The sequence below is a fragment of the Acidovorax sp. 99 genome, assembly GCF_003096455.1.
Taxonomy (GTDB): Bacteria; Pseudomonadota; Gammaproteobacteria; order Burkholderiales; family Burkholderiaceae_C; genus Acidovorax; species Acidovorax delafieldii.
In genome coordinates this window covers 2,513,172-2,568,575 of the sequence record NZ_QEKU01000001.1, presented here as the reverse complement: position 1 = coordinate 2,568,575, position 55,404 = coordinate 2,513,172, and the positions used below count along the sequence as shown (strand labels likewise).

At 67.0% G+C, this 55,404-nt stretch carries 53 protein-coding genes (2 of these 53 running past the window's edge); 24 read left to right on the top strand and 29 right to left on the bottom strand.

Features of this window, described 5'->3' with window-relative positions; genetic code table 11:
* Together phnH and phnG are read right to left on the bottom strand one after the other, a co-directional pair.
* A protein-coding gene (phnH, locus tag C8C95_RS12090) for a phosphonate C-P lyase system protein PhnH (protein WP_116748738.1) crosses the window boundary here: on the bottom strand, positions 1-400 show its 5' portion. The gene continues 242 nt to the left of window position 1, outside the view; the window shows 400 of its 642 coding nt (coding positions 1-400); the start codon lies at positions 398-400; its stop codon lies off the left edge, out of view.
* Positions 397-909 carry a phosphonate C-P lyase system protein PhnG gene (gene phnG, locus C8C95_RS12085; RefSeq protein ID WP_116748737.1) on the bottom strand — a complete coding sequence of 171 codons (513 nt, stop codon included), beginning with the start codon at positions 907-909 and terminating at the stop codon, positions 397-399. Before phnG ends, phnH begins: the two co-directional genes overlap by 4 nt.
* A gap of 75 nt (positions 910-984) precedes the next feature.
* Here phnG and phnF point away from each other — a divergent pair, with 75 nt between their 5' ends.
* The 5 genes from phnF to C8C95_RS12060 are packed head-to-tail and all read left to right on the top strand — an operon-like array spanning position 985 to position 4,751.
* On the top strand, positions 985-1,767 hold the full coding sequence (gene phnF, locus C8C95_RS12080; RefSeq protein ID WP_116748736.1) for a phosphonate metabolism transcriptional regulator PhnF: 783 nt from the start codon (positions 985-987) through the stop codon (positions 1,765-1,767).
* 1 nt (position 1,768) lies between these two features.
* Entirely contained in the window at positions 1,769-2,482 is a 714-nt protein-coding gene (locus tag C8C95_RS12075) for a DUF1045 domain-containing protein (protein ID WP_243415686.1), read from the top strand.
* The gene (phnN, locus tag C8C95_RS12070; protein ID WP_116748734.1) at positions 2,479-3,093 is read left to right on the top strand and encodes a phosphonate metabolism protein/1,5-bisphosphokinase (PRPP-forming) PhnN; all 615 of its coding nucleotides are present in this window, start codon (positions 2,479-2,481) and stop codon (positions 3,091-3,093) included. Before C8C95_RS12075 ends, phnN begins: the two co-directional genes overlap by 4 nt.
* Positions 3,090-3,512, top strand: coding sequence for an arsenate reductase (glutaredoxin) (gene arsC, locus C8C95_RS12065; protein ID WP_116748733.1), 423 nt, complete (start codon positions 3,090-3,092; stop codon positions 3,510-3,512). Before phnN ends, arsC begins: the two co-directional genes overlap by 4 nt.
* 39 nt (positions 3,513-3,551) lie before the next feature.
* Positions 3,552-4,751 (top strand): MFS transporter, encoded by a 1,200-nt coding sequence (locus C8C95_RS12060; protein WP_116748732.1) that lies wholly within the window; start codon positions 3,552-3,554, stop codon positions 4,749-4,751.
* Positions 4,752-4,779: 28 nt separating this feature from the next.
* Here C8C95_RS12060 and C8C95_RS12055 read toward each other — a convergent pair whose 3' ends face one another.
* Entirely contained in the window at positions 4,780-5,454 is a 675-nt protein-coding gene (locus tag C8C95_RS12055; RefSeq protein ID WP_116750260.1) for a DNA-3-methyladenine glycosylase I, read from the bottom strand.
* 82 nt (positions 5,455-5,536) lie between these two features.
* On the opposite strand from C8C95_RS12055, the gene C8C95_RS12050 reads away from it, so the two are divergent.
* From C8C95_RS12050 to C8C95_RS12040, 3 genes are read left to right on the top strand one after another with little or no spacing between them, the layout of a single operon-like run.
* On the top strand, positions 5,537-6,709 hold the full coding sequence (locus C8C95_RS12050) for an aminopeptidase (protein WP_116748731.1): 1,173 nt from the start codon (positions 5,537-5,539) through the stop codon (positions 6,707-6,709).
* A complete protein-coding gene (locus tag C8C95_RS12045) occupies positions 6,702-7,085 on the top strand; it encodes a polyhydroxyalkanoic acid system family protein (protein WP_116748730.1) in 384 nt (127 codons plus the stop codon). Before C8C95_RS12050 ends, C8C95_RS12045 begins: the two co-directional genes overlap by 8 nt.
* A gap of 16 nt (positions 7,086-7,101) precedes the next feature.
* Positions 7,102-7,806: a nitroreductase gene (locus tag C8C95_RS12040; RefSeq protein WP_116748729.1), complete on the top strand. Its 705-nt coding sequence runs from the start codon at positions 7,102-7,104 to the stop codon at positions 7,804-7,806.
* 29 nt (positions 7,807-7,835) lie between these two features.
* On the opposite strand, the gene C8C95_RS12035 is transcribed toward C8C95_RS12040, so the two are convergent.
* Positions 7,836-8,900, bottom strand: coding sequence for an ornithine cyclodeaminase (locus C8C95_RS12035; protein ID WP_116748728.1), 1,065 nt, complete (start codon positions 8,898-8,900; stop codon positions 7,836-7,838).
* Positions 8,901-9,101: 201 nt separating this feature from the next.
* On the opposite strand from C8C95_RS12035, the gene C8C95_RS12030 reads away from it, so the two are divergent.
* Positions 9,102-10,022, top strand: coding sequence for a hydroxymethylglutaryl-CoA lyase (locus tag C8C95_RS12030; protein ID WP_116748727.1), 921 nt, complete (start codon positions 9,102-9,104; stop codon positions 10,020-10,022).
* 63 nt (positions 10,023-10,085) lie between these two features.
* Here C8C95_RS12030 and C8C95_RS12025 read toward each other — a convergent pair whose 3' ends face one another.
* Positions 10,086-10,340 carry an acyl-CoA-binding protein gene (locus C8C95_RS12025; protein ID WP_060985084.1) on the bottom strand — a complete coding sequence of 85 codons (255 nt, stop codon included), beginning with the start codon at positions 10,338-10,340 and terminating at the stop codon, positions 10,086-10,088.
* Between the two features lie 147 nt (positions 10,341-10,487).
* Between C8C95_RS12025 and C8C95_RS12020 the strand changes: the two genes are divergently transcribed.
* Both C8C95_RS12020 and C8C95_RS12015 read left to right on the top strand, forming a co-directional pair.
* Positions 10,488-12,122, top strand: coding sequence for a wax ester/triacylglycerol synthase family O-acyltransferase (locus C8C95_RS12020; protein WP_116748726.1), 1,635 nt, complete (start codon positions 10,488-10,490; stop codon positions 12,120-12,122).
* Positions 12,123-12,154: 32 nt separating this feature from the next.
* Entirely contained in the window at positions 12,155-12,712 is a 558-nt protein-coding gene (locus C8C95_RS12015; protein WP_116748725.1) for a DUF922 domain-containing protein, read from the top strand.
* 52 nt (positions 12,713-12,764) lie between these two features.
* Here the strand turns inward: C8C95_RS12015 and C8C95_RS12010 are convergent, their stop codons facing one another.
* Positions 12,765-13,373 carry a TetR/AcrR family transcriptional regulator gene (locus C8C95_RS12010; protein WP_116748724.1) on the bottom strand — a complete coding sequence of 203 codons (609 nt, stop codon included), beginning with the start codon at positions 13,371-13,373 and terminating at the stop codon, positions 12,765-12,767.
* 89 nt (positions 13,374-13,462) lie between these two features.
* Between C8C95_RS12010 and C8C95_RS12005 the strand changes: the two genes are divergently transcribed.
* Complete coding sequence (locus C8C95_RS12005; protein ID WP_116748723.1) at positions 13,463-13,930, top strand: nuclear transport factor 2 family protein; 468 nt, start codon at positions 13,463-13,465, stop codon at positions 13,928-13,930.
* Positions 13,931-13,963: 33 nt separating this feature from the next.
* Here the strand turns inward: C8C95_RS12005 and C8C95_RS12000 are convergent, their stop codons facing one another.
* Complete coding sequence (locus C8C95_RS12000; RefSeq protein ID WP_116748722.1) at positions 13,964-14,911, bottom strand: LysR family transcriptional regulator; 948 nt, start codon at positions 14,909-14,911, stop codon at positions 13,964-13,966.
* A gap of 118 nt (positions 14,912-15,029) precedes the next feature.
* Between C8C95_RS12000 and C8C95_RS11995 the strand changes: the two genes are divergently transcribed.
* From C8C95_RS11995 to C8C95_RS11980, 4 genes are all read left to right on the top strand, one after another.
* Positions 15,030-15,968 carry a dihydrodipicolinate synthase family protein gene (locus C8C95_RS11995; protein WP_056745719.1) on the top strand — a complete coding sequence of 313 codons (939 nt, stop codon included), beginning with the start codon at positions 15,030-15,032 and terminating at the stop codon, positions 15,966-15,968.
* 81 nt (positions 15,969-16,049) lie between these two features.
* Positions 16,050-17,012 (top strand): tripartite tricarboxylate transporter substrate binding protein, encoded by a 963-nt coding sequence (locus C8C95_RS11990; protein ID WP_099731431.1) that lies wholly within the window; start codon positions 16,050-16,052, stop codon positions 17,010-17,012.
* Positions 17,002-17,706: an SDR family oxidoreductase gene (locus tag C8C95_RS11985; protein ID WP_116748721.1), complete on the top strand. Its 705-nt coding sequence runs from the start codon at positions 17,002-17,004 to the stop codon at positions 17,704-17,706. Before C8C95_RS11990 ends, C8C95_RS11985 begins: the two co-directional genes overlap by 11 nt.
* A gap of 52 nt (positions 17,707-17,758) precedes the next feature.
* Positions 17,759-18,925 (top strand): mandelate racemase/muconate lactonizing enzyme family protein, encoded by a 1,167-nt coding sequence (locus C8C95_RS11980; protein ID WP_116748720.1) that lies wholly within the window; start codon positions 17,759-17,761, stop codon positions 18,923-18,925.
* Positions 18,926-18,985: 60 nt separating this feature from the next.
* Here the strand turns inward: C8C95_RS11980 and C8C95_RS11975 are convergent, their stop codons facing one another.
* The 4 genes from C8C95_RS11975 to C8C95_RS11960 form a co-directional block, all read right to left on the bottom strand.
* Positions 18,986-20,626, bottom strand: coding sequence for a tannase/feruloyl esterase family alpha/beta hydrolase (locus C8C95_RS11975; RefSeq protein ID WP_243415685.1), 1,641 nt, complete (start codon positions 20,624-20,626; stop codon positions 18,986-18,988).
* A 185-nt stretch (positions 20,627-20,811) separates the two neighbouring features.
* Complete coding sequence (locus C8C95_RS11970) at positions 20,812-21,786, bottom strand: LuxR C-terminal-related transcriptional regulator (protein WP_116748719.1); 975 nt, start codon at positions 21,784-21,786, stop codon at positions 20,812-20,814.
* Positions 21,787-21,942: 156 nt separating this feature from the next.
* Positions 21,943-23,040 (bottom strand): M14 family metallopeptidase, encoded by a 1,098-nt coding sequence (locus C8C95_RS11965; RefSeq protein WP_116748718.1) that lies wholly within the window; start codon positions 23,038-23,040, stop codon positions 21,943-21,945.
* A 111-nt stretch (positions 23,041-23,151) separates the two neighbouring features.
* Positions 23,152-24,363 (bottom strand): M20 aminoacylase family protein, encoded by a 1,212-nt coding sequence (locus tag C8C95_RS11960; protein WP_108626405.1) that lies wholly within the window; start codon positions 24,361-24,363, stop codon positions 23,152-23,154.
* A gap of 76 nt (positions 24,364-24,439) precedes the next feature.
* Between C8C95_RS11960 and argE the strand changes: the two genes are divergently transcribed.
* Positions 24,440-25,597 (top strand): acetylornithine deacetylase, encoded by a 1,158-nt coding sequence (argE, locus tag C8C95_RS11955; protein WP_116748717.1) that lies wholly within the window; start codon positions 24,440-24,442, stop codon positions 25,595-25,597.
* A gap of 143 nt (positions 25,598-25,740) precedes the next feature.
* Here the strand turns inward: argE and C8C95_RS11950 are convergent, their stop codons facing one another.
* Positions 25,741-26,889, bottom strand: coding sequence for an ABC transporter substrate-binding protein (locus tag C8C95_RS11950; protein WP_116748716.1), 1,149 nt, complete (start codon positions 26,887-26,889; stop codon positions 25,741-25,743).
* A gap of 136 nt (positions 26,890-27,025) precedes the next feature.
* Here C8C95_RS11950 and C8C95_RS11945 point away from each other — a divergent pair, with 136 nt between their 5' ends.
* Positions 27,026-29,146, top strand: coding sequence for a molybdopterin oxidoreductase family protein (locus tag C8C95_RS11945; RefSeq protein ID WP_116748715.1), 2,121 nt, complete (start codon positions 27,026-27,028; stop codon positions 29,144-29,146).
* Positions 29,147-29,292: 146 nt separating this feature from the next.
* Here the strand turns inward: C8C95_RS11945 and C8C95_RS11940 are convergent, their stop codons facing one another.
* The 4 genes from C8C95_RS11940 to C8C95_RS11925 all read right to left on the bottom strand — a co-directional run bounded on the left by C8C95_RS11940 (position 29,293) and on the right by C8C95_RS11925 (position 33,718).
* Complete coding sequence (locus C8C95_RS11940) at positions 29,293-29,973, bottom strand: type 1 glutamine amidotransferase domain-containing protein (RefSeq protein ID WP_116748714.1); 681 nt, start codon at positions 29,971-29,973, stop codon at positions 29,293-29,295.
* 145 nt (positions 29,974-30,118) lie between these two features.
* Positions 30,119-31,210, bottom strand: coding sequence for an alpha/beta fold hydrolase (locus C8C95_RS11935; RefSeq protein WP_243415684.1), 1,092 nt, complete (start codon positions 31,208-31,210; stop codon positions 30,119-30,121).
* 173 nt (positions 31,211-31,383) lie between these two features.
* Positions 31,384-32,547, bottom strand: coding sequence for an iron-containing alcohol dehydrogenase (locus C8C95_RS11930; RefSeq protein ID WP_116748713.1), 1,164 nt, complete (start codon positions 32,545-32,547; stop codon positions 31,384-31,386).
* 253 nt (positions 32,548-32,800) lie between these two features.
* Positions 32,801-33,718, bottom strand: coding sequence for a LysR family transcriptional regulator (locus C8C95_RS11925; protein ID WP_099731443.1), 918 nt, complete (start codon positions 33,716-33,718; stop codon positions 32,801-32,803).
* Between the two features lie 178 nt (positions 33,719-33,896).
* Here C8C95_RS11925 and C8C95_RS11920 point away from each other — a divergent pair, with 178 nt between their 5' ends.
* The 3 genes from C8C95_RS11920 (at position 33,897) to C8C95_RS11910 (ending at position 36,694) form a co-directional block, all read left to right on the top strand.
* Positions 33,897-35,054 carry an alkene reductase gene (locus tag C8C95_RS11920; RefSeq protein WP_116750258.1) on the top strand — a complete coding sequence of 386 codons (1,158 nt, stop codon included), beginning with the start codon at positions 33,897-33,899 and terminating at the stop codon, positions 35,052-35,054.
* A gap of 74 nt (positions 35,055-35,128) precedes the next feature.
* A complete protein-coding gene (locus tag C8C95_RS11915; protein WP_116750257.1) occupies positions 35,129-36,151 on the top strand; it encodes a zinc-binding alcohol dehydrogenase family protein in 1,023 nt (340 codons plus the stop codon).
* 129 nt (positions 36,152-36,280) lie between these two features.
* Positions 36,281-36,694: a VOC family protein gene (locus tag C8C95_RS11910; protein ID WP_108499872.1), complete on the top strand. Its 414-nt coding sequence runs from the start codon at positions 36,281-36,283 to the stop codon at positions 36,692-36,694.
* A 120-nt stretch (positions 36,695-36,814) separates the two neighbouring features.
* Here the strand turns inward: C8C95_RS11910 and C8C95_RS11905 are convergent, their stop codons facing one another.
* Positions 36,815-37,792, bottom strand: coding sequence for a tripartite tricarboxylate transporter substrate binding protein (locus C8C95_RS11905; protein WP_056745756.1), 978 nt, complete (start codon positions 37,790-37,792; stop codon positions 36,815-36,817).
* A 96-nt stretch (positions 37,793-37,888) separates the two neighbouring features.
* The gene (locus C8C95_RS11900) at positions 37,889-38,899 is read right to left on the bottom strand and encodes a fumarylacetoacetate hydrolase family protein (RefSeq protein WP_116748712.1); all 1,011 of its coding nucleotides are present in this window, start codon (positions 38,897-38,899) and stop codon (positions 37,889-37,891) included.
* Positions 38,900-39,002: 103 nt separating this feature from the next.
* Here C8C95_RS11900 and C8C95_RS11895 point away from each other — a divergent pair, with 103 nt between their 5' ends.
* The 3 genes from C8C95_RS11895 to C8C95_RS11885 all read left to right on the top strand — a co-directional run bounded on the left by C8C95_RS11895 (position 39,003) and on the right by C8C95_RS11885 (position 41,495).
* Positions 39,003-39,785 carry an IclR family transcriptional regulator gene (locus C8C95_RS11895; protein ID WP_056059824.1) on the top strand — a complete coding sequence of 261 codons (783 nt, stop codon included), beginning with the start codon at positions 39,003-39,005 and terminating at the stop codon, positions 39,783-39,785.
* Positions 39,786-39,818: 33 nt separating this feature from the next.
* On the top strand, positions 39,819-40,970 hold the full coding sequence (locus C8C95_RS11890; RefSeq protein WP_116748711.1) for a DUF3108 domain-containing protein: 1,152 nt from the start codon (positions 39,819-39,821) through the stop codon (positions 40,968-40,970).
* Positions 40,971-41,195: 225 nt separating this feature from the next.
* Positions 41,196-41,495 (top strand): DUF3567 domain-containing protein, encoded by a 300-nt coding sequence (locus tag C8C95_RS11885; protein WP_055392879.1) that lies wholly within the window; start codon positions 41,196-41,198, stop codon positions 41,493-41,495.
* Between the two features lie 27 nt (positions 41,496-41,522).
* On the opposite strand, the gene C8C95_RS11880 is transcribed toward C8C95_RS11885, so the two are convergent.
* The 11 genes from C8C95_RS11880 to C8C95_RS11830 form a co-directional block, all read right to left on the bottom strand.
* Positions 41,523-42,605: an AbrB family transcriptional regulator gene (locus C8C95_RS11880; RefSeq protein WP_116748710.1), complete on the bottom strand. Its 1,083-nt coding sequence runs from the start codon at positions 42,603-42,605 to the stop codon at positions 41,523-41,525.
* 250 nt (positions 42,606-42,855) lie between these two features.
* Positions 42,856-43,335, bottom strand: coding sequence for a hemerythrin domain-containing protein (locus C8C95_RS11875; protein WP_243415774.1), 480 nt, complete (start codon positions 43,333-43,335; stop codon positions 42,856-42,858).
* Between the two features lie 125 nt (positions 43,336-43,460).
* A complete protein-coding gene (locus C8C95_RS11870) occupies positions 43,461-43,874 on the bottom strand; it encodes a ribonucleotide reductase subunit alpha (protein WP_116748709.1) in 414 nt (137 codons plus the stop codon).
* A gap of 45 nt (positions 43,875-43,919) precedes the next feature.
* A complete protein-coding gene (locus C8C95_RS11865) occupies positions 43,920-44,597 on the bottom strand; it encodes a nitroreductase (RefSeq protein ID WP_207780599.1) in 678 nt (225 codons plus the stop codon).
* A 59-nt stretch (positions 44,598-44,656) separates the two neighbouring features.
* The gene (locus C8C95_RS11860; RefSeq protein WP_116748708.1) at positions 44,657-47,101 is read right to left on the bottom strand and encodes an adenosylcobalamin-dependent ribonucleoside-diphosphate reductase; all 2,445 of its coding nucleotides are present in this window, start codon (positions 47,099-47,101) and stop codon (positions 44,657-44,659) included.
* 100 nt (positions 47,102-47,201) lie between these two features.
* A complete protein-coding gene (locus C8C95_RS11855; protein ID WP_015012284.1) occupies positions 47,202-47,879 on the bottom strand; it encodes a carbonic anhydrase in 678 nt (225 codons plus the stop codon).
* 36 nt (positions 47,880-47,915) lie between these two features.
* The gene (locus C8C95_RS11850) at positions 47,916-48,701 is read right to left on the bottom strand and encodes a peptidylprolyl isomerase (protein WP_116750254.1); all 786 of its coding nucleotides are present in this window, start codon (positions 48,699-48,701) and stop codon (positions 47,916-47,918) included.
* 195 nt (positions 48,702-48,896) lie between these two features.
* On the bottom strand, positions 48,897-49,628 hold the full coding sequence (gene narI, locus C8C95_RS11845) for a respiratory nitrate reductase subunit gamma (protein ID WP_116748707.1): 732 nt from the start codon (positions 49,626-49,628) through the stop codon (positions 48,897-48,899).
* Complete coding sequence (gene narJ, locus C8C95_RS11840) at positions 49,625-50,326, bottom strand: nitrate reductase molybdenum cofactor assembly chaperone (RefSeq protein ID WP_116750253.1); 702 nt, start codon at positions 50,324-50,326, stop codon at positions 49,625-49,627. The genes narI and narJ overlap by 4 nt, the downstream gene beginning before the upstream one ends.
* Before the next feature lie 20 nt (positions 50,327-50,346).
* Entirely contained in the window at positions 50,347-51,870 is a 1,524-nt protein-coding gene (narH, locus tag C8C95_RS11835) for a nitrate reductase subunit beta (protein WP_056745774.1), read from the bottom strand.
* Positions 51,871-51,887: 17 nt separating this feature from the next.
* On the bottom strand, positions 51,888-55,404 hold the 3' portion of the coding sequence (locus C8C95_RS11830; protein ID WP_116748706.1) for a nitrate reductase subunit alpha. 287 nt of this gene lie beyond the right edge of the window; the window shows 3,517 of its 3,804 coding nt (coding positions 288-3,804); its start codon lies beyond the right edge, outside the window — the gene reads right to left on this strand; it ends in the stop codon at positions 51,888-51,890.

The following is a 55,404-nucleotide window of genomic DNA, read 5'->3' as shown; positions in this document are numbered from 1 at the left end:
ATACATCGACCACGCAAGTCGCTGATTGGTCGGGGTAGATGTCGGTGCCCAGGGCCAGACGGTTCAGGGCAGGCAGCGCATCACCCTGCGCCACCCACACAAAACGGGCTTGCGCGGCGTCGGCCACCACAGTGCAGCCTGTGTGAAAGCGCAGCCAGGCACCGGCATCACTGGCTGCCAGCTTGGGCGAGAGCCACAACGTGCAGTCGCTGTCGAGCAGCGCCAGCAGCACGGCAGCCGATGCGGCATGCCCCACGGCGGGAGCCTGTGCGTCGTGCTCTACCGCCACCGTAAGGCCGGGGTGCGACAGCGCCTGCAGCACGGCGCGGAAAACCGCCTGGCTGCCAAAGGCTTCATTCGAAAATCCGGCACCCAGCGATGCCAAGGGGGTCGTGCTCATTCGGTGTCCTCGTCGTTGTCGGCACCGCTCTCGCGCGCCACGGTGAAGAAGTCCACCTTGGTGCTGGCGGCACGGGCCTGGCGCTCGGCCTGGGTGGTGCGCAGGTGGGCGCGGATGGGTTCGAGCAGTTGTGCGTCCAGCACCGGTTGCCGAACAGGGTCCTGCAGCAGCGCATCGGCCAAGGCCGCCAGCTGCACCTGGCGGTGTGAGCGGCCCAGCACGTAGGCCACGCCCACAGTGGCCTCGGCGGCGTCCGATGCGTCGGCCACGCGCAGCGCGCAGCGGGTGACGGTGACCTCGCCCAGGTTGAAGCGCTCGCCCGTTCCGCCAGCGCGGCCCTGCACCATCATCAGGCCGGTCTCGGGCGCACGCAGCCAGCGCGCGGGGCGCGTGGCATGCTCGTGCAAGGCAGATTCGAGCAGCCCCAGCGGCGCCCGGGCCAGCAGCGCCATCCACTGCGCGCGGCCCAGTGGGCGGCCCGGCCCCGGGTTGTCAAAGGCTTGAAACATGGAAGTGGTACCCTGAAAGTTGTATAGACAAATTGAACAACTGGCGCCAGCTTAAAGAGCGCGCATGTAGGTTTCATGACAGCCAGCACCACCTCTCTCACGACCCCGTTGCAGGTCCCGCAAGCACCACCACTGCGCCCTGCGCGCGACAGCTTCTGGACGCGCATAGCCGCCGAGCTGGCCGAGGCCATCGGCAGCGGCGTTTATCCGCCGGGCCAGCGACTGCCCTCGGAGCACGCGCTGGCCGAGCAGTTCGGCGTGAACCGCCACACCATCCGCCGTTCGCTCGCCAGCCTGTGCAGCCAGGGGCTGGTGCGCATCACGCAGGGCAGCGGCACCTATGTGGAAGACTTTGCGGTGGACCTGGTGCTGGGCAAGCGCACGCGCCACCAGCAGGGCCTGGCACAGGCCGGTCTGCGCGGCAGCCTGGTGGTGCTGCAGGCCCAGACCACGCGCGCCACGGCGGCGCTGGCCAAGGCGCTGCAGGTGCCTGCACGCAGCCCGCTGCTGGCGCTGCGCGTGCGGGGCGACGCCGAGGGCCAGCCCCTGCACATCAGCGAGCGCTACTTTCCCCTGCCCCGCTTCGAAAACCTGGCGGCCGTGGTGCGCGAAACGGGCTCCATCACCGCAGGCTTCACCGCCCACGGCGTGGCCGACTACACGCGCCGCGAAAGCCGCATCACCGCCGAGCTGCCGAGCGCCGAAGTGGCCGCCCAGTTGCGCCAGCCCACCTCACGCCCCGTGCTGCAGGTAGAGAGCCTGAACGTGGACCTGGCAGGCACGCCCATCGAATGGGCCCGCGCCTGGTTTGCGGGCGACCGCGTGAAACTGACGATTGACCACAATGAACACGCCTGACATGCCACCTACCCACCACCGCTATGCCGTGTACTTCGCCCCCAACCCGGGCAGCCTGGGCTGGCTGGCCGGCAGCCACTGGCTGGGGCGCTGCGCTGCGTTGCTGCAGCCGCTGCAGCAGCTCGCCATTGACGGTGTGGCACCAGACGCACTGCACCGCCTGACCGCAGCGCCTCGCCGCTACGGCTGGCACGCCACGCTCAAGGCGCCGTTTGCGCTGGCGCCCGGCACCGACTGGATCACGCTGCACCAGGCCGTGCAGGAGGTGGCGCGCGGGCTGCAACCCTTTGTGCTGCCGCCGCTGCAGGTGCAACGCATCGACGACTTTCTGGCGCTGGTGCCCCCGGCGCTGCACCCCGCCAATGCGCAGATTCAGGAGACCGCCGCCACCTGCGTGACGGCGCTGCAGCCCCTGGCCGCCCCCCTGTCCGAAGCCGCCCTGGCACGCCGCCGCGCAGCCGGTCTCACCGCCCGGCAAGACGCGCTGCTGCAGCAATGGGGCTACCCGTTTGTGCTGGACGAGTTCCGATTCCACATGTCGCTCACCGGTAGCCTGGCGGAGGTAGACGCACCCACGCAGTCGCTGGTGTTCGAGGCCGCGCAGGAATTTTTCTCGGACCTGCCCATCCTGAAGTTCAACAGCCTCGCCTTGTTCGCAGAGCCCACGCCCGGCGCAGACTTTGTGCTGCTGGACCACCTGGAGATGGGCGCATGACCACCGGTCGGCTGGTCTACTGCATGGGCCCCTCGGGAGCGGGCAAGGACAGCCTGCTGGACTGGCTGCGCACGCACCTGCCCCAGCCTTGCCCCGTGCACTGGGCGCAGCGCACCATCAGCCGTGCCGCCACGTCCGGTGGCGAAGCCCATGACAGCGTTTCGCCCCAAGCGTTTGTTGCGCTGTGCAGCGAGCACGCCTTTGCCCTGCACTGGCAGGCCAATGGCCTGGGTTACGGCGTGCGGCATGCGCAACTGGCGCCGCTGACGCAGGGCCACTGGGTGCTGCTCAATGGCTCGCGCGCCTACCTGCCCGAGGCCCTGGCGCGCTTCCCGGACCTGGTGGCTGTGCACATCACTGCCAGCCCGCAGGTGCTGCGCGAACGTCTGCAGGCGCGGGGCCGCGAGACGCGCGAAGAGGTGGAGGCCCGCGTGCAGCGCGCGCTGGCCTACAGCCCGCCGCCGGGCGCGGCCAGCCTGGAGGTGCACAACGACGGAGCGCTGGGCGATGCGGGCCTGCGGCTGCTGAATGCTTTGGAAAATTTGCCGGGTTGGCCCCAGCGCAGTGGCAAACTTTCGCCCATTGTTTCCGTACTTTCCAGCACGCCATGACCGCCATCACGATTTATCACAACCCCAAGTGCGGCACGTCCCGCAACACCCTCGCCATGATCCGCAACAGCGGCGTGGAGCCCGAGGTCATCGAATACCTCAAGACCCCGTCCGACCGTGCCACGCTGGTAGCGCTGATTGCAGCGACCGGCGAGCCGGTGATCAACGCCGTGCGCACCAAGGAAGAGATCTTCACCGAGCTGCAACTGGACGCACCGGGCGTCACCGACGCGCAGCTCATCGACGCGATGCTGCAGCACCCCATCCTCATCAACCGCCCCATAGTGATCACGCCCCTGGGCACGCGGCTGTGCCGCCCGTCTGAGAAGGTGCTGGACATCCTGCCCGCACCGCAGCAAGGTGCCTTCACCAAGGAGGATGGCGAAGTCGTCATCAACGCGCAGGGCCAGCGTGTCTGATGCAACCGCACACACCCAGGCCGTAGCGCACCGCGCGGCATGAGCGCCGCCTCGCAACGCTGGACTGTGGCGCGCCTGGGCACGGCCCAGACCCTGGCCTGGGCCTCGTCCTACTACCTGCCCGCCATGCTGGCCGCGCCCATGGCGCACGACCTGGGCGTGGCTACATCCACCGTGTTCGCGGCGTTTTCGGTGGCGCTTATCGTGTCGGCGCTGCTCGGGCCTTTCGCGGGCCGGGCCATTGACCGCCACGGCGGCCGCCCGGTGCTGGTGGGCACCAACCTGTTGTTTGCAGCTGCTTTGACGGGCATGGCCTTGGCGCAAGGCCCTGTGGGCCTATTTGCCGCGTGGGTGTTGATGGGCATCGCCATGGGCTCGGGCCTGTACGAGGCCGCATTTGCCACGCTGGTACGTCTGTACGGCCAGGGCGCTCGCGGCGCCATCACCGGCATCACGCTGATTGCGGGGTTTGCCAGCACGGTGGGCTGGCCGCTGTCGGCCTGGATGGAGACGCAGTGGGGCTGGCGTGGCGCGTGTGCGGGCTGGGCGGCGCTGCACCTGCTGGTGGGCGTGCCGCTCAATGGCTGGCTGCCCCGTGCCGACACCACAAAGAAGCCGCCTCCACCTTCAACGGATGAGCCTGTGGCGGCCACCTCGGCACCGGCGGCGCCCGCCCAGTCCGCTGCCGCTCACCCCCTGCTCACCACCGTGCTGCTGTCGTTTGTGTTTGCCGTCACCTGGTTCACCAGCACCGCCATGGCGGCCCACCTGCCGCGCCTGCTGCAGGCCAGCGGTACATCGCTGCAGGCGGCAGTGGCCCTGGCCGCGCTGGTGGGCCCGGCCCAGGTGGCGGCGCGCCTGCTGGAATTTGGCTTGCTGCGCCGCCTGCACCCGCTGCTATCGGCCCAGCTGGCTGCCGCTGCACACCCTGTGGGCGCGGGCCTGCTGATGGTGCTGGGCGGGCCTGCGGCGGCGGTGTTCACCCTGCTGCATGGCGCGGGCAACGGCATCCTGACCATTGCCAAGGGCACGCTGCCGCTGGTGCTGTTTGGCCCTGCGGGCTACGGCGCGCGCCAGGGCCTGATGATGGTGCCCGCCCGTGTGGCGCAGGCGTTTGCACCGGTGCTGTTTGGCATGGCGTTAGACCACGCTGGCGCCGCCGCCCTGTGGCTCACCACACTGCTGGGCCTGGCCGCACTGGCAGCGCTGTGGCTGCTTCGGCCTGTGGCGCGGGCCTGAACGAGCTATCGCTCCGTCGATCCATCAGTCAGCCGCGCGGCACCACAAAAGCCTTGCGCGCCGCCAGCGCTGCCGGGCGCGAATGGCAGCCCTCCAGGTGGTCATTGACCAGCCCCATGGCCTGCATGAAGGCGTACACCGTGGTCGGCCCCACAAAACTCCAGCCTCGCTTTTTCAGGTCCTTGGACATGGCGATGGATGCGGCCGAAGTGGACAGGGTGCGCGCCACTTCGCGCGTGATGCGCTCTGGCCGGTCGGTGGCGGCGGACTCGTAGCGCCAAGCGTAGTGCGCGAGCGAGCCGAACTCGCGCCGCAGCTCCAGCACGCGGCGCGCGTTGTTGATGGTGGACTCGATCTTGCCCCGGTGGCGCACGATGGCCGTGTCCTGCACCAGGCGCTCGACCTCGGCCGGGCCGAAGGCCGCGACCTGCTCGGCGTCGAAGTTCACGAACGCTGCGCGAAAGCCCTCGCGCTTGTTCAGGATGGTGAGCCAGCTCAGGCCCGACTGAAAACCCTCCAGGCAGATCTTCTCGAACAGCCGGCGGTCGTCCGCCACCGGGAAGCCCCACTCGGTGTCGTGGTAGTGGCGGTACAGCGGCGTGGCCTGGCACCAGGAGCAACGCGGGCAACCGGCCTCGTCAGCGAACAGGCCGTCGGCCAGTGCGGGTGGGCGAACAGGGTCTTGAGCAGTCGGAGGGATCATGCGCGGCATTCTAGAAACCACCACAGCCAGGCTGCTGACAGGGCGGAGACAAAGGGCCCGATCTGCCCATAAACTGCACTGCATGCGTGAGCCACTTTCCCGCCTGCGGGCCACTTTCAGCCTGATGTTTTGCCTGGTGCTGGGCGGCTGCGCCAGCACCACCGGCCCCTCCAACGCTTGGGGCTACTACTGGCAATCGCTGCGCGGGCACATGCAGATCATGCATGCCGCAGAACCCATTGACGACTGGGTGGCGCGCAAAGACATCTCGCCCGCCCTGCGCGAGCGGCTGCAGCTCGCACAACGTGCGCGGGCCTTTGCGGTCACCGAACTCGGCCTGCCCGACAACGCCAGCTACCGCCGCTATGCCGACCTGAAGCGCTCCGCCGCCGTGTGGAATGTGGTGGCTGCACCGCCCTATTCGCTGACGCTGCACACCTGGTGCTTCCCGGTCACAGGCTGCATCGGCTACCGGGGTTACTTCACCGAGGCCGCAGCTCAGGCCGAAGCCGCTGAGCTGGCCGCGCAGGGCCTGGAGGTGGAGGTGTACGGCGTCCCCGCGTACTCCACGCTGGGCTACATGAACTGGGCGGGCGGCGACCCGCTGCTGTCCACCTTCATCGCCTGGCCCGAGGGCGACTTTGTGCGCCTGCTGTTCCACGAGCTGGCGCACCAGGTGGTCTACGCCCAAAACGACACCTTGTTCAACGAGTCCTTTGCCACGGCGGTGGAGCGCCTCGGCGTGGCGCAGTGGCTGGCCACGCAATCCACCCCCGCCGCGCGCGAAGCCTATGCCACCAGCGAGGCGCGGCGCAGCGCCTTCCGCGCGCTCACCCGGGCCACACGCACCCGCCTGGCGGCCATTTATGAGCAAAAAGAGCTTCAAGCGCCAGAGGATCATGCGCTGAATGCTATGAAAACAGAAGCAATGAAGGCTTTCCGAGACGACTATGCCGCGCTGCGCGCACGCTGGCTGGACGCGCCGGGCGGCACGCCGCCCCGGGCCACAACCGCCCAGGTGGCCGGCTACGACCGCTGGGTGGCCCAGGCCAACAACGCCAGCTTTGCGGCCCAGGCCGCCTACGACGAACTGGTGCCTGCATTCGAGGCCTTGTTTGAACGCGAGGGCCGCAACTGGCCCCGGTTTTATGATGCCGTACGACAACTGACGCAGCAGCCCCAGCCCGAGCGGCACGAGGCCCTGCGCGCCCTTTTACCTGACCCGCAACACCTCAAGGAGACAGCCGGTGCCTGACATTCATATCCACCGCGAACACCATCTGGGTTTCAAGGAAGCCCGCAAGGTCGCCTTCTCCTGGGCCGAGAAGGCCGAAGAAAAATTCGACATGGAATGCACCTACGAAGAGGGCGAGAAGGAAGACCTGCTCACGTTCACCCGCACCGGCGTCAAAGGTACGCTGCTGGTGGATGCCCACCAGTTCGAGATGAAGGCCCAGCTGGGCTTCTTGCTGGGCGCCTTCAAGGACCGCATCGAGGCCGAGATTGGCGAACAGCTGGATGCGCTGCTCAATGCACCGCACCCCAGTGCCAAGAAGCCAGCGGCCGACAAGAAGAAAGCGGCGACAGACACGGATGCCGGCAAGCCAGCCCCCAAGGCCAAGAAGGCCTAGCCGCAAGGGCCCCGCCATGACATCCACCGCGAACGAGGCCAGCGCCCACAGCCCGGCGTTTGACACCCTCTCCACGCTGCTGCACACCCGCTACAGCTGCCGCGCCTTTCTGCCCGAGCCGCTCCCGCGCAGCACCATCGAAGCCATCCTGGCCGCCGCGCAGCGCACGGCCTCGTGGTGCAACGCGCAGCCCTGGCAACTCACCATTGCCAGCGGCGCTGCGCTGGCGCGTCTGCGCAGCGCCCTGCAATCCCACATGCTCGCCGCGGCACCCCAGCCCGACCTGCCCTGGCCCCGCGAATACCGGGGCGTGTACCAGGAGCGGCGGCGCGAATGTGGCTGGGGCCTGTACGAAGCCCTGGGCATTGCCAAGGGCGACCGCGAAGCTTCGGCGCGCCAGGCGGCGCAGAACTTCACCATGTTTGGTGCGCCGCATGTGGCCATCGTCACCAGCGACGAGGCCCTGGGCGTGTACGGCGCGGTGGACTGCGGTGCGTATGTGAGCAACTTCATGCTGGCCGCGCACAGCCTGGGCGTGGGCTCCATCGCGCAGGCCGCGCTGGCCTCCTACCCCGGCGTGCTGCGTGACGTGCTGGGCATTGGCGAGGACCGCAGCATTGTCTGCGGCATTTCGTTCGGCATGGCAGACCCAGCCCACCCGGCCAACCATTTCCGCACCACCCGCGCCGACGCGGCCAGCAGTGTGGTGTGGAGGGACTGAGACGCTGAGAAGCGGGGGCCTGGCTAGCGTCATGCCACAGCGCGCAGCAGTGGATTGTGCGTGCGCAGCAGCCCAAACAGGTTCTTCGGGTCGGGCAGCTGGGGGATGAGTTCGATGGGCTGGCCCATGCCCAGCTCGGCCGCCGCGTCGCGCAAGAAGCGCAGCGCAGAAAAGTCCTCCAGCGCAAAGCCTACGGAGTCAAACACCGTTATTGCGGCATCGCTGGCCCGGCCGGTGTGTTGGCCTGCCAGCACTTCCCACAGCTCGGTCACCCCAAAGTCGGCAGGCAGCTGCTGGATGTCGCCTTCGATGCGCGTCTGCGGCGCGTATTCCACAAACACCTGGGCCTGGCGCAGCACGTCGGCGTGCAGCTCGGTCTTGCCGGGGCAGTCGCCGCCCACCGCGTTGATGTGCATGCCGGGCGCCAGCAGGTCGGGCGTGAGGATGGTGGCGTTGGTCTTGTCGGCCGTCACCGTGGTCACGATGTCTGCACCGCGCGCCGCCTCGGCCGTGCTGGTGCAGGCCACGGTGCGCAGGCCCGCCGTGCCTTGCAGGTTGGCTTGCAGCTTGGCCGTTGGAGCCGGATCGGTGTCGAACAGGCGCAGGGTGTCGATGCCCAGCAGATGGTGAAACGCCAGCGCCTGGAACTCGCTCTGTGCACCGTTGCCAATCAGCGCCATGGTGCTGCTGCCAGGCCGCGCCAGGGCGCGGGCGGCCACGGCCGACATGGCGGCGGTGCGCAGCGCGGTGGTGAGGGTGAGCTCGCTCAGCAGCAGCGGCGCGCCCGTGGCCACATCGGCCAGCACGCCAAACGCCATCACCGTGGACAGGCCCCAGCGCGTGTTCTTGGGGTGGCCGTTGACGTACTTGAACGCATAGGTCTGGTCATCGGCAATGGGCATGAGTTCAATCACGCCGTCGCGCGAGTGGCTGGCCACACGTGCGGATTTGTCGAACGCGCCCCAGCGCAGAAAGTCGGCCAGGATGTAGTCGGCAATGCCGCGCAGGCAGGCCTCGACGCCTTTGCACTGCACCATGTCGATGACATCGGTGGCACTGAGGTAGCGGGTGGAAAAAGGATGGTGTGAGGGCATGGCGCTTGTCTCCGAATGGGAATGGATACGGCTCCAAGCAGTGTCCCGAAGCGCCAAAACAATGGGAATCGCCCAATCTGCTGCATATTGCTGGGCTGTTTGCCGGTATGGCATCACAAATTGCCACTTTGTTCAAAACCCCCAGAGCACCTTCTGGCAGCGCCAGCGCGCTATGCTCGGCGGCATCCTCCGTCCAGCACCATGACACAACCCCAAGTCCTCATCAGCGAAGTCGGCCCGCGCGATGGCCTGCAGTCCGTCAAAGCCACCATGCCCACGGCCGACAAGCTGCGCTGGATCGACGCCCTGGTGGCGGCCGGCCTGCGCGAGATCGAAGTCGGCTCCTTCGTGCCCGCCCGCCTGCTGCCCCAGATGGCCGATGTGGCCGAAGTGGTGCAGCACGCGCTCACCCACCCCGGCATCACCGTGATGGCCCTGGCGCCCAACCTGCGCGGCGCCGAGGCGGCGCTGGCAGCAGGGGTGCACAAGGTCACCCTGCCGGTGTCGGCCAGTGCTGCCCATTCGCTGGCCAATGTGCGCAAGACGCGCGAGGCCATGGTCGAGGAGGTGCGCGCCGTGGCACAGCTGCGTGATGAGTTAGCGCCCGGCATGCTGGTGGAGGTGGGGTTGTCCACCGCCTTTGGCTGCACGCTGCAGGGCGTGGTGCCCGAGGACGATGTGATCTGGCTCGCAAGCTTGTGCGCCGAGGCCGGTGCCGACGAGGTGGGCTTGTCGGACACCACCGGCATGGCCAACCCGGCCCAGGTGCGCCGCCTGTTCACGCGTTTGCGCGCCGAGCTGGGTGCAAAGGCCGGGGCGGCCCACATGCACAACACCCGAGGCCTGGGCCTGGCCAACTGCCTGGCGGCCTACGACGTGGGGGTGCGCACCTTTGATGCGTCGCTGGGCGGGCTGGGCGGTTGCCCCTATGCGCCGGGCGCGTCGGGCAATGTGGTGACCGAAGACCTGGTGTTCATGTTTGAGGCCATGGGCATCACCACGGGGGTGGACCTGGAGCGCCTGATGGCCGCGCGCGCGCCGCTGCAGGCGGGGCTGCCGGGCGAGCCGGTCTATGGGATGACGCCGGAGGCGGGATTGCCCAAGGGGTGGGTTCAGCGTTAGACCGCCGTTGCACCCAAAGAAAAAGGCGACCTTGGTCGCCTTTTTCTTTGGGAGTACGCCGTATCAGCTCAGCGAGGTGATCAGGTCCACATACTGCTGTTTGGCCTCGTCGGCGCTGGTGCCCTTGAGCTTTTCCCAGGCGTCCCACTTGGCACGGCCCACCATGTCGGAGAAGCTGGGCTTCTTCTCGGTGTTGTCGCCAGCGGTGGCCTGCTTGTACAGCGCGTAAATCTTGAGCAGCGTGGCGTTGTCGGGGCGCTCGCTCAGGTTCTTGGAATTGGCCACAGCGGCTTCGAAGGTGGCGTTCAGGTCGGCCATGTCGGTGCTCCTTGGGTTTGTATAGGGGAGGGAAAGAACGGTGTCGGCAAGGGTTTGCTGCGTTGTATCTTACGGGCTGAGCATGGCCTGGGGCCGCTCAATCCATAGAGGCAAGCCCCCAAAAATCAAACAATAGGTGTACATCTGATGGTGACCCGCATTCCTGCCCCCCGCAAAGCCACACCCGGCCACAGCACGAGCCCCCTGCGCACCCTGCGCGACCAAGGGCCTGAGGTGGCGCGCAAGGCGGCCCAGGCCCTGCCCCCCGCCGCCCGCAAAGCCGCCACCGTGGTGCAGAAGAACATGCGCCGCGCGGCCACCGGCATGCTGGGCCTGTCGGGCGAGCGCATGAGCAAGGTCGATACCGCCTGGCTGCGCATGGATTCGCACAGCAACCTGATGATGATCAACGGCGTGTGGACCCTGTCGCCCGGCATCACCTGGGAGGCGCTGTGCGAACGCGTGCAGCAGCGCCTGCTGCAGTACCCGCGCTTTCGCCAGCGGGTGGTGGAAGACGCGGCGGGCGCCACCTGGGTGGAGGACCGCAACTTCGACATCGCCGCCCACGTACTGCGCGAGAAGCTGCCCCACCGCAAAGGCCACAGCATGCAGCGTGCGCTGCAAGACCGCGTGGGTGAACTCGCCATGCAGCCGCTCGATACCCGCCGCCCGCTGTGGCAGATGCACCTGATCGAAGACTTTGTGGGCGACGACGGCACCCAAGGCAGCGCGCTCATCGTGCGCATCCACCACTGCATCGCCGACGGCATTGCCCTGATCTCGGTGACCATGTCGCTGGTGGATGGCGGCTCGGAGCCCCCCAAGGGCAAGGCGCGAACGGGCAAGGAAGCCGCCACGGCCGAGGACTGGATTGCGGATGCCCTGATCAAGCCCTTCACCGGCCTCACCGTGAAGGCGCTGGACCTGGCAGGCGACAGCGCGGCCAAGTCGTTGCAAATGCTGGGTGACCCGGAAAAGGCCATGCAGCATGGGCTCTCGGGCACGGCCGACATGGCCCGCGTGGCCTACCAGCTCGTCAGCGATGCGGCCGCGCTGGCGTTGATGCCCGACGACTCGCCCACCCGCCTCAAGGGCCAGCCCGGTAGCGCCAAACGCGTGGCCTGGTGCCCGCCGATCCCGCTCGAAGAGGTCAAGGCCATCGGCAAGGCGCTCAACTGCTCCATCAACGATGTGCTGTTGTCGTGCGTGGCGGGCGCCATCGGCGGCTACCTGCGCAGCCAGGGTGACGACCCCACGGGCCAGGAGATCCGCGCCATGATCCCCGTGAACCTGCGCCCCATGGAAGAGGCCTGGAAGCTGGGCAACCGCTTTGGCCTGGTACCGTTGGTGCTGCCGATTGGCGTGGCCAACCCCATCGAGCGCGTGTACGAAGTGCGCAAGCGCATGAATGCGCTCAAGGGCAGCACCCAGCCCATCCTGGCGTTCGCCATGCTGGCGGTGGCGGGGCTGATGATCAAGCCCGCACAGGACGCTCTGCTCAACCTGTTCGGCCGCAAGACCACGGCGGTGATGACCAACGTGCCCGGCCCCAAGGAACAGCTCACGCTGTGCGGATCGCGCGTCACGCAGTGCATGTTCTGGGTGCCGCAGTCGGGCGACATTGGCCTCGGGGTCTCCATCCTCAGCTACGGCGGTGGCGTGCAGTTTGGCGTGATCACCGACACCACCCTGTGCCCCGAGCCGCAGCAGATCATTGATGCCTTTGCGCCCGAGTTCGACCAGCTGTCGCTGCTCACGCTGATGCTGCCGTGGGGCGACTGAACGCATCTGCGTTGCCAGAGCCACCACCCTGCGTGCGTCTCGGGTGGGTGGTGGCCTTGCTGCTGTCTGCGGGTGGGGCACACGCGGCCGTGGAGGAAGAAAGCACCCAGCGGCCCTACGTGGTGCGCGCCCAGCCCGGAGAGACACTGCGCGATGCCCTGCATGCTGCAACCCCCATTTCGGTGGGTGGACAGCGCTTTCATGGCTACACCCGCTGGAACGTGCGCTGGACCTTCCGCTGGTGGCGCGAAGCCTCGGGCCGCTGTGCGATCACCGAAGTCAACACCCGGCTGCGCACCGAAGTGCAGCTGCCCGACCTGCAGGCCGCCAGCCCGTCGCAGCAGGCGGTTTTTGACCGCTATTTGCAGGCGCTGTCCCACCACGAGCAAGGCCATGTGCAGATCGGGCGCGACGCAGCGCAGGCCATTGACCAGGCCATCCGCCAGATGCCCGCAGCGTCCGACTGCGCCACGCTGGAGCGCGAAGCCAACGCCTTGGGCCACCGGCTGCTGCAGGACCACGTGGCACGCGAGAAGCAGTACGACCAGCGCACCCGCCACGGTGCCACACAAGGCGCACGGCTGGACTGACCATGCGGGCGGCCGCCAGAAACGTTCCCATCTTTCCTATCGACCGACAGGCTCACCCCTTGCGCTGAGGAGGCGCCGCCACCAGCGCATCCGTCAGGAGGGACACTGCGGCCACCACCGCGGCGACAGGTTCGCCCATCTGCGCACGCACGATGGCGCCCTCCACCACCAGGGTGAGCGCCTGCGCGTCCTGCGCACGGTGGGAAGGCGCTGACAACAAGGCCGCCAGCAACGCCGTCATGTCGCGCTTGTGGCGCTGCGCAATCTCCAGCACCTCCGGCACGGTGTCTCCCAGCTCGCTCACGCTGTTGATGAAGGCACAGCCCCGAAAGTGCTTGCTGCCCAACCATTCCGCCAGGGCAGGCGCCAATGCCCGCGTGCGATCCGCCCCTGAGGGCAGCGCGTGCGCATGGCGCTGCAGCGCGTCGGCGAACCAGCCCATCCAGCCCGCGTGCCGGTACTCCAGATACGCACAGATGAGCGCATTCTTGCTCGGGAAATGCCGGTAGAAGGTCACCTTGGTCACGCCAGACTCCGCAATCACCCGGTCGATGCCCGTGGCGCGGATGCCATCCCGGTAGAACAGCGCGTGCGCCGTGTGCAGCAGGCGGTCTCGGGCGGGCAGGCCTTGCCAGCCGACAGGGAGAGGATCAAAGGTCATTCGCTCATTGTAGACAAGTCTGTCTACGTGGCTTTATGATGGCACGTAGACAGACTTGTCTACATTAACCCTTCACCGTCGAGGTTCCCATGGAAACACGCCCGCTTTTGCCCCCCTTTACCCAACACACCGCCGTCCAGAAAGTGCGCCTGGCCGAAGACGGCTGGAACTCGCGCGACCCTGCCCGCGTGGCCCTGGCCTACACCGAGGACACGCGCTGGCGCAACCGCGCCGAGTTCCCCGTGGGCCGCGAGGCCGCCCGGCAGCTGCTGGAGCGCAAGTGGGCACGCGAACTGGACTACCGCCTCATCAAGGAGCTGTGGGCGTTCAGCGGCCACCGCATCGCCGTGCGGTTTGCCTACGAATGGCATGACGACGCAGGCCAGTGGTACCGCAGCTACGGCAACGAGAACTGGGAGTTCAACGACGCAGGCCTGATGGCCGTGCGCCACGCCAGCATCAACGACCGCCCCATCCAGGCCGCAGACCGGCTGTTCTTCTGGCCGCTGGGGCGTCGGCCGGACGACCATCCGGGGCTGAGCGACCTGGGGCTTTAAGAATCGGCTGCCAGCCAGGGGAACGGCAAGCGCTCAGGCCTGCGGTGCCACCTGCGCCACCGCCAGTTCCCACAAGGACTCGGCCACTGGCGACATCTCGGCGCGCTGGCGGTACAGGCGGATCTGCACCGGCACGTTCCAGTCGGTGCCCCCGGCGGCCACCAGCGTGCCGGCGCGCAACTCGTCGGCAATCAGGCTTTCGGGCAGCCAGGCCACGCCCCGCCCTTCCTGGGCAAGAGTCTTGAGCAACACCGCGTGGTGCGCGGTGAACACCACCGCCACCGGGCCGTCAGCACCGTCAGCGAACACCCCGCGCATGCGGGCCCGCATGATGCGGCCCAGGCCCGACGCCTCGCTGTAGGCCAGCACGGGCACCGGGGTCTGCTGGCCCAGCGCATGCATCGGCTGGCCTGCTGCGCCGCCGGGCTGTGGCGCACTGACTGGCAGCAGCCGGTCGTCCGCCAGGCGGCACATGGGGTACTGCGCCTCGTCCAGGCGCCCCGGCACCTCGGCGTGGCCATGGCACAGCACAAACTGCACACGCCGCTGGAGCATCAGGTCTTCGCAGGCCTGCGAGCTGTCGGACATGGTCTGGATGGGCCCCGCCCGCAGGCGCGCCTCCATGCCCACCAGCCAGCGCGGAAAAAACGTGAGCGAGAGCACGTGCGTGGCCGCAAAGCGCAGGCTGGCAGCCGCCAGGTCGTGTGCAGCGCGGGCCTTGATGCGCGCGGCCTCCAGATTGGCCAGGATGGTTTCGAGCAGCGGCAGAAAGCGCTGGCCTGCCGCCGTGAGCGCCGCAGGATGGGCACTGCGGTCGAACAGCTCCACGCCCACCCAGTCCTCCAGGGCGCGGATATGGCGGCTGAAGGCGGGCTGGGCAATGGCGCGGGCCTCCGCCGCACGCGAGAAATTGCCCGTCTCGGCCAGGGCGAGGAAATCCTCCAGCCATTCCAGGTCCAGGGGTCGGTTGCCGGGTCCCATGTGTCTCCGCGATGGATCGGTAGATAGTTGTATGCGATTCGAGTATTGGACCGCTGCAGCATGGCGCGGAATGATCCACCCCGTTGTTCACCAGCTTTTCCAACGGAGACAAGAAAGCATGCCTGCCATCTCGAATTATCGCGGGATCATCCCCGCCATCTCGTGCCCCTTCACCCCCGACCACCGCATCGACGAGCCCGCGCTGCGCAAGCTCGCCGCCTGGCTGGCGGGCCACGAGGGCGTGGTGGCCGTCATGACCAACGGCCACACCGGCGAGGTGTTCTCCCTCACACCGGCTGAACGCGCCGAGGTCACCCGCATCGTGGCCGACGAACTCAAGGGGCGCATGCCTGTCATTTCGTCCATCGTCTGCGAAGGCCTGGCCGACGCGGCCGACCATGCCCGTGCTGCCGTCGAGGCGGGTGCCGTAGCGCTGGACGTGATGCCCCCGCACCACTGGCTGCGCTTTGGCTTCACGCCCGGCCATGCACTGCAGTACTTCGAGGCCATCCACAAGGCGGCGCCCAACGCCGATCTGGTTTGCCACGTCTACCCGGCCTGGACGCGTGCCTCGTACTCGTCGCAGCTGCTGGCCGACCTGGCCCGGTTGCCCTACCTGCAGGCCTTCAAGGTGGGCCAGCGCGACATGAACAAGTACGCCCGCGACATCCAGGCGATCCGCGAGGCCGACGCGTCCAAGGCCATCCTGACCTGCCACGACGAGTACCTGCTGGCCTCGATGGTGCAGGGCGTGGACGGCGCGCTGGTGGGTTTTGCGACCTTCATCCCCCAGCTCATCATCGATCTGTGGAATGCGGTGAAGGCCGGCGACTTGAAGAAAGCCATGGCGGTGCAGGCTGTCATCACGCCCCTGAAAGACGCGGTGTATGGCGGCGGCGAGCCCACTGGCGAGGCCCACGCCCGCATGAAGGGTGGCATGTACCTGGCAGGCGTGATCGACGACGCCACCGTGCGCCCACCGACCGAGGCGCCCAACGCCAAGGAAGTCGAAGCGCTGCGCGCTGCAGTGAAGCAGGCCGGCCTGCTCAAGCGCTGAGCGGTCCCTGCGAGGCGCGGGGGATTTTGAGTCCCCCGCGCCTGATTGCACACAAGAAAACCGACAAGGAGACAAGACACCATGCAACGCCACCTTTTCCTCCGCGCCGCCCTGGGTGTAGCCACACTCGCGATGGCGGCCAGCAGCTTTGCGCAGGCTTACCCCACCAAGCCCATCCGGATGGTCATCCCCTTTCCGCCAGGCGGCACGCTCGACACCGTGGGCCGCATGCTCGCGCAAAAGCTGGGCGACCAGATGGGCCAGAACTTCATCGTCGAGAACAAGGCGGGCGGCAATGGCGTGATTGGCGGCGACGTGGTGGCCAAGGCCCCGGCCGACGGCTACACGCTGCTGTTCAACGCATCCACCTTCACCACGGCGCCCATGACCATGAAGTCCGTGCCCTACGGCGTGGTCAAGGACTTCACACCCGTAGCGCTGGTGGCCAAGGCCCCGTTGTCGGTGGCCATCAACAAGAACCTGCCGGTCACCGACATCAAGTCGCTGATGGCCTACGCCAAAGCCAACCCCGGCAAGATGACCTTCGCCGTGGGCTCCATCGGGTCGGCCGGGCACCTCTCGACCGAACTGCTCAAGCGCGCAGGCAACCTCGACTACCTGATCGTGCCCTACAAGGGCACGGCGCCTGCGTTCCAGGACCTGATCGGCGGGCAGATCGACGGGTTCATCGACCCCATCTTGGGGTCTCTGCAGTACCACAAGAGCGGCATGCTGCGCGTGGTGGCCGTCACCTCCGCCCAGCGCGCAGCGAGCTTGCCCGACGTGCCCACGGTGGGCGAGACGATTCCGGGCTACGAGTTCTACAGCTGGTATGGCCTGTGGGGCCCGGCCAAGCTGCCGGCCGACATCACCCAGCGGCTGAACACCGAGGTGAACAAGGCCCTGGCCGAGATGACGCCCAAGCTCAAGGAGCAAGGGCTGCTGACCACACCGGGCAGCGTGGAGGATTTTGCGAAGTTCCAGCGCAGCGACATGGAGCGCTCGCAGAAGATCGTCACCGAAGGGAATATCCGTGTCGAGTAATGCCCGCCACGCCATCGTCACCGGCAGCAGCAGCGGCATAGGCCGCAGCATCGCCGAGTCGCTGCTGGCCGGCGGCTGGCGCGTGACGGGCCTGGATGTGGCCCAGGCGACGGTCGTTCACCCCTCGTTCACCCATACACCGGTCAACCTGGCCGATGGTGCCGATATCGCCCGCGTGGCCGCTGCACTGCCCGGCGTGGACGCGCTGGTCCATGCGGCCGGCGTGCTGCGCGTGGGGCCGCTGGGCCAGCTCGACCATGCGGGCGGCGAGCTGATGTGGCGCCTGCATGTGGATGCCGCCACCCGGCTGGCCGATGCCATCGTGCCCGGCATGGCCCAGCGCGGTCAGGGGCGCGTGGTGTTCATTGGCAGCCGCGTGGCGCAGGGCATGGCCGGGCGCGGTCAGTACGCCGCGACCAAGGCCGCGCTGATTGCACTGGCGCGCAGCTGGGCCGCCGAGGTGGCCGCGCAGGGCGTGACGGTGAATGTCGTCTCGCCCGCAGCCACCGCCACCGCCACCGGCATGCTGAACGACCCCGCCCGCCAGGGCAGTGCACCGCGCCTGCCGCCCATCGGCCGCCTGATCGAGCCTGCCGAGATTGCCGCACTGGTGGGCTTTCTTCTGTCTGAATCTGCCGCCGCCATCACGGGGCAGGACATCGCGATCTGCGGGGGCTCTTCGCTCGCCCGCTGATCTTTCCTTTTGATCCCGCACCCTTCCCTCTTTGCCAACCAACGCGACCACCATGAAGATCGTCAACATCCTCGAATCGACCCGTCCCATCAAGTCGGACATCCGCAACGCCTACATCGACTTCTCGAAGATGACGCTGAGCCTTGTGGCCGTGGTCACCGACGTGATCCGCGATGGCAAGCCGGTGATCGGCTACGGCTTCAACTCCAACGGCCGTTACGGCCAGGGCGCGCTGATGCGCGACCGATTCATCCCCCGCGTGCTGGAGGCTGAGCCGGCCAGCCTGCTGGACGAGACGGGCGAGAACCTGGACCCGCACAAGGTCTGGGCCCGCATGATGATCAACGAAAAACCCGGCGGCCACGGCGAGCGCTCGGTGGCCGTGGGCACCATCGACATGGCCGTGTGGGACGCCACGGCCAAGATTGCCGGCAAGCCGCTGTTCCAGCTGCTGGCCGAGCGCTATGGCAACGGCACACCCAACCCGCGCGTGTTCGTCTACGCCGCTGGCGGCTACTACTACCCCGGCAAGGGGCTCGATGGCCTCAAGAAGGAAATGGAAAGCTACCTGGCGCGCGGCTACTCGGTGGTCAAGATGAAGATCGGCGGCGCCACGCTGGCCGAAGACTGCGAGCGCATCGAGTCGGTGCTCAAGATCCTGGGCCCGGGCCAGCAGCTGGCGGTGGACGCCAACGGCCGCTTCGACCTGAAGACCGCCATCGACTACGGCAAGGCCCTGTCGCAGTACCCGCTGTTCTGGTACGAGGAAGCGGGCGACCCGCTGGACTACCAGCTGCAGGCGAAGCTGGGCGAGGTCTACAAGGGCCCCATGGCCACGGGCGAGAACCTGTTCTCGATGCAGGACGCGCGCAACCTGATCCGCCACGGCGGCATGCACAAAGACCGCGACTGGCTGCAGTTTGACTGCGCGCTGAGCTACGGCCTGGTGGAGTACCTGCGCACGCTCGACATGCTCAAGGAATACGGCTGGTCCCCCAGCCGCTGCATTCCACACGGGGGCCACCAGATGTCGCTGGCAATCGCGGCAGGCCTGGGCCTGGGCGGCAACGAGAGCTACCCCGACCTGTTCCAGCCCTACGGTGGCTTCCCCGATGGCGTGAAGGTCGAGAACGGCTACGTGACGCTGCCGCCGCTGCCGGGCATCGGCTTCGAAGGCAAGTCGGACCTGATCGCAGAGATGCGCGCGCTGGCATCCTGACGACTGGACACACAAAAAAGGCACGCCCAGGGGCGTGCCTTTTTGCATCCAGCACCGCGTTCAGGTCGCAGAGCAGGTAAAGCTCTCGGCCTTGGCCGGATCGCCCGTGCCGTTGTAGCGCGGGAACTTGGGGTACTCGCACACCGGGCGCTGCGCCACGGGGGTGCTGGTGCCGGGGGCGAACTTCGTGGCGACCAGCTTGTCAGGCGCCGCGCCCTTTTCCACCCAGGCGTCCATGGCGGCGAGCAGGTCGATGGAGCGCGGCTCGGTGCCTGCGCCGTCCAGGTCATGCCCGTTGGAGGGCGAGGTGACCATGCGCGCAAAGCCCTGCACCTTGCTGGCGCCCAGGCGCTGCTTGACCGTGTCGAAGTAGTCTGCCGTGCGGTACAGCGACACGCAGGTGTCGCCCAGGCCGTACCAGATCAGCAGCTTGCCGCCGTTGTCGGCAAAGGCGGAGATGTCGGGGTCCGTGCCATCGATCATCTCGGCCAGCCGCGCGTACTGCGCCTGGTACTGCGTGGGGTCGTGGCTCAGGATGTTGGCGTTGGGGTTGCCCTCCACCAGGCGCGCGGCTTCCGTTACGGCCATGTGGTTGAACGAATCGGGCGTGTCAAAGCTGGTGCCGAACATGTACGACTGCCAGTCCGACGTGGACGCCCCGCCCCGGCCATAGCGCGGGTAGCCCACGGCGCCGCGCGACAGGGTCACGGGCGTCTTGTGGTCGCTGTAGATGAGGCGGATGGACTCGATCTGGCCAGCCGTGAGGCAGCTGTCGTTGTCCGCGCCCTGGCACAGCAGGTCGGTGGGCACATAGTTGCACGCCTCGATGTTGCCGATGATGCCGTCCTTCAGGCCATCGAGGCCGTCGCACGCCGCCACCTCGGCCTTGGCATACAGCGCGATCTTGGCGGGGCTCATCCAGTTGTCGCGGCTCTTGAAGATGTGGCGCAGCACCGTGGGGCCCAGGTTGACCTGGTGCGCCTGCTGGGCGATGGCGGGCTCCATGGCGACCACGCCGTCGTAGTCCTTGGGGTACTTCTGCGTGGAGATGAGCCCCGAGCGCCCACCGTTGGAATGGCCCATGTGGTAGCGCCGCACGGGGCGCTTGCCATAGAACTCGGTGGCGATCGTGGTACCCACCTCCAGCACGAAATGGTTGGCGTCGAACGCGTGGTTGCGCAGCGCCACGTCGCTCTTGCCCCAGGCAAAGCCGCGGATCTGGTGGCCGGAGTCGGAGCTGATCTTCACGTACGGGTTGGCCGACGGGCCCACCAGCTGCTGGTACCACGGGTCGTCGGTGGGGATGAAGCCGTCAAAGCCGCCACCGCCAATGGTCAGCGTCTTGCCGTTCCACTGGGTCAGTGTGGGCAGCTCCACCGCCCAGTGGATGGTGGACTCGGGCGACGAGACGATCTGCCCGCGCACGATGCACACGTCGGGCAACGTGCCCTCGGCCTTGCGCAGCTCGGTACGGGTGACCTTGGCGCCATGGGGCAAGGCGGTGGATGCGTAGGCGGCACAGGCCTCAGCCAGGGGCTTGCTGGCCAGCGGGGGATTGGCGTCGCTGCCGCCGCCGCAGGCGGTCAGGGCCAGGGCTGCCACAGCACCCAGGGTGCAGACAGCGGTCCATCGCCCTGCGCGTGCCAGGGGGTGAGGGTGGCGTCGGGACGCCACGGCGAAGGGGTGGGGGTTCGGGAACATGCAAGGGTCTCCTGTTATGACGGTTCTTCAGGAGCCCAGCGGGGCGGCGGCATGACCGGCACCAGCGACTGGACTCCGGTGCGGACGATAGGAAAAGGCGGCGTGGTTGCAGCCTCTGCAAATGCAGAGGGAGCGGGAAACTACCGAGCCCTGCAAACTCGCGCGTAGCGCCCCGCCGCCGATCGCTACTGGTGGCGCAGCGCGGCCACCAGCTCCAGCTTGTTGCTCACGCCCAGCGCGGCATAGGCCGTGCGCAGGTAGGTGCGCACCGTGGCGGGCGTGAGGCCCAGCGTGGCCGCAATGTCCTTGTGCGAGCGGCCCTGGGCGTACAGCATGGCGGCACTCAACTCGCGCGGTGCCAGGGCTTGCTTGTGCTGGCGCGACGCCAGGCTCACGGCCACCAGTGGCCCGCAGGGCTCCAAGCGCAGGCGGCAGGCCTTGCCCACCGACAGGGTGCAGGGCGCGCCCCCCAGCGCCTGCGCCACCACCGGCGGCAGGTGGGTGCCGTGCCAGCCGGGGCTGGCTTCGCCCAACGCCCGGCTGATGCGCAGCCCGGCAAACAGCAGTTCGCCCGACGGCCGGGCCAGGGCAAAGCTGTCCCAGGGGCGGCCGGGCGTGTCGCTTTGCAGGCGCTGCAGACGGTGGTGCCATTGCTGCAGCAGGTGCAGGACGAATTCGCCGAACAGCACGGTCTCTCCGTCCGAGAATTCCGGCCGCGTTGGCGGGCGGTAGATGGAGACAAAAAACATGAGCCCGCTGTGGGGCAGCTCGGCCGTGAGGGCCATGCAGTGGTACAGGCCGTGGCGCTGGCTGAAGGCGGCCACCTCCGGGTGCTCGGGTAACGGGCCCACCACGTCACGCTCACGGATCACCACCCCCAGCTGCTGCATGGATTGCAGCCCAAACAGGTCCACCGCCGCCAGCGCATTCCACTCCTCGGCAAAGCTGCGGCTCAGGCCAATGCTGCCGTGCAGCCAGTTGCGGGGTGCCACCTGCACATCGCCCGCCGAGACCTCGCCCCACCAGGCGGAATCAAAAGGCACCAGACCCTGCAAGGTCTGCATGGCCTGGTGCAGCAAGTCCTGCGGTGCCACCTGCTGGGCTTGCTCCGACAGCCGGAGCAGGCTGCGGCTCAGCGCGCGCAGAGGGTCAGAGGCCATGGTGTCTCCTGGTTTTTGGGGCGATGGTAGCCGCCCCACGGTGGCAACCCCAACGCTCCTGAACCGTACTACCCGCCAAACCCCTGCGCACCCACTACCATATTGATAGCATCTCAGGCATATAGCACTATCGCCTGAGGCCTCTGGAACACAAAATCAGGCCGTCAACCCGTCCACCGCCTGGAACATCGACTGCCGTGCCTGGCTGATGATCTGGCCCTTCCACACGTCGGTGTCGGTGTAGAAGGCCGCCAGCATTTGCGCCTTGATCTGGGCCGCCTTGTCAGCCGGAGTTTCGGGGTGCAGATTGAGCCATTGCTCGGCACGGATGGCGTTCATCACGTCGAGCACGGGCACCGTGCCGTACTCCATGGCAATGCCGGTGTACTCGGCATGGGGGCACTCGTCGTAGATCGAGGTCCACATCAGGCCGGTGAGGAAGGCCGAGGTGGACGAGCCGTCGTAGATCGACGTGACCGGCGTGGCGCCGCCGCCGTCCCACCAGGCGCGCGCGCGGGCCACGGCCACGGCGTCGTCATTGCCGGCATAAATGCGCTCGCCATGGCCGCTGGGGCCCAGGCCGGTGTGCAGGTCAATCCAGGCAATCTTGGAAGCTGCGGCACCGTGCTGGCGCAGCACCTGGCGCAGCGTGCGGTTGCTCCAGGTGGGCTCGGTGCCACCAAAGAACACACCCTGCGGAAACTCGTGCTGGCCCTGCGAGATGGCGGCCTGCCACGCGGCCTCGCCCTTGGTGGCGATGTACTCCGCCACCGCCGCCTGGTTCTCCGGGCCGGGCGGCCACTGCTCGGGCAGCAGCAGGGGCTGCACCTCGCGGTAGGCAGTGTTCACGGGCAGGGGCTTGCTGAAGTCCTGGAAGTTGCGGTTCAAGTCCACGTTCTCGTGTGTGAAGCGGCGCACGTGCGAGAAGCCATAGGGGTTGAGCGCGTGGATGTAGAGCGTGGCCACGCCCGCATCGCGCGCCTTGGCGCGCCACTCGGCATCGTGCAGCGCAAACACCTGCACGCCGCTGCCACAGTAGCCCTCGACGCCATGGCAGGCACTGCTCACGATGAGCAGCTTCTTCGCATCCGCCGGGCCGTCGCGCACCACGTCCATCGCCAGGTCTTCACCATCGCGGCCCTTGAGCGGGTGGGCATGCGATTCGATGGGCAGGCCGGCGGCTGCGGCGGCCTCCAGAAACTTGGTGCGCGCCTGGGCATAGCTGGGCGAGAAGGCTTCAACGATTCCGGTCATGGGCAGGGCTTTCAGGAGTCAGTGGGGAGACAAAAAGAAAACCCGGGCACGCGCGCTGCGCGCGCCCGGGTGGAGGAGGGTCAACGCCGCTGCAAGCTGCTTCAGGCTGCTTCAGGCTGCTTTGGCAGGCTGGGCCAGCCATTCCTCGGCCAGCTTGACCCAGTAGGTCGCGCCCAGCGGGATCAGGTCGTCGTTGAAGTCATAGCTGGGGTTGTGCAGCATGCAGGGGCCGCCGCCGTGGCCCATCTCGCGGTGGGCACCGTCGCCGTTGGCGATGAAGCAGTACGCACCGGGCTTGGCCTGCAGCATGTAGGCAAAATCTTCGGCGCCCATGGTGGGCTCCTGGACCACCACACGCTCTTCACCCACGATGCCGGTCATGACCTTGCGGGCAAATTCGGCCTCGGCGGGGGAGTTGACGGTGGGCGGGTAGTTGCGCACGAACTCGAACTCGCAGGTGGCGTCGTGCGCAGCGCAATGGTTCTCGGCGATCTGGCGCATGCGCTTTTCGATGAGGTCCGTCACTTCAGTGGTGAAGGTGCGTACCGTGCCCTGCAGTTCCACGCTGTCGGGCACCACGTTGGTGGCCTCGCCCGCGTGGATCATGGTGACCGAGATCACGCCGGCGTCCACGGGCTTCTTGTTGCGGCTGATGATGGTCTGGAAGGTCTGCACCATGCCACAGGCAATCGGCACCGGGTCGATGCCGGTGTGCGGCAGCGCCGCATGGCCGCCCTTGCCCCGGATGGTGATCTTGAATTCGCTGGTCGATGCCATCACCGGGCCAGGGCTCACAGCAAAGGTGCCCACGGGCATGCCGGGCCAGTTGTGCATGCCGTACACGGCTTCCATGGGGAACTGCTCGAACAGGCCGTCCTCGATCATCACGCGGGCACCGCCGCCGCCCTCTTCCGCCGGCTGGAAGATCAGGTACACGGTGCCGTCAAAGTTGCGGTGCTTGGCAAAGTGCTGGGCCGCCGCCAGCAGCATGGCCACGTGGCCGTCGTGGCCGCAGGCGTGCATCTTGCCCTGGTGTTTGCTGGCGTGGGCGAAGGTGTTGAACTCCTGCATGGGCAGGGCGTCCATGTCAGCGCGCAGGCCGATGGCGCGGCCGTTGGCGCCACCGTCACGCCCCTTGACGATGCCCACCACGCCCGTCTTGCCCAGGCCCCGGTGGATGGGAATGCCCCACTCCGTGAGCTTTTGCGCCACTACGTCGGCGGTGCGCACCTCTTCGAAGCACAGCTCGGGGTGGGCGTGAATGTCCCGGCGCACCGCTGCAATACTGGCCGCCTGGGTGACGATGGAGTCAATAACGTTCATGATATGTGTCCTTACGATCTCACAGTCTAGCCCGGGAGCAACACACGTGCCAACCCGGGTTATTCGCTAGCCACCCATGATTTCTGCCCACGCCCTCGAACTTGCGCAAACCCTGGTGCGCATGAACACCGTCAGCCACAACTCCAATCTGGAGCTGATCCATTTCATCCGCGACCACCTGGCCCGGCTGGGCGTGAAAAGCCGCCTGACCTTCAACGAAGACAAGACCAAGGCCAACCTGTTCGCCACGCTGGGCGAGGGCAAGCCCGCGGGCATCATCCTCTCGGGCCACACCGACACGGTGCCGTGGGATGGGCAGGACTGGACCATGGACCCGCTGAGCGCACTGGTCAAGGACGGCAACCTATATGGGCGCGGCAGTGCCGACATGAAGGCATTCATCGGCGTGGCCGTGTCGCAGGCCGAGCAGTTCCTGAACAGCGATGCGCCGTTTGCCCTCCACTACGCGTTCAGCTACGAGGAAGAGATTGGCTGCTTTGGCGTGAAGGAACTCATCGCCGACCTGCGCGATGCCAACATCCAGCCCCTGGCCTGCATCGTGGGCGAGCCCACCAGCATGATTCCTGCCATCGCGCACAAGGGCGTGTACCGCTACAAGTGCTGCGTGCGTGGCAAGGAGGCGCATTCGTCCCTCACGCCGCATTCGGTCAACGCCATCGAGATGGCCGCCCGCGTGGTGGGCCGGGTGCGCGACATGGCGGAAGACTTTGAAAAGAACGAGCCCCGCTTCGAGGGCTTTGACGTGCCTTTCTCGACCAGCAGCGTGGGCCAGTTCCACGGCGGCATCGCCGACAACGTGGTGCCGCGCGACGCCGAGTTCCGCTACGAGTTCCGCGACCTGCCCACGGCCAACGCCGCGCAGATGCAGTCTGAAGTGGTGGCCTACGCCAAATCGCTGGAGCCTGCCATGAAGAAGGTGGCGCCTGCCGCGGGCTTTGAGTTCGAGACCATCTGCGAGATCCCGAGCTTTCTGGGCAGCAAGGACGACCCGGTGACGCGTCTGGCGCAGGAGCTGTCGGGCGAAAAGAGCACCACGCTGGTGGCCTTTGGCACCGAGGCGGGCCTGTTCAAGAATGCGGGCATCTCCACTGTGGTGTGCGGCCCCGGCAGCATCCAGCAGGCGCACCAGCCGGATGAATACGTGAGTCTGGAGCAGCTGGGCCGCTGCGAAGCGTTCATGCAGGGGCTGGCGCGCACCAAGTCGTTCGGCTGACGCGCGGCTAGCAGGTCAGGGCAACGTAAGGCGCGCGAGGATTGCGCTGGGCGCGACATAAACCAGTGCCACCGTGGAGCTGGCTTTGCCAGGCCACCGGTGGCGCCCCCTCTGGGGAAGACGCGAAGCGGCTCAGGGGGAAATCAGGTTCTCACCCGGCCGTCCCCGGTCAGCATCGACATCTCGACAAACTTCGAGGCCGCGTGGCTGGTGCCACTGAACGACACCGGAAAGCCCGAGATCACCTGGTTGCCGATGGACTCGGTGCCGGTGATGAAGCTCTCGCGCGTGATCTTGCCGCCGGCCTGGGCCTGGCGCAGGCCCTCGGCGAACACGCGTGCAGCCAGATAGCCTTCCATGCTGGAGTAGTTGGGCTGCACCTTGTCGCCGCCCTTCTTGATGGCCTCCAGAAACTCGCGCGTGATCTGGCGCGAGGGCTGGTAGGGCGATGGCACCACCTGCGACACCACCACGCCCGCACCGTCCTTGCCCAGCTCGTCGGCCAGCGCCTGCGTGCCCACAAACGACACGTTGTAGAACGTGCCGCCAAAACCCGCCTTGCGCGCCGCGCGCACAAAGGCAGCGCTGCCGGCGTAGGCGGCAATCTGCACCACCGCATCGGGCGTGGCGGGCACCAGCTTGTCCACGGCCGCTTTCACGTCGGTGGAATTGCGCTCCACGGTGGCGGTCGCCACGGGGGCCAGCTTCAGCTCGGCCAGCGCACGGGTCACGCCATCGAGCCCCGCCTTGCCGTAGGCGTCGTTCTGGTAGAACACCGCAATCTTCTTGAGCCCCAGGTTGGTGAGCTGGCGCACGATGAGCGCGGTTTCGTCGTAGTAGGACGCACGCACATGAAAGATCAGCCGGTTGAACGGCTGGCGCAGCGCCTCGGCGCCGGTAAAGGGGCCAAAAAACGGCACCTTCTCCTTGGTGAACAGTGGCAGCGCAGCCAGGCTGGTGGGAGTGCCGATGTAGCCAAACAGGGCAAACACCTCGTCGGCAATCAGCTTGCGGGTGTTCTCGGCGCACCGGTCGGGCTCATAGCCGTCGTCCATGGTGCGGATCTCCACCATGCGCTTGCCCACGCCGCCCTGGGCGTTGAGCTGGTCAAAAAAGAGCTTGGCACCCTGGTTGAACTGCACGCCCAGCTGCGCCGCCGGGCCGGTGAAGGCGGCCGACTGCCCCAGCACGATGCGCCCCTCGCCCTGCGCACGCGCCAGGCCGAACCCGCCCAGCGCCACGGCGCCCATGCCCACCGAAAACTGCCTGCGCCCCAATACTGTCTGGTTCATGGTGAAATCTCTGCTCTTGTAAGAAGAAAGAAGGGGCATCCCCCTCTGCACTGCCGGTAGGCAGCCCCGTGGAAACAGGGGCATATATGCACGCCTGTTCCAACCCTGACAGCCAGTTTAACGATCCAGCCCCCGAATGCCCACGCCTTCTGACGCTAAATCCCCTCCATCGGCACTGATTCAGGTGCGCGGCGCCTGCCCCCACGACTGCCCCGACACCTGCGCCCTGCTCACCACCGTGGACGAACACGGCGTGGCCACCCGCGTGCAGGGCAACCCCGACCACCGCCACACCGACGGCGCGCTGTGCGCCAAGGTGAGCAAGTACACCGAGCGCAGCTACCACCCCGAGCGCGTGCTCACGCCGCTCAAGCGCATCGGCCCCAAAGGCAGCGGCCAGTTCGCCCCCGTGACCTGGGACGAAGCCCTGGCTGACATTGCCCAGCGCCTGCAGTCCATCGCCGCGCGCGCGCCCGAGGCCGTCCTGCCCTACAGCTACGCGGGCACCATGGGCATGGTGCAGGGCGAGAGCATGGACCGGCGCTTCTTCCACAAGCTGGGCGCCTCGCAGCTCGACCGCACCATCTGCGCATCCGCCGGTGCCGAGGCGCTCACGCAGACCCTGGGCGGCAAGGTGGGCATGAAAGTGGAGTTTTTTGCCGAGTCGCAGCTCATCATCATCTGGGGCAGCAACTCCATCGGCAGCAACCTGCACTTCTGGCGCTATGCGCAGCAGGCCAAGCGCAGTGGCGCCAAGCTGGTGTGCATCGACCCCCGCAAGAGCGAGACGGCTGACAAGTGCCACGAGCACATTCAGCTACGCCCCGGCACCGACGCCGCGCTGGCCCTCGCGCTGATGCACGAGCTGATCCAGAACGACTGGCTCGACCACGACTACATCGCCCGCCACACGCTGGGCTGGGACCAGCTGCGCGAGCGCGCACTGCAGTGGCCGCCCGAGCGCGCGGCCGAGGTCTGCGGCATTCCGGTGGAGCAGATCCGCCAGCTGGCCAAGGACTACGGCACGACGAAGCCCGCCGCCATCCGCCTGAACTACGGCATGCAGCGCGTGCGCGGCGGCGGCAATGCGGTGCGCGCCGTGGCCTGCCTGCCTGCGCTCACGGGCGCCTGGCGCCACCGCGCGGGCGGCGTGCTGCTGTCCAGCTCGGGCCAGTTCCCCGCGCAGCGCGGCGTGCTGCAGCGGCCCGACCTGATGCCCGCCAAGACGCCGCGCACCATCAACATGTCCACCATTGGCGACGACCTGCTGCGCGAGGCCTCGCCCACGTTCGGCCCGAAGGTCGAGGCCATCGTGGTCTACAACAGCAACCCCGTGGCCGTGGCGCCGGACTCCAGCAAGGTGGTGCAGGGCTTTGCGCGCGAGGATTTGTTCACCGTGGTGCTGGAGCATTTCAAAACCGACACGGCCGACTACGCCGACTACATCCTGCCCGCCACCACGCAGCTGGAGCACTGGGACATCCACCTGAGCTACGGCCACACCGACGTGCTGCTCAACCGCCCCGCCATTGCACCGCAGGGCCAGGCGCGCAGCAACGCGCAGATCTTCCGCGACCTGGCGACGCGCATGGGCTTTGCCGAGCCCTGTTTTGCCGAGAGCGACGAGGCCCTGTGCCGCCAGGCGTTTGGCGACGCAGTGGACTACGCACTGCTCGAAAGCCAAGGCTTTGCCACGCTGGCGCTGCCCGATGCGCCGTTCGCCGAAGGCAACTTCCCATCACCCTCTGGAAAGTGCGAGTTCTACAGCGCACGCCTGGCCGCCCAGGGCCTGGACGGTCTGCCCGACCACCTGCCCAACTACGAACTGCAGGGCTCGGACGCCCGCTACCCGCTGGCCATGATCTCGCCGCCCGCGCGCAACTTCTTGAACTCCACGTTCGTGAATGTGCAGAGCCTGCGCAACATCGAGGGCCGCCCCGTGCTGGAGATCCACCCCGACGATGCCGAAGCACGCGGCATTGCCAACGACGCCGTGGTGCGCGTGTTCAACGACCGGGGCAGCTACCTGTGCCACGCCACCGTCTCGCGCCGCGCACGGCCCGGCGTGGTCAACGGCCTGGGCATCTGGTGGCGCAAGCTGGGACTGAACGGCACCAACGTGAACGAGGTGACCAGCCAGGCGCTGACCGACCTGGGCCGCGCACCCACGTTTTATGACTGTCTGGTGGAAGTGGAGGCCACAGGCGTAGCCGATGCCGGCATGGATGCTGGGGCCCGCGTCGGCACCACGGCATGAGGGCAGCTTGAGATGCCGGGTTTGCTATCCATTCAATAGCTGCTCGCGCAATATCCACTAGCGCTTGCAGCCATTTTTACCCTTAACCTGCGCAAACACCCGTTCTGCGCAGGATCTGCGGCTGTGCAGGGTTCCTTCGCGGCCCCTTACCCCAACAGCTTCAGCAACGCGTGTGCGCCCTGCTCGGACGATGCCGGGTTCTGCCCTGTGATCAGCGTGCCGTCGGTCAGCACATAGGGTGCCCAGTCAGGGCCTTTGGAATACACGCCGCCGTTGGCCTTGAGCATGTCTTCCACCAGGAACGGCACGATCTGGGTCAGCTGCACCGCGTCTTCTTCGCTGTTGGTGAACCCCGTGACCTTCTTGCCCTTGATCAGGGGCGACCCGTCGGGCGCCTTGGTGTGGCGCAGCACGCCGGGTGCGTGGCACACCAGCGCCAGCGGCTTGCCTGCTGCAAAGGTCTTTTCGATGAGGGCAATGGACTGCGCGTCTTCCGCCAAGTCCCAGAGCGGGCCGTGGCCGCCGGGGTAGAACACGGCATCAAAGTCCTCGGCCTTCACGCTGGACAGGGGCACGGTGCTGGCCAGCTGCTGCTTCGCTGAAGCATCGGCCTTGAAGCGGCGCGTGGCATCGGTCTGGGCGTTTTCGTCGTCGCTTTTGGGGTCCAGGGGCGGCTGGCCGCCGTGGGGCGATGCGAGCGTGATCTGCACGCCTGCATCCTTGAACACGTAGTACGGTGCAGCAAACTCTTCCAGCCAGAAGCCCGTCTTTTTGCCGGTGTCGCCCAGTTGGTCGTGGGACGTCAGAACCATGAGGATGTGTGCCATGGAAGTCGCTTTCGGTGTGGGGGGATTGATCGGAAAAACCAAACCATCACCGTACCAGCGATAGGGCCCGTTGTCCCGCGATGCAGGCAGGTTTGCGGCATTGGCTTACAGGACGGTACTACCGCGCTGTAAGCCCCCCAGCATCTCAGCGCAGCTGCCTGGCCAGGAACTCCGCCACCTCGTTCTCCAGCGTGGCATGGTAAGCCACGCGGTCAAAGCCTTCGGGGTTGGCTGCGGCGTCTCCCGCCTCGGACGCCAGCGGCCAGACAGACTGGGCCATGAAGGCGAAGTGGCCTGCACCTGGCACGGTGCTCGCCTGTGCGGAGGGCAGATTGGCCACCACATAACCGCCGTGGTATTGGCCCGTGAGCACGGCATCGCGCTCGGCCACCATCAGCCGCACCGGCACGCCGATGGCCTTCAGGCTGTCTGGTGTGAACACCACCGCCATGGGCGCCATGGCCACCACGGCGCGGATGCGGGGGTCTGCCACCGAGACCAGCGGACCATCGAGCGCGGGGGCGCCGGCCTGTGTGGATGCCGCGGTGGCGGCCGCAGGGGCCTCCTTGGTAGTCTGGGCGGTCTGGCCACGGGCGGGCAGCTTGCCCAGGCTACAAAAGCCGGGGTCGTCCGACACGCTGCGGCAGTGCTGCGCCGCACGGGCCGGTTCGGCCTGCGCACCGGCCAGGGCCAGCACGGTGTAGCCGCCTGCCGAATGGCCCACGGCGCCAATGCGCCCGGCCGGAATGCGGGGGCCCCATTCGGGGCTGGCCAGCAGTGCGTCAAGCACGCGGCTTACCTGGCGGGGGCGCTCGCTGAAATAGCGGCCCGAGGTGATCATCGACCGGTCTTCCCAGTTGTCGCCCGGATGGCGCAGCGCTGCCACCAGATAGCCGTCGGCCGCCAGGCGCGTGGCCAGGTTGTGGTGGCCCAGTTCATGGCCGCCCGTGCCGTGCGAGATGAGGATCAGGCCCTTGAGGGGTGCGGTTGCCACCGGGGCGCCCGGCGTGACCACGGGCCGCCAGGGCCCCATGGGCTGGGTGCGCGCCATTACCGGCGTGGGGTAGAACAGCGCCACGGTCACGGGCTCTGCGCCCGGTACCACCAGGGTGCGCAGGCCGGCGTGCTGGGCCGATGCCGGTGTCGCCCAGGCCAGCATTGCCACAAAAGCTGCCAGCAACGGGGCACGGGCGTTGCGCCACGCGGAGCGGAGGGCCAGGATGAGGATGAGGGTCACGGTGCGCCTTTCGTCAAATGCCACCCAAGGAGGTGGCTTGACGGCACTGTAGGCGGCGCAAGGGGCGGGCTCCAGCGCCCTGCGACGAAACGCGGCTGCGCGGCGCGAAACGCAGCGCAGGCGGGGCGAGCAGGAGAGAGGACCATAGGTCCGCCCTCCCCGCCCACCACCATTTACAGCGCAGCTTCGAGGATGCGGCGGCTCACAGCCGGGGTGATCTCGCGCTGTTCGCCCAGCGTCACCATGCCGTGCGCTTCCAGCTGCGCCACCACGGTGTTCACCACCTCGCTGCCCAGGCCGTAGCCCGACAGGCGCGTGGCGATGCCCATGCTCTCAAAGAAATCGCGCGTGCGCTCGATGGCGGCGGTGATGCGTTCGTCCTCGCTGCCGGTGGTAATGCCCCATACGCGCTCGCCGTACTGCAGCAGCTTGGCGCGCTTGGCCACCCGGCGCTCATTCAGCAGCGCGGGCAGCACGATGGCCAGGGTGCGCGCGTGGTCGATGCCGTGCAGCGCCGTCAGCTCGTGGCCGATCATGTGCGTGGCCCAGTCCTGCGGCACGCCCGCGCCGATCAGGCCGTTGAGCGCCATGGTGGCGGCCCACATGAGGTTGGCACGGTCGTCGTACACCGGCTCGGGGGCAGTCAGCAGGCGCGGGCCGATCTCGATCAGCGTCTGCAGGATGCCTTCGGCAAAACGGTCCTGCACGGGCGCGTTGACCGGGTAGGTGAGGTACTGCTCCACCGTGTGCACAAACGCATCCACCACGCCATTGGCCAGTTGCTGGGGTGGCAGGGTGTAGGTCTTGGTGGGGTCGAGCACCGAGAACACCGGGTAGGTGTGCACGCTGCCAAACGACAGCTTGGCGCCCTTGGCGCGGTGGGTGATGACGCCGCCGTTGTTCATCTCCGAGCCCGTGGCGGGCAGCGTGAGCACGGAACCAAACGGCATGGCGCCCTTGATGTTGCGGCCGTGCTTTTCGAGGATGGCCCAGGGGTCATCGCCTTCAAAACGGACAGCGGCCGCGATGAACTTGGTGGCGTCGATCACCGAACCGCCCCCCACGGCCAGCAAGAAGTCAAACCCGCCTTCGCGGATCTGCGCCACGGCCTTCATCGAGGTCTCGTAGCTCGGGTTGGGCTCGATGCCGCTGAAGGTGGCGTGCTGGCGCTCGCCCAGCGCGGCGCGCACCTCGGCCAGGGTGCCGGTCTTTTCGGCGCTGGCACCGCCCACCAGGATCAGCACCTTGGCAGCAGCGGGCACGAGCTTAGCCAGGTCGGCAATGCGGCCTTGGCCGAAGGCGATGTGGGTGGGGTTGTGGAAGTCGAAATTCAGCATGTTGGTCTTTCTCCGTCAAAGGCCGTCGCTGCATCACCAGGAACCCGGCCGCGCGGGTGGGCGCAGGGGGCGCGCCGCCCTGGGTTGCGACAGCAAGGGCGCGATTGTGCGGCGCACGGGGGCCGGGTGCCGGTCGCGCGTGCGATAGCCCTGCCGCCAGCAGAGCCTCATGCAGCACATCGGGCGCAGCGCATGCGACTGCTGCTAGCGCTGGGAGCCTGTTGACGATCCAGAGGGGGTCGTCAACAGGCACTCAGTGCGGCGCCCGCTCCATCAGCGCCTGCAGCCGCTCGGCCATGAAGTCGCGCAGCGCCCGCACTAGCGGCGTGAACTGGCGGCGGCTGGGCGCCACCAGGAAGAGCGGCACGGCCTCGGTGGTCCAGCCGGGGCACAGCGGCACCAGGCGCCCGGCGGCCAGGTCGTCGGCCACATCAAAGTACGACTTGTACGCAATGCCCCGGCCCAGCACCGCCCAGCGGCGCACCGCGTCGCCGTCGTTGGCCACGTTGCGGCTGCGCACGCGCACCACCACTTCCTGGCCCGATGCGTCCCAGAAGCGCCAGCGGTCGTGCACGTCCTCGCCCAGCATGAAGCACAGGCCATCGTGCGCGGCCAGGGCGTGGGGCGTATCGGGCGTGCCGTGCGCTGCCAGGTAGGAGGGGGCGGCGCAGAGCACGCGCCGGTGTTCGGCGACCAGCGGCAGCGCCACCAGGCTCGAATCCTGCGGCTTGCCGTAGCGGAAGGCGGCATCCACCGGTTCGCCGTAGACATTGGCCATGCGGTCCGACAGCTGCAGGCGGATGTCGATGCCGGGGTGCAGCGCCTGGAAGGCATCCAGCCAGGGCAGCAGCACATTGCGCCCCAGGTCGGACGGGGCCGCCAGTTGCAGCAGGCCACGCAGCTCGCCCGCCCGGCCGCTGGCGAGCTGGCCCTGCACCTGCTGCAGCGCGGCGAGTGCGGGGCGGCAGTGCTCAAGAAACAGCGCGCCCTCCTGCGTGAGCCGCAGGCTGCGCGTGGAGCGCACGAACAGCGCCACGCCCAGCTCGGCCTCCAGCCGCTTGAGCGCGGCGCTCGTGGCGGCGGGGGTGAGATCCAGCGCACGGGCCGTGGCCGAAAGGCTGCCGCTGTCCACGGTGCGCACAAAGATGTCGAGGTCTTGCAGGCTTTTCATGGCGAGGGTGGATGAGAAAGGGAAGACGACGGCGATGGAACGACACCACCACCAGGGGCTGATATTCAAATTTTCTTTGAATATTCTTTCAATCAACTGTCTATTTAAAAAACATTGCAGAAAGCCCACCATTCACGTCATGTTCCACACCGGCCTGCCGCCGACCCGAGCCCCTGCCATGACCACCACCCCACACACCGCCACACCCGCCCTGTTCCGCCCCCTGCAGATGGGGCCGCTGGCACTGCCCCACCGCATCGTGATGGCGCCCATGACGCGCGCCCGCAGCAGCCAGCCGGGCGACGTGCCCAACGCGCTCATGGCCGACTACTACGCCCAGCGCGCCAGTGCGGGCCTCATCGTCAGCGAGGCCAGCCAGGTGTCACGCCAAGGCCAGGGCTACAGCTTCACGCCCGGCATCTACAGCGACGCGCAGGTGCAAGGCTGGCGCCGCGTGACCGAAGCGGTGCACGCCGCGGGCGGACGCATGGTGCTGCAGCTGTGGCACGTGGGCCGCATGTCGCACGCCAGCTTCCATGCCGATGGGCTGCCCGTGGCGCCCTCGGCCCTGGCCCCGGCGGCACGGGTATGGGTGGCAGGCGAAGACGGCGTGGGCCGCATGCTCGACTGCCCCGTGCCCCGCGCGCTGGAGGCCGCCGAGATTCCTGGCGTGGTGGACGACTTCCGCCGTGCCGCCGCCAACGCCATGCGCGCAGGGTTCGACGGCGTGGAGATCCACGGCGCCAACGGCTATCTCCTTGACCAGTTTCTGCGCACGACCTCCAACCACCGCACCGACGCCTATGGCGGCGCGCTGGAAAACCGCACCCGCTTCGCCCGCGAAGTGGCCACAGCCGTGGCCAGCGAGGCCGGCGCCGAACGCACGGGCATGCGCCTGGCCCCGTTCATCACGCAGCGCGGCATGGACTGCCCAGAGATCATCCCCACCATCCTGCACCTGGCGCGCGAGCTGGACACGCTGGGCCTGGCCTACATCCACCTGGCAGAGGCCGACTGGGACGACGCCCCCCGCATTCCAGATGAATTCCGCCAGGCTCTACGCACCGCCTTCAGCGGCCGAGTGATGGTGGCGGGCCAGTACACCCCCGAACGCGCGCAACAGATCCTCGCGTCCGGCATGGCCGACCTGGTGGCGTTTGGCCGCCCGTTCATTGCCAACCCCGATCTGCCTGCGCGCTATGCCGCCGGGCTGCCACTGGCCCCGTTCGATGCGGCCACGCTGTTTGGCGGCGACGCACACGGCTACAGCGACTACGCACCGGCCCATGCGCTGGCTGCGCCCAAGGCCCGGGCTGGCGCGGCTGAAGTGGCCTGAAAACGGCACCGCGCGCCCTCCCGAAGTCCGCATATCCCCCGCTTCAACGCCCTTTGCACCTCAAGGAACCCATCATGAAAGCCGTTGGCTACCAAACCGCCCACCCCATCGACCACCCCGAGTCGCTGCTCGACATCACCCTGCCCGACCCGGTGGCCATGGGCCGCGACCTGCTGGTGGAAGTGCACGCCGTTTCGGTCAACCCCGTGGACACGAAAGTGCGCAAAAGCAGCTCGCGCAGCGTCGACGGGCCCGACTACAAGGTGCTGGGCTGGGACGCCAGCGGCATCGTCCGCGCCGTGGGCCCTGATGTGACGCTGTTCCAGCCCGGCGACCGCGTCTGGTACGCGGGCTCCATCGCACGCCAGGGCACCAACAGCGAACTGCACCTGGTGGATGAACGCATCGTGGGCCATGCACCCCAATCGCTGGACTTTGCCGAAGCCGCCGCGCTGCCGCTGACCACCATCACCGCGTGGGAGCTGTTGTTTGACCGCCTGGGTGTGGCGCCCGGCAAGCAGCCCACCCACAAGACGCTGCTCATCATTGGCGCGAGCGGCGGCGTGGGCTCCATCCTGACGCAGCTGGCGGCGCGGCTGACCAGCCTCACGATCATCGGCACCGCATCGCGCCCTGAAACACAGCAGTGGGTGCGCGACCTAGGCGCCCACCACGTCATCGACCACAGCCAGCCGCTCACACAAGAGCTGGCCCGCATCGGCCACCCCACGGTGGACATCGTCGTGAGCCTCACGCAGACCGACGCGCACTTCGACCAGATCGTGGAGGCCATCGCGCCGCAGGGCCAGTTCGCGCTGATCGATGACCCGGTGTCGCTCGACGTGACGAAATTCAAGCGCAAGTCAGTGTCGGTGCACTGGGAGCTGATGTTCACCCGCGCACTGTTCGGCACCGCCGACATGATCGGCCAGCACCGGCTGCTGACCGAGGTGGCACAGCTGGTGGATGCGGGGCTGATTCGCACGACGCTGGACCAGCGCTTTGGAACGATCAATGCCGAGAATCTGAAGCGCGCGCATGCGCTGATCGAGAGCGGCAAGGCGCGGGGCAAGCTGGTGCTGGAGGGGTGGGCCTGAAGACCTGCGGGCCACGCAGGGGGCGTAGCACCACCCGCGCGGCAGATTGTGTGTCGGACTGAAAAATACTGTATTTATAAACAGTCTTTCAGGTATAAATCAGGGCACCACAACCCGAGGAGACCTCCCATGCTGGACCACATGACCTTCCGTGTCACCGACATCGCCCGCACCAAGGCGTTCTACACCGCTGCCCTCGCGCCTTTGGGCTACAGCCTGTGTTTTGAAGGCAACTACGGCTCGAACATGCTGGGCTATGCCTACCCGGCTCCGTCCGAGCCCGACGGCAAGAAGGCGGATGTGTGGTTCATCGACGGCCCCTCGCCCTACGGCGGCCCGCCCGCCACCACGGGCTGCCACCTGGCGTGGAGGGCCGCCACCCGGGCCCAGGTCGATGCCTTCTACCGCGCCGCCATCGAAGCCGGGGGCCAAGACAACGGCGCCCCGGGCCTGCGGCCCGACTACCACCCCCACTACTACGGCGCGTTTGTCATCGACCCCGAGGGCAACAACATCGAGGCGGTGTGCCACCTGCCGGAGTAAGAAACACCGCTGCACCCTCCGCAGAGGGCGCGCCGCCAAGCGAGTGCACCCGTGGAACTGGCTTTGCCAGGCCACCAAGTGCGTCCCCCTGGGGGGAAGCGGCGCAGCCGCTCAGGGGGGTCAGTCGAGTTTCACGCCTGCCGCTTTGATGATCTCGCCCCAGCGCTTGGACTCGGAGCGTGCCATGGCGCGGAACTGCTCGGGCGTGCCGGGCAGGGCTTCCATGCCGAAGTCGGCCATGCGCTTGACCACGGCGGGGTTGAGCAGGGCCTTGTTCAGGTCGCCGTTCAGGCGCGCCGTGATCGCAGCGGGCAGACCGGCGGGCGCCAGGATGCCCTGGAACGCGAACACCTCCGTGTTGGGCACACCGGCTTCGGCCAGCGTGGGCACGTCGGGCAGCGCGGCCACGCGCTTGGCCGAGCCGATGGCCAGCGCACGCACCTTGCCCGAGGTGATGACGGGAAGGCCAGCGGCCAGGTCCAGGAACATGCAGGGCACCTGGCCGCCCATCACGTCCTGCAGCGCGGGCGCCGCGCCGCGGTAGGGGATGTGGGTGAGGAAGGTCTTGGTGCGGTTCTTGAACATCTCCATCGCCAGGTGGTGTGGCGAACCATTGCCGGGCGATGCGTAGTTGAGCTTGCCAGGGTTGGCGCGCGCGTAGGCGAGGAATTCCTTCACCGTCTTGGCTTCAAACGCCGGGTGCACCACCAGCGCCAGCGGAAAGCGGCTGATGCCGCCCACGTAGGTGAAGTCCTTTTCAGGGTTGAACGGCAGCTTGGTGAACAGGTGTTCGTTGTAGGCCAGGATGGCGTTGTCGGCCGACATGAAGGTGTTGCCATCGGGCTTGGCCGTGGCCACCATCTGGCCGCCGATGTTGGTGGATGCGCCAGGGCGGTTGTCCACCACGATCTGCTGGCCCAGCGTCTGGCGCATGGCCTCAGCCACGGTGCGGGCCAGCACGTCGGTGCCGCCACCGGCGGGGTACGGCACCACCCAGCGCAGGGGCTGGTCGGGCCAGGCGGACTGGGCGGCGGCCCAGGGCGCGGCGGTGGTGGCGCCTGCGGCGGCCAGGGCGGACAAGAGGGTACGGCGTTGCATGGGGTTGTCTCCTTGATACTATGAATTTGATAGCTGCAAGCGCATATTCCTCTAGCGCATGCAGCCGTTTTTATTCAAAATTTGCTCTGCGGGGCCTCAGGCGGCCGGTGCGGCAATGGTCTGGTCGATGGCGCCAAAAATGCTGGTGCCGTCCTTGCCTTTCACCTCGATGCGGATGGTGTCGCCAAACTTCATGAAGTCGGTGCTGGGCTTGCCGTCCTGGATGGTTTCGATGCAGCGCTTTTCGGCGATGCAGCTGTAGCCCTTGGGCCACTCCATGCGGCCGTTCTGCTCCACGCCCTTGTTGCTGACGGTGCCGCTGCCCACGATGGAGCCGGCGCGCACGTTGCGCGTCTTGGCGATGTGGGCAATGAGCTGGCCGAAGTGGAAGGTCATTTCAGGACCCGCGTCGCACATGCCGACCTTGCGGCCGTTCCAGGTGGACTGCACGGTGAGGTTGACGCGGCCGTGGTCCCAGGCGTCGCCCAGCTCGTCCAGTGTGACGGCGACGGGGCCGAAAGCGGTGGCGGGCTTGCTCTGGAAGAAACCAAAACCCTTGGCCAGCTCGGCCGGGATCAGGTTGCGCAGGCTCACGTCGTTGGCAATCATCACCAGGCGGATGCCGTCCAGCGCCTGGTCGGCGGTGGTGCCCATCTTCACGTCGCCGGTGATGACGGCGATCTCGGCCTCGAAGTCGATGCCCATGGCTTCGCTGGGCACCACGACATCGTCGCAGGGGCCGATGAAGTCGTCGCTGCCGCCCTGGTACATCAGGGGGTCGGTGTAGAAGCTTTCGGGCACTTCGGAGTTGCGCGCTTTTCGCACCAGTTCGACGTGGTTGATGTACGCAGACCCGTCAGCCCACTGGTAGGCGCGGGGCAGCGGGGCCATGCACTGGGCCGGGTCGAAGGGGAAGGCGTGGCGTGCGCGGCCGCTGTTGAGCTGGTCGTACAGGTCCTGCAGCTGGGGCGACAGGAAGCCCCAGTCGTCCAGCACCTGCTGCATCTTGCTGGCAATGCCGGTCGCATAATGGGCCGTGCCCAGGTCGCGGGAGACGACAACCAGTTGGCCGTCGCGCGAGCCGTCTTTGTAGGTAGCGAGTTTCATGGTGGCAGGACCTTTGTCTCAGAAGGGTTGATGGGCACCGCTAGCGAAAATTACGCTTGGGTAAATTGATTTAACTAAACAAAACTCGCAAATTTTAGTGCACATGGACAAAGAACGTGCAGGAATTCAATCGGTCGAGGTGGGTTTTGCCCTGCTGGAGGGGCTGACCCGCTCGCGCGGACCGCTGATGCTCAAGGATGTGGCCGCCTCGGCGGGCATGAGCGCGGCCAAGGCGCACCGTTATCTGGTGAGCTTTCAGCGCCTGGGCCTGGTCACGCAAGACCCCCGCACCGCGCGCTATGACCTGGGCCCGGCCGCACTCAAGCTGGGGCTGGCCTCGCTGACGCGGCTCGATGGCGTGCGCCTGGCCCGCGAACGCATGCCCGCGCTGATGGAAACCATCGGCCACACGCTGGCGCTGGCCGTGTGGGGCAACCACGGCCCCACCATCGTGCACTGGGAGGAATCGCCCCAGGCCGTCACCGCCAACCTGCGCCTGGGCGACGTGATGCCGCTGCTGTCGTCGGCCACAGGGCGGTGTTTTGCGGCCTTCATGTCGCCCGAGGTGGTGGCGCCGCTGCTGAAAGAGGAGCTGGCCCGCGCCGTGAAGATGCGCCGCACCGACCTGCCCGCCACCATGGCCGAAGTGAACGCACTGCTGGCCGAGGTGCGCGAGCGCGGCGCCGCCCGCGTGGTGGACACGCTGCTGCCCGGCATCGTCGCCTTCTGCGCTCCAGTGTTCGACGCCGATGGCCACCTGGAGCTGGGCATCACCACGCTGGGCTCCATCGCCACCTTTGACCCCGAATGGGGCGGCGCCATTGATGCGCCACTGCGCGCGGCCGCAGCCCAGCTGTCCAGCGACCTGGGCGCGGGCAGCGCCTGACGGCCCCGTTACCCACACGCAAGCAGCGAGCAGATGCCACGGCGCGCGCTGGTTCTCATCACGGCCCTGGTGCTGGCCCTGCACTGGCTGGTGCTCAGCGGCATGCCCCTGGCCTGGGACAGCCCTGCGCAGCCGTCCAGCCAGGTGTTCAGCACACGCAGCATCGCGCCCGCACCGCCCCCACCGGCCGTTGCGCCCTCCGGCGTGACCGCCGTGCCCGTAGCCGCACCGCAGCCCCCAGCCCGTAAAAAGACGCCCTCCCCCACGCGCCCTCCAGCCCCTGCAGCCCTGGACCGTCCCGATCCCGTACCGGCGGTTGCTCCCGTCGCGGGGGCCGACGCGCCTGCGGACACCGGTGCCGCAACCACTGTAGCCAGTGCAACTCCTGAGACACCTGCCAACGACGCCGCCCCGGCGCCTGCGCCTCCGGCATCAGCACCCGCAACCCCGCCAGAGCCTGCCACCGAAGACGCCCAGACCGGCACGGGCGTGGACATCCGCCCTCCCGGAGGCACCGGCCGCAGTGCCAGCACCCCACCGCCGCCCGTGCGCATGCCCGACCCCACGCGCCTCGCGTTTGATGTGAGCGGCCAGGCCAAAAAGTTCGCCTACAGCGCCCGGGCCGAATTGCTGTGGCAGCACGACGGCAATCGCTACGAAGCGCGCCAGGAGATCAGCGCCTTCCTGGTGGGTACCCGCACGCAGCGCAGCGTGGGCACGGTCACAGCGCAGGGGCTGCTGCCCGAAAAGTTCTCTGACAAATCCCGCAGCGAGCAGGCCGCCCATTTCGACTACGCCAAGGGCCGTGTCACCTTCAGCGCCAACACGCCCGACGCGGCGGCAGGGCCGGGCGTGCAGGACCGCCTGAGCCTGTTCATCCAGCTGGGCGCTATGCTGGCCGCAGACCCGGGCCGGTTTGTGCCTGGCACCCAGATCACGCTGACCACGGTGAGCGCCCGCAGCGCCGACCGCTGGACCTTCACCGTGGAAGGCCCCGAAACCCTGGACCTGCCCGCCGGGCCCACGCCTGCCCTCAAGCTGCTGCGCCTGCCCCGCAAGGACTACGACCAGAAGGCCGAACTCTGGGTGGCGCCGGGGCTGGGTTATCTGCCCGTGCGCATCAAGCTCACCCAGGCCAACGGCGATTTCGCCGACCTGCTGCTGCGCGCCAGCAGCCCACCCTGAGAACCTGTTCAAAGCACTGCCTCCGATGGCTCGCGCCGCACGGAGTGTTGCGCCCATACGCCATCCGGGCAAAAAACCCCCGCGAACCCGGCGTGCTCCGTTTTTCATGAAATACTGCAACGTAGCAGGGGACTAAAGCCGTGGTTTACCTAAGAACCTGTTCAAAGGCCCTTGAACTCTGCGCACCCGCTGTCATCTGACATCTATATCGACAAGGGGAACACGATGCACATGCTCTACGACTCAGAATCCTTCGTGGTGGTCCATATGCTGCCCGATGCCGTGGAGAAAAAGAGCGCCCAGGTGCTCAACGACACTGCCCCCGCCGTTCCCCAGCTTGCACGCCACGGCTTCGAGATCGTGGACAAGCGCTCCGGCAAAGAGGTGTACCTGGACGGCTCCTGGGCCGAGATGTTCCAGGAACAGATCCTGGCCTGGCAGCGCGACACGCCCACCCAGGAGGAAGTGGAAGATGCACTCGACCGCTACGCGGGCCTGGCGCAAAACCCGGTGGTGGTGCACTGACACCACGACAAAGGCCGGTGCGTTAGCTCAGCCCACCGAGCCTTCGTGTGCGCTGGGCGGATAAATCCGCCGGTACAGCGGGTCCACCAGCATCAACACCGCAATCAGCCGGCACACCTGGAACGCCGTCACCACGGGCACCCCCAGCTGCAGCACCTTGGCCGTGATGGCCATCTCGGTGATGCCGCCGGGCGAAGTGCCCAGCAGCAAGGTGACCCAGGGCAGCCCCGTCGCCCAGGCCAGGGCAGCGGCAAACAGTGCGCACACGCCCATCAACGCCACTGTGCCCAGCGCCACCGACGCCAGCCAACGCGGCGCAGTGTGCAAGAACTCCGCGCGAAACCGCACGCCCAGGCTCACCCCGATCACGAGCTGCGCTGCGTTGACCATGCCCTGGGGCACCGCCGACAGGCTCTGGCCCGCCATGGTCAGGCCCATGGACACGAGCATCGCCCCCATGAACCACGGGTTGGCGCGGCCCAGCCGGTCCATCAGCAACGCCCCAACACCGGTCAGCAGCGCCATCAGCGCCAGCCCCGGCCAGTTCACCACCCGCAGCGTGGGCGGCAGGATATCGAGGCCGTGCAGGCCGCTGAACTGCAGCGCAAACGGAATGGTCACCGTGACGATGAGCAGCCGCAGGCTGTGGCTGGCGGCCACCAGGTCAGTGCGTGCGTTTTCGCGCTCGGACAACAAGGTCATCTCGGACGCCGCCCCAATCGCGCCGGCAAAGTAGCTGGTGGCGCGCAGCATCGGTGCAGGAACACCGTGCATGCGGGGCGCATGCACGCGGTAAAGCCAGGCACCAAACAGCCAGCCCAGGAACAGCGCCCACGCAATGCCCAGCACGATGGCCCACCACAGGCCGCCGATCAGCGCGACCACCTGGGGCGTGAAATACAGGCCCAGGGCAGCACCAATGGTCCATTGCCCGGCGTTGCGCAGCGGGCCCCAGCTTTCGGTGGGGCCGCCGGCCATCGACACGACAGAAGTAGCCAGCAGTGGGCCGATCATCCAGGGCAGCGGGGTCTGCAGGGCCACACAGGCAGCGGCAGCGGCCCACGCCAAGGCCAGGGTGGCCAGGGTGCGAACAATAAAGAGGGGGCGCATACAGGAAACGGCAGGCAGGCAGGCAAACAGGCGCGGCGGGTCGCGCGCGCAACCCCGCAGTATCGCGCGAGCCGCTGGCCCTGCAGCCGCCAAGGCGCTGCCCAGACGGAACGGCTGGCATCGCCACCGGGCAACGGCCGCGTGGCACCGTGCGCCAAGCAGTCCCTGGGGGCAGCTGGCGCCAAATTTCAGCCCTAGCGGCCTCTTGCGCCAGTCGAATATGCGCTTGCAGCTATATTTTTAATAGCAATCAGATCGCACCCCGCCGCGCAGCCATCTCCTGCCCCATCGCCGCAAGGGACGCGGGCGGCAGCAAAGTGGCAGCAGCAGGGTAGGCCACGCCTTCTTCGGCGGCGATGTGGGCGTCATACCGCATGGCAAAACGGTCCAGCGCGGCCTCGTCCTGGGGCGTGAAGCCGGTGGCGCTTTCATCCAGCAACGCTTGCAGCCCGGCCCGGGCCGCTGCCCAGTCGGTGGTCATGGCCACGTGGTCGTGCTGCAGGCGCGTGACCAGCGCCCGGACCTCGGGCGTGGCCTGGGCGAGCAGCAGGGGGAACACATGCAGTTCTTCGTCCTGGTGGTGCAGCGGTGCTGCGATGTCGAAATAACGCAGCACATCCCGCGCAGCCTGGCGGGCATCGTTGTCAACGCCCTGCTTTCGCACATGCTCACGCAAGCGGCCCAGCAAATCCAGCGTGCGTTGCACGCGCTCGTGGCAGGCCTCCAGCATGGCAAAAGGCTGCTCAAAGCCCACGGCCGGTGCGCTGAAGCCGGGCAGATGCCTTGGCGCGGCAGCAGATACGGATACGGATGCGGATGCGGACGCAGGTACGGACGCCTGTGCCATGGCAGGCCTCAGCCAAACCGCACAGGGTGGCCCTGGCGGTCGAACGGAATGAACGCCCCATGCGCCCCACCCTTGATCGCATCCACCATGCGCTGCAAGGGCGCCTCGGCATCGGCGCTGCTGGGCGCCTGGTTCAGCGTGCCGGACATCGCCGCCGCAAACACGATGGCCCAGTCGTGGCCCGGGGCGGTGAACTGGCGGGCCTCGGTCACCAGTGCGTCGAACGATGCCAGTTCCTGCGGCGTCTTGTCCACACACATCAGCGGCACCAGGGCACCGCCCTGCCCGGCCTCGAAGCGCGCGCGCTGCGCCGGGGTGGCGTCGTTGGGCAGCTCCACCGCCGCGAAGACGAACAGCAGGCGCTGCGGCTCGGGTTGCATGCGTGCGGCCTGCAGCAGGTCGTCAAAACTGGAAATATCCATGAAAAGGTCTCGCAATCAATGAAAGGTGGGGGCCACCAGCGCGCTTCAAAATCCAGGCACCACGCCCCGCTTGGCATCCAGTGTGCTCACATAGGCGCCTGCCGCAGGGCGTGCGCGCACCGCCTTGCGCGACAACACGGTGCCGATGCTGATGAAACACAAGGCCTGCTCGAAGGCCGCCAGCTGGAACAAGGCCCGCAGGCGCGGCGCCTTCAGCGCCTTGCCGCTGGTCAGTGCCGAACCGTAGCCTTGCGCGGTGGCCATCAGCAGCATGTTCTGCACGGCACAGCCGGCAGAGACGGTGCGCTCGGCCAGATCAATCTCGGCGTCGCCCCGCTCGGCATCCACCACTGCCAACAGCAACACCGGGGAGCGGTACGCCTTCTCGCGTGCCTGCTCGGCCTGCTCGGGGGTGGCGGCAGAGTCGCGCTCCAGCAGGGCCTGCGCAAACACATCGGCCAGCGGCGGACGCGCGGCCTGCGGCACCAGGATGAAGCGCCAGGGCAGCAGCTGGCCATGGTCTGGCGCGTGGGCTGCGGCCTGCAGGATCTGCGCCAGCTCGGCCGCATTGGGGCCTGGCCCGCCCAGGCGCTTGGGCAGAATGGTCTGGCGTGACTGGATCAGCGCCGCCGCCAGCCCGGCCACATCGTCAGGCGCACTGGCCCGCGCCGCAGCAGGCTGCGCGCGAGACGAAGGGTTCAACGGCCAGGGAATGACAGACATGGGGAATCCTTCCAATGCTTACCGTGTGTGCCGGGAAGGCCGATGCCGAGCCCGACCGTTCATCCACAGCTCCCCAGGTGCCCACACTGCGTGCAGTAGTCGCAGCCGTCCTTGCGGATGACCGCATGGGCACCGCACTCGCTGCACTTCTTTCCCGCCATGGCCTGGGGCACGGCCACGGGCGGTGGCGTGGGCTCGTCCAGCGGCAGTTGCTGCTGCACCGGGTCGGCCACGCGGCGCGCCAGGATGTTCTGGATGGCATAAGCCATGGCCGCCACTTCGGAGTCGTGCCACATGGGCACCAGCGTGCCGTCGTCCTTGCGGTGGGTGCCCAGGCGCACCGGGCCGCGATCCCAGGCGACCTTGCGCATGTCCGACAGCGCCCGCTCCAGAAAACCGCCACGCGCTGCGAGCGACAGCATGCGCATGCTGGACGTGATCCACTGCTGCGACTCGCCGCTCTGGCCCACCGGCATGAAGAACTCGATGGCGCGGTCCACCGTACCGTTGCCCACGCCCGTGGGCACGGGCAGGAAGGACACGATGAGGTACAGGGTCTTGTGGCCTTCCTGCGTCCAGTATTCAAGCTTCTCAGCCACCGCTGAAAGGCCCCCTTGCGGACGGCTTTCGATCACGGTGCGCATGGGGTCCACCGGGGGTGCGGGTGGCACCACAGGCGCCGCTGCGGGTGCGGGCGCAGGTTCCGCATGGGTTTCGAGCACCGAACCCAGAATGCTGTTGGGCCGGTAGGTGGCCAGGCCCTTGAGCTTGGCGCGCCAGGCCTGCAGGTACAGGTCCTTGAACCCTTCGTAGGGGTAGTCCGCGGGAATGTTGACGGTCTTGGAGATGGCCGTGTCCACAAAGGGCTGCACGGCTTCCATCATGGCGATGTGGCCTTCGGCCGGCATGGCCAGGGCCGAGACGAAGTAGTCTGGCAACACCTCCACATCCCCGCCCAGCTCGCGGTACAGGCGCCAGGCATGGTCTTCCACCGCGTATTCGGTGGTGCTGCCGTCGGACTCGCGCTTCTTGCGCTTGTACATCCACGAGAACGGCGGCTCGATGCCATTGGAAGCATTGTCGGCAAAGGCCAGGCTCACGGTGCCCGTGGGCGCGATGGACAACAGGTGGCTGTTGCGGATGCCGTGCTGGTGGATCGCGGCCTTGAGCGATTCGGGCAGCCGGCTCGCAAACGTGCCTTCCGCCAGGTAGCCCCGCGCATCGAACTTTGGAAACGCACCTTTCTCGCGCGCCAGATCCACCGACGCGGCGTAGGCGGCGTCGCGCATGCACTCGGCAATGCGTGCCGCCATCGTGCGGCCCTCGGGCAAGTCGTAGCGCAGGCACAGCATGGCCAGCGTGTTGCCCATGCCGGTGAAGCCCACGCCAATACGGCGCTTGGCCATGGCCTCATCACGCTGCTGCGGCAGCGGCCAGTAGGTCACATCGAGCACGTTGTCGAGTGCGCGCACCTGCAGTGCCACGGCTTGGGTAAATGCGTCAAAGTCAAACGCGGCCACGCCCCCAAAGCCAAAGGGGTGCCGCACAAAGCGGGTGAGGATGATGGGGCCCAGGTCACAGCAGCCATAGGACGGCAGCGGCTGCTCTCCGCAGGGGTTGGTCGCCGCAATGTCTTCGCAGTAATGCAGGTTGTTGTCTTCGTTGATGCGCCCCAGGAACAGGATGCCAGGCTCGGCAAAGTCGTAGGCCGACTTCATGATCGTGTCCCACAGCTCGCGCGCGGGCACGGTGGCATAGACCCACAGCCCATCGGCACGCTGGTGGGCACCCTGGGCCAGCAGGGCGGCGCCGGGGCGGGCCTTGTGCACCAGCTCCCACGGTGCGTTGTTCTGCACGGCCTGGATGAACTCGTCCGACACACCCACCGACACATTGAAATTGTTCCAGCGGCCTGGCGTGCGCTTGGCGGTGATGAACTCGTGCACATCCGGGTGGTCGATGCGCAGCACGCCCATCTGCGCGCCCCGGCGTGCGCCAGCGCTCTCCACGGTGGAGCAGGACTGGTCGAACACGTTCATGTAGCTGCACGGCCCCGATGCCATGGAGGCGGTGGCCTTCACCTGTGCGCCCTTGGGGCGGATGCGGGAGAAATCGTAGCCCACGCCCCCGCCACGGCGCATGGTCTCGGCCGCCTCGCGCAGCGCTTCGTAGATGCCCGGAAAGCCTTCTTCATCCACGCCCTGGATGCAGTCACCCACGGGCTGCACAAAGCAGTTGATGAGGGTGGCCTGGATGTCGGTGCCTGCTGCGCTCATGATGCGGCCTGCGCCGATGGCGCCCGCCTTCAGGTTGGCGAGGAACAGGGCCTCGTACTTTGCGCGCAGCTCGGGTTTTTCGACCGAGGCCAGGGCCCGTGCCACGCGCTGGTACAGCTCGTCGGCCGTGGTTTCGCCGGGTTTGAGGTATTTCTCCCGCAGCACATCCAGGCTGATGGGCTGCAGGGACGAGGTGGGGTTGAGTGGGGGCTGGGGTTCGCGTTTCATGGGGGCCGATGATTTGGGTTTCAGGCTGAAACGGGGTTGCGTTCCGTCAAGGAGCGCTCATTCCACTCCGAATGCAGCGCCATGGCAAGTCAGTGGCCGCTCACTCGTCCACCAGCACCTGCCCATCATGCTCCACGTAGGGCTGGTAGGGGCCGGTGCCGCTGTGGTCCGACTGCGAAGCGGGGACAAATCCACCGGTCTGGACATCGAACACATGCACTTCGCCGTCCTCGATCACATAGTGCCAACCGTGCAGGCTGATCTGGCCCGACTGCACCCGGCTGCGCACCATGGGGTACTCCATGAGGCGCTCCAGCTGCAGCACCACCGCGCGCTGCTCGGTGCGGCGCAATACCTCGGGACCCGGCTGCATGGGCAACAGTGCCTCGCGCCCCAGGTCCAGCCAGCGGTTGAGGTTGGGGGCCTCGGGCGACACCTCACCATACATCGCCTTGATGGCCCCACAGTGACTGTGGCCGCACACCACGATGCGGCGCACCTGCAGGTTGAGCACTGCGAACTCGATGGCCGCCGTGGTGCCATGGTGGCCATGCGACCCGTCGTACGGCGGGATGAACGCCCCCACATTACGCACCAGAAACAGCTCGCCCGGCCCCGCACCAGTCAGCAGATAGGGCACCAGGCGGGAGTCGGAACACCCGATGAACAAGGTGGTGGGATGCTGCCCTTCGTCCACCAGCGCCTGGAACTGCTGGCGATACTGGGGGAAAGCGTCGTCATGGAAACGGCGCAAGCGGTCCAGCAACTCGTCGGGCATGGGCAGGCAATCAGATAACGGTGGTGTGTGGAGCAACTACTGTACGAGCGGTGTGTCGGCCGCGTCCAGCGCCACCCCTTCGACCACGGCGGCGCCCGCCAGCAGCTGCAAATATTGGCGCAACGCATTCACCCAGGCCTGCTGGCGCAGGGTGAGCGCAATGGCTTGGCGCACCTCTTCGAACGAGGGCTGTAGCCCCGGGTCGCGGGCCACCACTTCCACCACATGCAGACCAAAGCGGCTGTGCACCAGGCGTGCCAGCACACCGATCTCAGCACCGCCAAACACCTCGCGGGCGAACTCGGGGGCGCAGTCGGGGCGGGTCAGCCAGCCCAGGTCGCCACCCTGCTGGCCACTGGGGCAGTTGGACCACTGGGCGGCGGCCTTGGCGAACTGCGCACCGCCATCGTCGGCGCAGCGCAGTTCAATCAGCAAGGCCTCGGCCCGCAGGCGCAGCTGCTTCACATCCACGCCCGGCGTCACCGCAAACAGCACATGGCGCAGTTGCGCACGCTCCCCCTGGGCATGGGCCGCAGGATGGGCCTCGTGGTAGCGGCGGCAGGCTTCTTCTGAAGGATCGGGGAGGTCCAGCTCGCGCTCCAGCAACTGCTCAATGGCATCGGAGGCCTGGACGCTGATGGCGCCTAGGGCACCCGGCACATCGTCGGCCGACAGCAACCCCGCCTGCTGGGCCGCCTGGCGCAGCAGCTCCGTACATGCACGCTGGCGCAGGGCCTCTTCGTCCAGCGACTCGTGCGGGGCGTTGAGGGCCACGCCATTGACACGTGCCACCTCGGCCGCCACCGAGCCCCCGCCCCCCATGGCGCCGGCTGGTGGTGCCAGGGTGGCTTGCTGGGGCACATCGTCCATCGTTGCCACCAGGGCCTCGTAGGCCGCAGCCTGCGTCGGGGTCAGCGTGCTGGCAGGTGCTGCCGCCACGCCGCTGTCAGTGGAGCCGCATCCGCAGCTCCCGGTTCCACATCCGCTCATGGTGTGCTCCTTGATAGTCGGTGGATTTCAGGCGCGGCGGTCTTGCGACTGCATGTGGCCTGGGGGCAGGTTCAAGCGGCGCGCACGCACCACCTGGTAGGGGCGCAGCACATAGGCCAGCGTGCCAAAGCCACTCCACACATGCACCAGACGGGTGAAGGGGAAGACTAGGAAGATGCTCATGCCCAGGAACATGTGGGCCTTGAAAATCCAGCCCGCCTCGGCCAGCAGCTCCACCCCGCCACTGCGGAAGGTCACCACCCGTTGCCCCCACTCGGCCAGCTTCATCATCATGGAGCCATCCAGATGCTGCGCCGACAGCGGAATGGTGGCCAGGCCCAGTGCCAGTTGCAGCCACAGCAGCACCAGAATCAGGATGTCGCTGGTCTTGGACGTGGCGCGGATGCGAGGGTCCGACAGGCGGCGGTGCAGCAGGATGGACAGGCCGATGAAGCCCAGCGTGCCCGCGAGGCCTCCCGTCACCATGGCCATGAGCTGCTTGGCGCCCGCACTCATGAAATGCTCGTACACAAAGTGCGGCGTGAGCATGCCCACCGTGTGGCCGAAGAACAGGAACAGCACGCCGATGTGGAACAGGTTGCTGCCCCAGCGCAGGCTGCCGGTGCGCAGCAGCTGCGACGAATCACTCTTCCAAGTGTACTGGTCACGGTCAAACCGCGCCCAGCTGCCGATGAAGAACACGGCCAGGCAAATGTACGGATAGATGCCAAACAGCAGGGTGTCAAGCCAGGTGGTCATGCTGAGACTCCTTCGGGTGCCCGCTCGGCGCGGGGGGTACGAACAAAATGCAGGGGCTGCGGCTGGTCGGGCTTGGACTGGCCCTGGGTGCTGCAACCGCCAAACGCTTCGGGCTCGGCCCAGACCTCGTCCATGGGCGGCTCGGGCGTGAGCGCCACCGACTGCACACGCTGGCCCGAGACTTCGAGCACGGCGGCGATCACGCTGGCGTAGGGGCTGTTGCGCGCCACGAGGGCGCTGAACAGCGCATTGAGGATGTGGGCCATTTCGCCCAGAAACTCCCTGGCCACTTCGGGCGGTTGGGTAGAGGCAAACTCCAGCACCACCGGCAGGTGGTCGGGCAGCTCCTCGGCCTGGAACTGCAGGCCTGCCTTCTCGTAGGTCTGCAACAAGTCGATGAGCGCCGGGCCCCGGTCACGCGAATCGCCGTGCACATGCTCGAACAGGTGCAGCGAGGTCTGGCGACCTCGATCAAAGTTGTCCACGTAGCGGGCTTCGGCTTCCAGCGGGTCGAGTGCAGCCAGGTGCTCGCACACTGCCTTCAGCTCATCCATGCGATCAGCCGTCAGGGCTTGCTCGGCCTGCAGCGCGTCGATCAGCTGCGGCATCACGCTGCGCAACTGCGCATCGGGGTAGCTCAGCAGGTAGCCCAGGGCGCGCAAGGTCAGGCGCACGGAGGTCGGGTTCTTCTTGAACATGATGATTCCTTCCGTGTCGCTCAAACAGTCGCTTTGATGGGAATGGTCCGCGGCTTCTTGCCACCGAACATACTGGTCTCGGTGGCGCCGTCGGAGCAACCGTTGCCAAACGAGAAGCCGCAGCCGCCCCGGATGTCGAACGCGTTTTCTGCGTACTCGCGGTGGGCCGATGGGATGACGAAGCGGTCCTCGTAATTGGCAATCGCCATCACGTGGTACATCTCCTCCACCTCCGCCATCGACAGGCCGGCCTGCTTGAGCACCGACAGGTTCTGGCGCTGCTCCACATGCTTGTCGCGCTGGTAGGTGCGCATGGCCAGCATGCGCTCCAGCGCCCGCACCACGGGCCCGGTGTCACCGGCGGTGAGCAGGTTGGCCAGGTACTGTACGGGGATGCGCAGCTGCGACACGTCGGGGATCTCGCCATTCACGCCCACGTGGCCGGCATTGGCAGCGGCCGTGATGGGCGACAGGGGCGGTACATACCAGACCATGGGCAGCGTGCGGTACTCGGGGTGCAGCGGCAGGGCCACCTTCCAGTCCACGGCCATCTTGTAGACGGGGCTGTTGCGGGCGGCGTCCATCCAGCTGTCCGGGATGCCGTCGATGCGGGCCTGCTTGATGACATCGGGGTCGTTCGGGTTCAGGAAGATGTCGAGCTGGGCCTGGTACAGGTCGCGGTCGCGCTCCACGCTGGCGGCTTCCTGGATGCGGTCTGCGTCGTACAGCAGCACGCCCAGGTAGCGGATGCGGCCCACGCAGGTTTCCGAGCACACGGTCGGCTGGCCCGCTTCGATGCGGGGATAGCAGAAGATGCACTTCTCGGCCTTGCCCGACTGCCAGTTGTAGTAGATCTTCTTGTAGGGGCAGCCTGAGACGCACATGCGCCAGCCACGGCACTTGTCCTGGTCGATCAGCACGATGCCGTCTTCCTCGCGCTTGTAGATCGAGCCGCTAGGGCACGATGCCACACACGCCGGATTCAGGCAGTGCTCGCACAGGCGCGGCAGGTACATCATGAAGGTGTTTTCGAACTGGCCGTAGATGTCCTTTTGCACATCGTCGAAGTTCTTGTCCTTGCTGCGCTTGCTGAACTCGCCGCCCAGGATTTCTTCCCAGTTCGGGCCCCACTCGATCTTCTCCATGCGCTTGCCGGTGATCAAGCTGCGCGGGCGGGCCGTGGGTGCGGCCTTGGTTTCAGGCGCGGACTGCAGGTGGTCGTAGTCGAACGTGAAGGGCTCGTAGTAGTCGTCGATCTGCGGCAGGTTGGGGTTGGCGAAGATGCGCATGAGCAGCTTCCACTTGCCGCCCTGGCGGGGCGCGATGGAGCCGTCGGGGCTGCGCACCCAGCCGCCATTCCACTTGTCCTGGTTTTCCCATTCCTTGGGGTAGCCGATGCCGGGCTTGGTCTCGACGTTGTTGAACCAGGCGTATTCCACCCCGGGGCGGCTGGTCCAAACGTTCTTGCAGGTGACGGAACAGGTGTGGCAACCAATGCACTTGTCCAGGTTCAGCACCATGCCGATTTGTGCGCGAATTTTCATCGTGTTTCTCCTTGGCTTCAGGCGTGGGCTGCGGTGCTGGACACAGGCTCATCGTCGAGCCAGTCCACGCGGTCCATCTTGCGCACCAGCACGAACTCGTCGCGGTTGGTGCCGATGGTTCCGTAATAGTTGAAGCCGTAGCTGTACTGTGCGTAGCCGCCAATCATGTGGGTGGGTTTGAGCACGATGCGCGTGACCGAGTTGTGGATACCGCCACGGGTGCCGGTGATCTCGGAGCCAGGGGTGTTGATGATCTTCTCTTGCGAGTGGTACATCATCACCATGCCGGGGTTCACGCGCTGGCTCACCACCGCGCGGGCCGCAATGGCGCCGTTGGCGTTGAAAAGTTCGACCCAGTCGTTGTCCACGATGCCCGCAACCTTGGCGTCGTCTTCGCTCAGCCACACCACGGAGCCACCCCGGTTGAGCGTGAGCATCATCAGGTTGTCGCTGTACGTGCTGTGGATGCCCCACTTTTGGTGCGGCGTGATGAAGTTCAGCGCGATCTCGCGGTTGCCGTTGGGCTTCTTGCCCTCGACTTCTTCCAGCGTCTTGAGGTGCACCGGTGGGCGGTAGCTCACAAAGCCTTCGCCGAAGTCACGCATCCACGGGTGGTCCTGGTAGAACTGCTGGCGGCCCGTGAGCGTGCGCCATGGGATGTACTCGTGCACGTTGGTGTAGCCCGCGTTGTAGCTGACCTTCTCGCTTTCCAGGCCCGACCAGGTGGGCGAGCTGATGATCTTGCGCGGCTGCGCCTGGATGTCGCGGAAGCGGATCTTCTCGTCCTCGCGGTGCAGCGCCAGGTGCACGTGGTCGCGCCCGGTCTGCTTGCCCAGGGCCTCCCAGGCCTTGCAGGCCACGTGGCCGTTGGTTTCGGGGGCCAGCATCATCACCACTTCGGTGGCGTCGATGTCGGTCACGATGCGGGGCATGCCCTGTGTCACGCCCTCTTCCTTGACGCGGCCGTTCAGGTCACCCAGCTGGCCCACCTCGGTCTGCGTGTTCCAGCCAATGCCCTTGCCGCCGTTGCCCACCTTCTCCATCAGCGGGCCCAGCGCGGTAAAGCGTTTGTAGAGGTTGGGGTAGTCGCGCTCGACCACCGTGACCTGCGGCGCTGTCTTGCCGGGGATGAGTTCGCACTCGCCCCGCTTCCAGTCGCGCACACCATAGGGCTGTGCCATTTCGCCGGCCGTGTCGTGCATGATGGGCGTGAGCACCACGTCCTTTTCGACGCCCAGATGGCCCACGCTGACCTCGCTCACGGCCTTGGCGAAACCCTTGTAGATCTCCCAGTCGCTCTTGGCCTGCCAGGCAGGGTCCACCGCCGTGGACAGCGGGTGGATGAAGGGGTGCATGTCGCTGGTGTTGAGGTCGTTCTTCTCGTACCAGGTGGCCGTGGGCAAGACGATGTCGGAGTACAGGCAGGTGGTGCTCATGCGGAAGTCGAGCGTGACCAGCAGGTCCAGCTTGCCTTCGGGCGCGTTGGTGTGCCACTGCACTTCCTCGGGCTTGGCTTCGTCCTTACCCAGATCCTTGCCCTGCACGCCGTGGGTGGTGCCCAGCAGGTGCTTGAGGAAGTATTCATGACCCTTGCCCGACGAGCCCAGGATGTTGGAGCGCCACACAAACATGTTGCGCGGCCAGTTGGCAGGGTGGTCCGGGTCTTCGCAGCTCATCTGCAGGCTGCCGTCTTTCAGTGACTGGACCACGTAGTCCTTGGCGTCCATGCCCCGGGCTGCGGCGTCCTTGGCCACCTGCAGCGGGCTGGTCTTGAGCTGGGGGGCGGATGGCAGCCAGCCCATACGCTCGGCGCGCACGTTGTAGTCGATCTGCGCGCCGTGATAAGCCTTCTTGTCGGCCAGCGGCGAGAGGACCTCCTCCATGCCCAGCTTCTCGTAGCGCCACTGGTCGGTGTGGGCGTAGAAGAAGCTGGTGCTGTTCATCTGGCGCGGTGGGCGGATCCAGTCCAACGCAAAGGCCAGCGCCGTCCAGCCGGTCTGTGGGCGCAGCTTTTCCTGGCCCACGTAGTGCGCCCAACCGCCACCACTCTGACCGATACAGCCGCAGAGCATCAGCATGTTGATGATGCCGCGGTAGTTCATGTCACTGTGGTACCAGTGGTTCATGGCCGCACCAATGATGACCATGGACTTGCCGTGGGTCTTGTGCGCGTTGTCGGCAAACTGGCGGGCCACGGTGATGATCTGATCGCGCGGCACACCTGTGATCTTTTCCTGCCAGGCGGGCGTGTAGGGGCGGTCGCTGTCGTAGGTGACGCCCTGCTCTTCGCCGGGCAGACACCGATCAATGCCGTAGTTGCCAGCCAGCAGGTCGAACACGGTGGCCACCATCACCCGGCCCTGGGCTTCGTGCCCGGCCAGCTCCAGGTGGGACACCGGCACGCGGCGCACCATCACATCGCCGCCTTGTTCGTTGGCCGTGAAGTTGGGCGTTGCCACACCGCCGAAGTACGGGAAGGCCACATCAGCCACATCATGGGCCTGCGCGCCGTCCTCGATCACCGAAAGCTTGAGCTTGACGGTGTTGCCGGTGCGCGCTTCCTTGTTCTCCAGGTTCCACAGGCCCTGGTCGGCACGTCCGTCGGCCCCCCAGCGGAAGCCGATGGAGCCGTTGGGCAGGGTGACCTGGCCCAGTTCGTCGTAGCCCACGGTCTTCCAGTCGGGGTTGTTGGACTGGTCGAGCTTGTTCGGAAAGTCGCTGGCGCGCACATAGCGGTCGGGCACCATCACCGTGCGGCCATCGGGCAGCGTCTTTTCCTTCAGCACCACCAGGAGCGGCAGGTCGGTGTAGCGGCGGGCGTAGTCATCAAAGTACGCCGAACGGCCCTTGCCGCCGTCCTTGAAGTAGAACTCCTTCAGGATCACATGGCCCATGGCCATGGCCACGGCAGCGTCGGTGCCCTGCTTGGGATGCATCCACAGATCGCCCAGCTTGGCGACTTCGGAGTAGTCGGGCGTGATGGACACCACCTTGGTGCCCTTGTAGCGCACCTCGGTCAGGAAGTGCGCATCCGGCGTGCGCGTCTGGGGCACATTGGAGCCCCAGGCAATGATGTACGAGCTGTTGTACCAGTCGGCCGACTCGGGCACGTCGGTCTGCTCGCCCCAGGTCTGTGGGCTGCTGGGGGGCAGGTCGCAGTACCAGTCGTAGAAGCTCATGCACACGCCGCCGATGAGGCTCAGGTAGCGCGAACCCGCAGCGTACGAAATCATGGACATCGCCGGGATGGGCGAGAAGCCGATGATGCGGTCCGGGCCGTGCTTCTTGATGGTGTACACGTTGGCCGCAGCGATCATCTGGTTGACTTCTTCCCAGGTGCTGCGCACAAAGCCGCCCAGGCCGCGCTGCTTTTGCCATTCGCGCTTGGAGGCATCGTTCTCGACAATGCTGGCCCAGGCGTCCACCGGGCTCTTGGCCAGGGCGATGGCAGCGCGCCAGTGCTTGAGCAGGCGGCCGCGCACCATGGGGTACTTCACGCGGTTGGCGCTGTACAGGTACCAGCTGTAGCTGGCG

What these genes read in the sequence shown, in the direction of transcription:
- C8C95_RS12040 (WP_116748729.1), top strand. Translation starts at nt 7,102, where the DNA reads ATGACATCCACCGCGAACGAGGCCAGCGCCCACAGCCCGGCGTTTGAC.
- C8C95_RS12055 (WP_116750260.1), bottom strand. Translation starts at nt 5,454, where the DNA reads ATGATCCCTCCGACTGCTCAAGACCCTGTTCGCCCACCCGCACTGGCC.
- C8C95_RS12000 (WP_116748722.1), bottom strand. Translation starts at nt 14,911, where the DNA reads ATGGGACCCGGCAACCGACCCCTGGACCTGGAATGGCTGGAGGATTTC.
- C8C95_RS11965 (WP_116748718.1), bottom strand. Translation starts at nt 23,040, where the DNA reads ATGACCGGAATCGTTGAAGCCTTCTCGCCCAGCTATGCCCAGGCGCGC.
- C8C95_RS12025 (WP_060985084.1), bottom strand. Translation starts at nt 10,340, where the DNA reads ATGGCCGACCTGAACGCCACCTTCGAAGCCGCTGTGGCCAATTCCAAG.
- C8C95_RS12005 (WP_116748723.1), top strand. Translation starts at nt 13,463, where the DNA reads ATGGAAACACGCCCGCTTTTGCCCCCCTTTACCCAACACACCGCCGTC.
- narH (WP_056745774.1), bottom strand. Translation starts at nt 51,870, where the DNA reads ATGAAAATTCGCGCACAAATCGGCATGGTGCTGAACCTGGACAAGTGC.
- C8C95_RS12030 (WP_116748727.1), top strand. Translation starts at nt 9,102, where the DNA reads ATGACACAACCCCAAGTCCTCATCAGCGAAGTCGGCCCGCGCGATGGC.
- C8C95_RS11900 (WP_116748712.1), bottom strand. Translation starts at nt 38,899, where the DNA reads ATGAAACTCGCTACCTACAAAGACGGCTCGCGCGACGGCCAACTGGTT.
- C8C95_RS11920 (WP_116750258.1), top strand. Translation starts at nt 33,897, where the DNA reads ATGACCACCACCCCACACACCGCCACACCCGCCCTGTTCCGCCCCCTG.
- C8C95_RS11875 (WP_243415774.1), bottom strand. Translation starts at nt 43,335, where the DNA reads ATGCTGGAGGCCTGCCACGAGCGCGTGCAACGCACGCTGGATTTGCTG.
- C8C95_RS12020 (WP_116748726.1), top strand. Translation starts at nt 10,488, where the DNA reads ATGGTGACCCGCATTCCTGCCCCCCGCAAAGCCACACCCGGCCACAGC.
- C8C95_RS11995 (WP_056745719.1), top strand. Translation starts at nt 15,030, where the DNA reads ATGCCTGCCATCTCGAATTATCGCGGGATCATCCCCGCCATCTCGTGC.
- C8C95_RS11895 (WP_056059824.1), top strand. Translation starts at nt 39,003, where the DNA reads ATGGACAAAGAACGTGCAGGAATTCAATCGGTCGAGGTGGGTTTTGCC.
- C8C95_RS11950 (WP_116748716.1), bottom strand. Translation starts at nt 26,889, where the DNA reads ATGAACCAGACAGTATTGGGGCGCAGGCAGTTTTCGGTGGGCATGGGC.
- C8C95_RS11975 (WP_243415685.1), bottom strand. Translation starts at nt 20,626, where the DNA reads ATGTTCCCGAACCCCCACCCCTTCGCCGTGGCGTCCCGACGCCACCCT.
- C8C95_RS11960 (WP_108626405.1), bottom strand. Translation starts at nt 24,363, where the DNA reads ATGAACGTTATTGACTCCATCGTCACCCAGGCGGCCAGTATTGCAGCG.
- phnN (WP_116748734.1), top strand. Translation starts at nt 2,479, where the DNA reads ATGACCACCGGTCGGCTGGTCTACTGCATGGGCCCCTCGGGAGCGGGC.
- C8C95_RS11930 (WP_116748713.1), bottom strand. Translation starts at nt 32,547, where the DNA reads ATGCTGAATTTCGACTTCCACAACCCCACCCACATCGCCTTCGGCCAA.
- C8C95_RS11850 (WP_116750254.1), bottom strand. Translation starts at nt 48,701, where the DNA reads ATGGGGGGCGGGGGCTCGGTGGCGGCCGAGGTGGCACGTGTCAATGGC.
- C8C95_RS12060 (WP_116748732.1), top strand. Translation starts at nt 3,552, where the DNA reads ATGAGCGCCGCCTCGCAACGCTGGACTGTGGCGCGCCTGGGCACGGCC.
- C8C95_RS12075 (WP_243415686.1), top strand. Translation starts at nt 1,769, where the DNA reads ATGCCACCTACCCACCACCGCTATGCCGTGTACTTCGCCCCCAACCCG.
- C8C95_RS11945 (WP_116748715.1), top strand. Translation starts at nt 27,026, where the DNA reads ATGCCCACGCCTTCTGACGCTAAATCCCCTCCATCGGCACTGATTCAG.
- C8C95_RS11860 (WP_116748708.1), bottom strand. Translation starts at nt 47,101, where the DNA reads ATGAAACGCGAACCCCAGCCCCCACTCAACCCCACCTCGTCCCTGCAG.
- C8C95_RS11980 (WP_116748720.1), top strand. Translation starts at nt 17,759, where the DNA reads ATGAAGATCGTCAACATCCTCGAATCGACCCGTCCCATCAAGTCGGAC.
- C8C95_RS11905 (WP_056745756.1), bottom strand. Translation starts at nt 37,792, where the DNA reads ATGCAACGCCGTACCCTCTTGTCCGCCCTGGCCGCCGCAGGCGCCACC.
- C8C95_RS12050 (WP_116748731.1), top strand. Translation starts at nt 5,537, where the DNA reads ATGCGTGAGCCACTTTCCCGCCTGCGGGCCACTTTCAGCCTGATGTTT.
- phnF (WP_116748736.1), top strand. Translation starts at nt 985, where the DNA reads ATGACAGCCAGCACCACCTCTCTCACGACCCCGTTGCAGGTCCCGCAA.
- C8C95_RS11910 (WP_108499872.1), top strand. Translation starts at nt 36,281, where the DNA reads ATGCTGGACCACATGACCTTCCGTGTCACCGACATCGCCCGCACCAAG.
- C8C95_RS11915 (WP_116750257.1), top strand. Translation starts at nt 35,129, where the DNA reads ATGAAAGCCGTTGGCTACCAAACCGCCCACCCCATCGACCACCCCGAG.
- C8C95_RS11870 (WP_116748709.1), bottom strand. Translation starts at nt 43,874, where the DNA reads ATGGATATTTCCAGTTTTGACGACCTGCTGCAGGCCGCACGCATGCAA.
- C8C95_RS11990 (WP_099731431.1), top strand. Translation starts at nt 16,050, where the DNA reads ATGCAACGCCACCTTTTCCTCCGCGCCGCCCTGGGTGTAGCCACACTC.
- C8C95_RS11855 (WP_015012284.1), bottom strand. Translation starts at nt 47,879, where the DNA reads ATGCCCGACGAGTTGCTGGACCGCTTGCGCCGTTTCCATGACGACGCT.
- narJ (WP_116750253.1), bottom strand. Translation starts at nt 50,326, where the DNA reads ATGTTCAAGAAGAACCCGACCTCCGTGCGCCTGACCTTGCGCGCCCTG.
- C8C95_RS11890 (WP_116748711.1), top strand. Translation starts at nt 39,819, where the DNA reads ATGCCACGGCGCGCGCTGGTTCTCATCACGGCCCTGGTGCTGGCCCTG.
- C8C95_RS11970 (WP_116748719.1), bottom strand. Translation starts at nt 21,786, where the DNA reads ATGGCCTCTGACCCTCTGCGCGCGCTGAGCCGCAGCCTGCTCCGGCTG.
- C8C95_RS11925 (WP_099731443.1), bottom strand. Translation starts at nt 33,718, where the DNA reads ATGAAAAGCCTGCAAGACCTCGACATCTTTGTGCGCACCGTGGACAGC.
- C8C95_RS11940 (WP_116748714.1), bottom strand. Translation starts at nt 29,973, where the DNA reads ATGGCACACATCCTCATGGTTCTGACGTCCCACGACCAACTGGGCGAC.
- C8C95_RS11865 (WP_207780599.1), bottom strand. Translation starts at nt 44,597, where the DNA reads ATGTCTGTCATTCCCTGGCCGTTGAACCCTTCGTCTCGCGCGCAGCCT.
- phnG (WP_116748737.1), bottom strand. Translation starts at nt 909, where the DNA reads ATGTTTCAAGCCTTTGACAACCCGGGGCCGGGCCGCCCACTGGGCCGC.
- C8C95_RS12035 (WP_116748728.1), bottom strand. Translation starts at nt 8,900, where the DNA reads ATGCCCTCACACCATCCTTTTTCCACCCGCTACCTCAGTGCCACCGAT.
- C8C95_RS11880 (WP_116748710.1), bottom strand. Translation starts at nt 42,605, where the DNA reads ATGCGCCCCCTCTTTATTGTTCGCACCCTGGCCACCCTGGCCTTGGCG.
- C8C95_RS12010 (WP_116748724.1), bottom strand. Translation starts at nt 13,373, where the DNA reads ATGACCTTTGATCCTCTCCCTGTCGGCTGGCAAGGCCTGCCCGCCCGA.
- arsC (WP_116748733.1), top strand. Translation starts at nt 3,090, where the DNA reads ATGACCGCCATCACGATTTATCACAACCCCAAGTGCGGCACGTCCCGC.
- argE (WP_116748717.1), top strand. Translation starts at nt 24,440, where the DNA reads ATGATTTCTGCCCACGCCCTCGAACTTGCGCAAACCCTGGTGCGCATG.
- C8C95_RS11885 (WP_055392879.1), top strand. Translation starts at nt 41,196, where the DNA reads ATGCACATGCTCTACGACTCAGAATCCTTCGTGGTGGTCCATATGCTG.
- narI (WP_116748707.1), bottom strand. Translation starts at nt 49,628, where the DNA reads ATGACCACCTGGCTTGACACCCTGCTGTTTGGCATCTATCCGTACATT.